Annotated in this window: 54 protein-coding genes (1 of these 54 running past the window's edge); 30 read left to right on the top strand and 24 right to left on the bottom strand. The window is 46.1% G+C overall.

Features of this window, described 5'->3' with window-relative positions; all coding sequences use genetic code 11:
• The 3 genes from PSI15_RS03830 to PSI15_RS03820 form a co-directional block, all read right to left on the bottom strand.
• Nucleotides 1–61, bottom strand: partial view of a DUF4123 domain-containing protein gene (locus PSI15_RS03830; RefSeq protein ID WP_273582374.1) — the 5' portion only. 752 nt of this gene lie to the left of the window's left edge; the window shows 61 of its 813 coding nt (coding positions 1–61); it begins with the start codon at nt 59–61; its stop codon lies beyond the left edge, outside the window.
• Nucleotides 62–66: 5 nt separating this feature from the next.
• A complete protein-coding gene (locus tag PSI15_RS03825) occupies nt 67–2,091 on the bottom strand; it encodes a type VI secretion system Vgr family protein (protein ID WP_273582373.1) in 2,025 nt (674 codons plus the stop codon).
• A 511-nt stretch (nt 2,092–2,602) separates the two neighbouring features.
• On the bottom strand, nt 2,603–3,181 hold the full coding sequence (locus PSI15_RS03820) for a recombinase family protein (RefSeq protein ID WP_273582372.1): 579 nt from the start codon (nt 3,179–3,181) through the stop codon (nt 2,603–2,605).
• 399 nt (nt 3,182–3,580) lie between these two features.
• On the opposite strand from PSI15_RS03820, the gene PSI15_RS03815 reads away from it, so the two are divergent.
• The 8 genes from PSI15_RS03815 (at nt 3,581) to PSI15_RS03780 (ending at nt 15,324) form a co-directional block, all read left to right on the top strand.
• On the top strand, nt 3,581–4,957 hold the full coding sequence (locus PSI15_RS03815) for an alanine/glycine:cation symporter family protein (protein ID WP_273582371.1): 1,377 nt from the start codon (nt 3,581–3,583) through the stop codon (nt 4,955–4,957).
• A 196-nt stretch (nt 4,958–5,153) separates the two neighbouring features.
• On the top strand, nt 5,154–6,305 hold the full coding sequence (gene flhB / locus PSI15_RS03810; protein ID WP_273582370.1) for a flagellar biosynthesis protein FlhB: 1,152 nt from the start codon (nt 5,154–5,156) through the stop codon (nt 6,303–6,305).
• Nucleotides 6,298–8,415 carry a flagellar biosynthesis protein FlhA gene (gene flhA, locus PSI15_RS03805; RefSeq protein WP_443256067.1) on the top strand — a complete coding sequence of 706 codons (2,118 nt, stop codon included), beginning with the start codon at nt 6,298–6,300 and terminating at the stop codon, nt 8,413–8,415. The genes flhB and flhA overlap by 8 nt, the downstream gene beginning before the upstream one ends.
• 1,056 nt (nt 8,416–9,471) lie before the next feature.
• The gene (locus PSI15_RS03800; RefSeq protein WP_273582369.1) at nt 9,472–10,020 is read left to right on the top strand and encodes a fimbrial protein; all 549 of its coding nucleotides are present in this window, start codon (nt 9,472–9,474) and stop codon (nt 10,018–10,020) included.
• A gap of 127 nt (nt 10,021–10,147) precedes the next feature.
• Nucleotides 10,148–10,834, top strand: a complete 687-nt coding sequence (locus PSI15_RS03795) for a fimbrial biogenesis chaperone (protein ID WP_273582393.1) — start codon at nt 10,148–10,150, stop codon at nt 10,832–10,834.
• Between the two features lie 30 nt (nt 10,835–10,864).
• Nucleotides 10,865–13,414, top strand: coding sequence for a fimbria/pilus outer membrane usher protein (locus tag PSI15_RS03790; protein WP_273582368.1), 2,550 nt, complete (start codon nt 10,865–10,867; stop codon nt 13,412–13,414).
• A 57-nt stretch (nt 13,415–13,471) separates the two neighbouring features.
• On the top strand, nt 13,472–14,494 hold the full coding sequence (locus PSI15_RS03785) for a fimbrial protein (protein ID WP_273582367.1): 1,023 nt from the start codon (nt 13,472–13,474) through the stop codon (nt 14,492–14,494).
• Nucleotides 14,495–14,574: 80 nt separating this feature from the next.
• Nucleotides 14,575–15,324: a hypothetical protein gene (locus PSI15_RS03780; protein WP_273582366.1), complete on the top strand. Its 750-nt coding sequence runs from the start codon at nt 14,575–14,577 to the stop codon at nt 15,322–15,324.
• A gap of 237 nt (nt 15,325–15,561) precedes the next feature.
• On the opposite strand, the gene PSI15_RS03775 is transcribed toward PSI15_RS03780, so the two are convergent.
• The 3 genes from PSI15_RS03775 to flgA all read right to left on the bottom strand — a co-directional run bounded on the left by PSI15_RS03775 (nt 15,562) and on the right by flgA (nt 17,127).
• Nucleotides 15,562–16,002 (bottom strand): flagella synthesis protein FlgN, encoded by a 441-nt coding sequence (locus tag PSI15_RS03775; RefSeq protein WP_273582365.1) that lies wholly within the window; start codon nt 16,000–16,002, stop codon nt 15,562–15,564.
• A 26-nt stretch (nt 16,003–16,028) separates the two neighbouring features.
• Nucleotides 16,029–16,328, bottom strand: a complete 300-nt coding sequence (gene flgM / locus PSI15_RS03770; protein WP_273582364.1) for a flagellar biosynthesis anti-sigma factor FlgM — start codon at nt 16,326–16,328, stop codon at nt 16,029–16,031.
• Between the two features lie 121 nt (nt 16,329–16,449).
• Complete coding sequence (flgA, locus tag PSI15_RS03765; RefSeq protein WP_273582363.1) at nt 16,450–17,127, bottom strand: flagellar basal body P-ring formation chaperone FlgA; 678 nt, start codon at nt 17,125–17,127, stop codon at nt 16,450–16,452.
• Between the two features lie 246 nt (nt 17,128–17,373).
• Here flgA and flgB point away from each other — a divergent pair, with 246 nt between their 5' ends.
• The 14 genes from flgB (at nt 17,374) to PSI15_RS03695 (ending at nt 30,073) form a co-directional block, all read left to right on the top strand.
• Entirely contained in the window at nt 17,374–17,790 is a 417-nt protein-coding gene (flgB, locus tag PSI15_RS03760) for a flagellar basal body rod protein FlgB (protein WP_273582362.1), read from the top strand.
• A 5-nt stretch (nt 17,791–17,795) separates the two neighbouring features.
• Nucleotides 17,796–18,200, top strand: coding sequence for a flagellar basal body rod protein FlgC (flgC, locus tag PSI15_RS03755; RefSeq protein WP_273582361.1), 405 nt, complete (start codon nt 17,796–17,798; stop codon nt 18,198–18,200).
• Between the two features lie 13 nt (nt 18,201–18,213).
• Complete coding sequence (locus PSI15_RS03750; RefSeq protein ID WP_273582360.1) at nt 18,214–18,945, top strand: flagellar hook assembly protein FlgD; 732 nt, start codon at nt 18,214–18,216, stop codon at nt 18,943–18,945.
• A gap of 15 nt (nt 18,946–18,960) precedes the next feature.
• The gene (gene flgE, locus PSI15_RS03745; protein ID WP_273582359.1) at nt 18,961–20,178 is read left to right on the top strand and encodes a flagellar hook protein FlgE; all 1,218 of its coding nucleotides are present in this window, start codon (nt 18,961–18,963) and stop codon (nt 20,176–20,178) included.
• Between the two features lie 21 nt (nt 20,179–20,199).
• Complete coding sequence (locus PSI15_RS03740; RefSeq protein ID WP_273582358.1) at nt 20,200–20,955, top strand: flagellar basal body rod protein FlgF; 756 nt, start codon at nt 20,200–20,202, stop codon at nt 20,953–20,955.
• An 18-nt stretch (nt 20,956–20,973) separates the two neighbouring features.
• The gene (gene flgG / locus PSI15_RS03735; protein WP_273582357.1) at nt 20,974–21,753 is read left to right on the top strand and encodes a flagellar basal-body rod protein FlgG; all 780 of its coding nucleotides are present in this window, start codon (nt 20,974–20,976) and stop codon (nt 21,751–21,753) included.
• Nucleotides 21,754–21,818: 65 nt separating this feature from the next.
• Nucleotides 21,819–22,598: a flagellar basal body L-ring protein FlgH gene (locus PSI15_RS03730; protein WP_273582356.1), complete on the top strand. Its 780-nt coding sequence runs from the start codon at nt 21,819–21,821 to the stop codon at nt 22,596–22,598.
• Nucleotides 22,599–22,613: 15 nt separating this feature from the next.
• Nucleotides 22,614–23,732: a flagellar basal body P-ring protein FlgI gene (locus PSI15_RS03725; RefSeq protein WP_273582355.1), complete on the top strand. Its 1,119-nt coding sequence runs from the start codon at nt 22,614–22,616 to the stop codon at nt 23,730–23,732.
• Nucleotides 23,729–24,721, top strand: a complete 993-nt coding sequence (flgJ, locus tag PSI15_RS03720) for a flagellar assembly peptidoglycan hydrolase FlgJ (protein ID WP_273582392.1) — start codon at nt 23,729–23,731, stop codon at nt 24,719–24,721. The genes PSI15_RS03725 and flgJ overlap by 4 nt, the downstream gene beginning before the upstream one ends.
• A gap of 89 nt (nt 24,722–24,810) precedes the next feature.
• Nucleotides 24,811–26,448, top strand: coding sequence for a flagellar hook-associated protein FlgK (gene flgK, locus PSI15_RS03715; RefSeq protein WP_273582354.1), 1,638 nt, complete (start codon nt 24,811–24,813; stop codon nt 26,446–26,448).
• Between the two features lie 35 nt (nt 26,449–26,483).
• Nucleotides 26,484–27,446 carry a flagellar hook-associated protein FlgL gene (gene flgL / locus PSI15_RS03710; RefSeq protein ID WP_273582353.1) on the top strand — a complete coding sequence of 321 codons (963 nt, stop codon included), beginning with the start codon at nt 26,484–26,486 and terminating at the stop codon, nt 27,444–27,446.
• Nucleotides 27,447–27,692: 246 nt separating this feature from the next.
• Nucleotides 27,693–28,154, top strand: a complete 462-nt coding sequence (locus PSI15_RS03705; protein WP_273582352.1) for a helix-turn-helix domain-containing protein — start codon at nt 27,693–27,695, stop codon at nt 28,152–28,154.
• A complete protein-coding gene (locus tag PSI15_RS03700; RefSeq protein ID WP_273582351.1) occupies nt 28,154–28,729 on the top strand; it encodes a PIN domain-containing protein in 576 nt (191 codons plus the stop codon). Before PSI15_RS03705 ends, PSI15_RS03700 begins: the two co-directional genes overlap by 1 nt.
• A gap of 585 nt (nt 28,730–29,314) precedes the next feature.
• Nucleotides 29,315–30,073: an SDR family NAD(P)-dependent oxidoreductase gene (locus PSI15_RS03695; RefSeq protein ID WP_273582350.1), complete on the top strand. Its 759-nt coding sequence runs from the start codon at nt 29,315–29,317 to the stop codon at nt 30,071–30,073.
• Here the strand turns inward: PSI15_RS03695 and fliR are convergent.
• The 13 genes from fliR to fliF form a co-directional block, all read right to left on the bottom strand.
• Nucleotides 30,070–30,852, bottom strand: coding sequence for a flagellar biosynthetic protein FliR (gene fliR / locus PSI15_RS03690; protein WP_273582391.1), 783 nt, complete (start codon nt 30,850–30,852; stop codon nt 30,070–30,072). The two genes, PSI15_RS03695 and fliR, sit on opposite strands and share 4 nt — an antisense overlap.
• A 2-nt stretch (nt 30,853–30,854) precedes the next feature.
• The gene (gene fliQ, locus PSI15_RS03685; protein ID WP_273582349.1) at nt 30,855–31,124 is read right to left on the bottom strand and encodes a flagellar biosynthesis protein FliQ; all 270 of its coding nucleotides are present in this window, start codon (nt 31,122–31,124) and stop codon (nt 30,855–30,857) included.
• 64 nt (nt 31,125–31,188) lie between these two features.
• Nucleotides 31,189–31,926, bottom strand: coding sequence for a flagellar type III secretion system pore protein FliP (gene fliP, locus PSI15_RS03680; RefSeq protein WP_273582390.1), 738 nt, complete (start codon nt 31,924–31,926; stop codon nt 31,189–31,191).
• A gap of 46 nt (nt 31,927–31,972) precedes the next feature.
• Nucleotides 31,973–32,458: a flagellar biosynthetic protein FliO gene (gene fliO / locus PSI15_RS03675; protein ID WP_273582348.1), complete on the bottom strand. Its 486-nt coding sequence runs from the start codon at nt 32,456–32,458 to the stop codon at nt 31,973–31,975.
• A gap of 2 nt (nt 32,459–32,460) precedes the next feature.
• Nucleotides 32,461–32,868: a flagellar motor switch protein FliN gene (fliN, locus tag PSI15_RS03670; RefSeq protein ID WP_273582347.1), complete on the bottom strand. Its 408-nt coding sequence runs from the start codon at nt 32,866–32,868 to the stop codon at nt 32,461–32,463.
• The gene (gene fliM / locus PSI15_RS03665) at nt 32,861–33,868 is read right to left on the bottom strand and encodes a flagellar motor switch protein FliM (protein WP_045971052.1); all 1,008 of its coding nucleotides are present in this window, start codon (nt 33,866–33,868) and stop codon (nt 32,861–32,863) included. Before fliM ends, fliN begins: the two co-directional genes overlap by 8 nt.
• A 5-nt stretch (nt 33,869–33,873) precedes the next feature.
• Nucleotides 33,874–34,350 carry a flagellar basal body-associated protein FliL gene (fliL, locus tag PSI15_RS03660; protein WP_273582346.1) on the bottom strand — a complete coding sequence of 159 codons (477 nt, stop codon included), beginning with the start codon at nt 34,348–34,350 and terminating at the stop codon, nt 33,874–33,876.
• Between the two features lie 197 nt (nt 34,351–34,547).
• Nucleotides 34,548–36,047 (bottom strand): flagellar hook-length control protein FliK, encoded by a 1,500-nt coding sequence (locus tag PSI15_RS03655; protein WP_273582345.1) that lies wholly within the window; start codon nt 36,045–36,047, stop codon nt 34,548–34,550.
• Entirely contained in the window at nt 36,044–36,490 is a 447-nt protein-coding gene (fliJ, locus tag PSI15_RS03650) for a flagellar export protein FliJ (protein WP_273582344.1), read from the bottom strand. Before fliJ ends, PSI15_RS03655 begins: the two co-directional genes overlap by 4 nt.
• A gap of 161 nt (nt 36,491–36,651) precedes the next feature.
• Entirely contained in the window at nt 36,652–38,016 is a 1,365-nt protein-coding gene (gene fliI / locus PSI15_RS03645) for a flagellar protein export ATPase FliI (protein ID WP_273582343.1), read from the bottom strand.
• Complete coding sequence (gene fliH / locus PSI15_RS03640) at nt 38,016–38,720, bottom strand: flagellar assembly protein FliH (protein WP_273582342.1); 705 nt, start codon at nt 38,718–38,720, stop codon at nt 38,016–38,018. Before fliH ends, fliI begins: the two co-directional genes overlap by 1 nt.
• Nucleotides 38,713–39,705: a flagellar motor switch protein FliG gene (fliG, locus tag PSI15_RS03635; RefSeq protein ID WP_045971039.1), complete on the bottom strand. Its 993-nt coding sequence runs from the start codon at nt 39,703–39,705 to the stop codon at nt 38,713–38,715. The genes fliH and fliG overlap by 8 nt, the downstream gene beginning before the upstream one ends.
• On the bottom strand, nt 39,702–41,405 hold the full coding sequence (fliF, locus tag PSI15_RS03630) for a flagellar basal-body MS-ring/collar protein FliF (RefSeq protein WP_273582341.1): 1,704 nt from the start codon (nt 41,403–41,405) through the stop codon (nt 39,702–39,704). Before fliF ends, fliG begins: the two co-directional genes overlap by 4 nt.
• Nucleotides 41,406–41,690: 285 nt before the next feature.
• Between fliF and fliE the strand changes: the two genes are divergently transcribed.
• The 3 genes from fliE (at nt 41,691) to PSI15_RS03615 (ending at nt 42,668) form a co-directional block, all read left to right on the top strand.
• Nucleotides 41,691–42,002 (top strand): flagellar hook-basal body complex protein FliE, encoded by a 312-nt coding sequence (gene fliE, locus PSI15_RS03625; RefSeq protein ID WP_273582340.1) that lies wholly within the window; start codon nt 41,691–41,693, stop codon nt 42,000–42,002.
• A gap of 128 nt (nt 42,003–42,130) precedes the next feature.
• Nucleotides 42,131–42,385 carry a type II toxin-antitoxin system RelB/DinJ family antitoxin gene (locus tag PSI15_RS03620; protein ID WP_045971033.1) on the top strand — a complete coding sequence of 85 codons (255 nt, stop codon included), beginning with the start codon at nt 42,131–42,133 and terminating at the stop codon, nt 42,383–42,385.
• A complete protein-coding gene (locus PSI15_RS03615; RefSeq protein ID WP_273582339.1) occupies nt 42,375–42,668 on the top strand; it encodes a type II toxin-antitoxin system RelE family toxin in 294 nt (97 codons plus the stop codon). Before PSI15_RS03620 ends, PSI15_RS03615 begins: the two co-directional genes overlap by 11 nt.
• Nucleotides 42,669–43,536: 868 nt before the next feature.
• Here the strand turns inward: PSI15_RS03615 and fliT are convergent.
• Genes fliT through fliD form a run of 3 tightly spaced genes read right to left on the bottom strand, consistent with a single transcriptional unit; the run spans nt 43,537 to nt 45,786 of the window.
• Nucleotides 43,537–43,911: a flagella biosynthesis regulatory protein FliT gene (gene fliT, locus PSI15_RS03610; RefSeq protein ID WP_273582338.1), complete on the bottom strand. Its 375-nt coding sequence runs from the start codon at nt 43,909–43,911 to the stop codon at nt 43,537–43,539.
• Nucleotides 43,911–44,321, bottom strand: a complete 411-nt coding sequence (fliS, locus tag PSI15_RS03605) for a flagellar export chaperone FliS (protein WP_273582337.1) — start codon at nt 44,319–44,321, stop codon at nt 43,911–43,913. Before fliS ends, fliT begins: the two co-directional genes overlap by 1 nt.
• Nucleotides 44,322–44,334: 13 nt before the next feature.
• The gene (gene fliD / locus PSI15_RS03600; protein WP_273582336.1) at nt 44,335–45,786 is read right to left on the bottom strand and encodes a flagellar filament capping protein FliD; all 1,452 of its coding nucleotides are present in this window, start codon (nt 45,784–45,786) and stop codon (nt 44,335–44,337) included.
• A gap of 275 nt (nt 45,787–46,061) precedes the next feature.
• Between fliD and PSI15_RS03595 the strand changes: the two genes are divergently transcribed.
• From PSI15_RS03595 to fliZ, 3 genes are all read left to right on the top strand, one after another.
• Complete coding sequence (locus tag PSI15_RS03595; RefSeq protein WP_273582335.1) at nt 46,062–47,138, top strand: FliC/FljB family flagellin; 1,077 nt, start codon at nt 46,062–46,064, stop codon at nt 47,136–47,138.
• Nucleotides 47,139–47,392: 254 nt separating this feature from the next.
• The gene (locus tag PSI15_RS03590; protein WP_273582334.1) at nt 47,393–48,115 is read left to right on the top strand and encodes an RNA polymerase sigma factor FliA; all 723 of its coding nucleotides are present in this window, start codon (nt 47,393–47,395) and stop codon (nt 48,113–48,115) included.
• 51 nt (nt 48,116–48,166) lie between these two features.
• Nucleotides 48,167–48,679 carry a flagella biosynthesis regulatory protein FliZ gene (fliZ, locus tag PSI15_RS03585; protein ID WP_273550641.1) on the top strand — a complete coding sequence of 171 codons (513 nt, stop codon included), beginning with the start codon at nt 48,167–48,169 and terminating at the stop codon, nt 48,677–48,679.
• Between the two features lie 103 nt (nt 48,680–48,782).
• Here the strand turns inward: fliZ and putA are convergent, their stop codons facing one another.
• Nucleotides 48,783–52,763: a trifunctional transcriptional regulator/proline dehydrogenase/L-glutamate gamma-semialdehyde dehydrogenase gene (putA, locus tag PSI15_RS03580; protein ID WP_273582333.1), complete on the bottom strand. Its 3,981-nt coding sequence runs from the start codon at nt 52,761–52,763 to the stop codon at nt 48,783–48,785.
• Between the two features lie 516 nt (nt 52,764–53,279).
• On the opposite strand from putA, the gene putP reads away from it, so the two are divergent.
• Nucleotides 53,280–54,764 (top strand): sodium/proline symporter PutP, encoded by a 1,485-nt coding sequence (gene putP / locus PSI15_RS03575; protein WP_273582332.1) that lies wholly within the window; start codon nt 53,280–53,282, stop codon nt 54,762–54,764.
• Nucleotides 54,765–54,854: 90 nt separating this feature from the next.
• Here the strand turns inward: putP and PSI15_RS03570 are convergent, their stop codons facing one another.
• Nucleotides 54,855–56,528 carry a cyclic peptide export ABC transporter gene (locus tag PSI15_RS03570; RefSeq protein WP_273582331.1) on the bottom strand — a complete coding sequence of 558 codons (1,674 nt, stop codon included), beginning with the start codon at nt 56,526–56,528 and terminating at the stop codon, nt 54,855–54,857.
• Between the two features lie 231 nt (nt 56,529–56,759).
• Between PSI15_RS03570 and PSI15_RS03565 the strand changes: the two genes are divergently transcribed.
• Entirely contained in the window at nt 56,760–57,572 is an 813-nt protein-coding gene (locus tag PSI15_RS03565; RefSeq protein ID WP_273582330.1) for a hypothetical protein, read from the top strand.
• Nucleotides 57,573–57,671 lie beyond the last annotated feature (99 nt).

Here is a 57,671-nt window from a genome sequence, read left to right as displayed (position 1 = left end):
TCAGCCATTGCTGCCAAGTGAGCGTAGGTGTTGTGTTTTCAACCGAAATAGTATTTTCCATCAGTATCACTCCTTAGCGGGTTTAATGACCATGCTGACGTCTTGTTGTGCCAGCTCAGGGCAATAAGGGTGAGCCGGGAATTCCACTTCCGGCAATGGCTCCACCCCGTCCGGTAGTAGCAAGGAAATCCCGCGCCCGCTACCCGCTGAACCCTGTCCGACACTTATCGGTGAAGACAAAATCCCGCCCGGCGTGACTTTCAGAAAACTGCCGCCGACTTTCAGCGTGATTTCGGATGCGGCTTCCAGCACCACCTTGCCGCCGCTTTTCAGGTGAATTTCCTGCCCGCTGTCAATTACCGTGGCGTCGCCGGTCTGGATATGCTGGCTGCCGGCAATCCGGTGGGAGACATCGCCTTCGGTGGTGATTTTGCGTGAACCGGCCACCTGATGATGGTCATCAGCGCGGATATCGTGGTAACGGTTGTTATCAATGCGTTGTTTCTGATCGTGTTTGATATGCCAGTACGCATCGTTTTCAATATGGGCGGTAAAATCTTTCTGTCCGTGGATATAGACCTCTTCACTGCCTTTCGCATCCTCAAAGCGCAGTTCGTTAAAGCCCCTGCCTTTATGGGTTTTAGTCTTGAAGGTGGTGCGGGTTTTCTGGGCAGGTAAGTCTAACGGTGGGCGGTTCAGGCCGTTGTAGACACAGCCGGTGACGATTGGCCGGTCAATATCCCCGTTGAGATAGGAAATAATCACTTCCTGCCCGATACGCGGGATCGCCATAAAACCGAAGCCGTTGCCGTTCCAGCCCTGTGCCACGCGCACCCAGCAGGAAGCCCCATCATCCGGCGGGTCATAGCGGTTCCAGTGAAAATGAACTTTAATCGCACCGTCTTTATTGACGAAAATCTCTTCCCCTTCCGGCCCGACCACCATCGCAGTCTCATCGCCATCGGCCAGCGGTTTGTAGTGGAAAGGCGGACGCCAGTCGGTAAGGCCGTCGATAAAACTGAAATGGTTGCTGAGGGTGGTGCCCTCAGCACGGTTATCGCCCAGTGCCTGCGGGCAGCGCCCGTGGTGGCTGATACCGACCACCTGCCAGCGGGCATTCAGCGGGGCGTGCGGGTGACTTTTTATCTCAAAAATTTTGCCCGGCATCAGTTTGATGCAGTTACTGTTGCCGCTGCCGGTTTTTTTCTGGTTATCCAGCGCTTCATGGCGGTATTTGAGAAACGGTTTGGCGGCGGCATCTTTCTGGAACCGCCCGTAACTTTCAAATACGGTATACGGCGTTTGGCTGCCGAAATCGCGGAAACCTTCGCTGCTCTGCATATGGGAGAGGTGATAGCGTGGGTTCTCCGGGTTGAAGTCTTTATGAAAACTGCGTTGTGGACTCATCCCGACTCCCAGCCGCACCTGATAAATCGTATCTATGCCGTGGGCGGTTTCCGGTTGCGGACTGTAGGTCAGTGGCAGCCCGGCGGTCATCCCCAGATGGCTGTCGCTGAAAAACGCTGTTTCATCCTCAAACCAGAAGCTGATGCCTTCTTCGGCCGCCAGCCGGCTGAAAAACCCATAGTCCGATTCCCGCTTCTGGGTCACATATTCTCGGTCCTGATGAGGATCGTAAAGTTTCGAATCGGCGCGGACTTTATGCTTTTTCAACAGGCTGTTCAGGATGGCAGGCACATTTTGCTGATGGAAAATCCGGCTGTCCTGGTTGAGCGTCAGACGCCAGAGCACAGGCCGAATCGTTACGGTATAAAGCGTTTTATTGCCGTCGGTACCCGCCCAGTCCGCATGGGAGACGATGCCGGTAATTTTGCGTTGCTGCGTTGTGCCGTTAAACACCTGCAACACCGCCTCCTGCATCAACAGGGCGTTTAAATCGATTTCCGGCTTTGGCTTAAAGGGGTTTTCTGGCAAAGACTGAACCAGCGTCAGATTGAGGGTAAACAGTTCAGATAACCCTTCCTGAAGGGAAAACTCGCCCACGGCGAAGGTGGTTTCAGGCAGGCCGGCTATCTGAAACGTAAAGCGTAATCCGCTTTTGGCCGCCGTTAACCCGTTCATGATATTCATTTTATTTTGCTCCTTGTTATGATCCCTGACGAATTACATTTCCATTCGTGTCCCATAGACCTCTTTGAATTGCCAAAGAATTTTTTGGTTCGGAGTTTCGCCACGCGCTGTGCCAGTTCCCGCAGGTAAGCGCGTTCTTGCAGGTACAGCGATTCCTTGTTGTTTTTCATCTATCTTTCTCTAATGTATTGATGGGTAATTAATCGGCATATTGTGAGTAAAGTTTAAATAAAATCAATTAGCTATAAATAAATATGATTTATCACTCTCATTTATTGATTGTAAATATTGATTAAATTCACATTTTTTATGATTTGGGAGAAGTCTTAATGGAGGGCTGTAATCACCAGAGTGGCGATGGGGACAAAGGCAAACGTGTTAACACTTCCTTGGGCGATAAACACAGGGTGCTCATTGTGGATGAAACCGGCTTTATTAAAAAAGCATGCATCAGAGGCCGGTTAGCCAAACATTTTAAATGGCTTTACCGTGGGAAAACAGCATAAGGCCATTAATTGCAGCATGTACTACTAACTTCTTTCCCCACGGGTAAATATTTATAAATCGTTGACAACGACACGTTATAAATAATCGACAACTGCTTCCGGCTATGTCCTTTATTCAGTAATCTGGCGGCTTGTTGCCGGGCTTCCTCAGTAAACACCACTGGCCGTCCACCGATTCGCCCCTGTTCCCGTGCGGCGGCCAGACCTGCATTGGTTCTTTCCACAATCAGTTCGCGTTCCATTTCTGCCAGTGCACTCATCACATGAAAGAAAAATCGCCCCATTGCCGTACTGGTATCAATACTGTCAGTCAGGCTTTGAAAATGAATGCCACGTTCATGCAGTTCGGAAATGAGCGTGACCAGATTCTTCACACTGCGCCCCAGCCGATCCAGTTTCCAGACCACCAGTGTATCGCCGGACTTAAGATGCTTTAAGGCGCGTTTTAACCCCGGACGATTAGCCGTCTTCCCGCTGATTTTGTCTTCAAAAATCAGCTCACAATCAATACTGACTAACGCGTTTCTTTGTAAATCGCTGTTTTGGTCACTTGTCGACACTCTGATGTAACCTACTCTTGCCACTGAGAATCCTTTAGTTACTCTTGAAACTATTTGTACTCGTTATATGTATCTTCCCGCGTTGTGGGGAGATAGTCAGTTGCTTTTGTCTTGCGAGCTGCAACTTGAGGTCTATAGGGTATATTAGGCATAATACCGATATATTCGCTATAAAAAACTTTTAATTTGCTCAATATTGAGATAATAATTTGATTTTTGGGGGGTTAGCAGAAAAAGTAATGTAATAAGAATTATTATCAATAAGGTTGATAAGAAGTAACCCAAACGAGTGACTTAACTCACAGTATCAATTTTTTCTCGCTAAAGATACTCAATTAATCCTCGCTTATTTTCCCAAAATGCTCTTTATTTAATTGAAATAATTTTGTTGCTGATTTGTTGCATTAAATACTGAGGGTGTCTATGGAACTGGTTACACAATGGTTAGCTGCACTAAATGGGGTAGTATGGGGAGTTCCTATGCTAATTGGGCTTTTGGGTATTGGTATCTTCATGCAAATCCGCTTGTCCTTTTTACCGATCCGTAAATTAGGCACGGGATTCAGACTACTTTTCCAAAAAAATGAACAACGGGGTGAAGGCCAAATCTCACCGTTTAACGCACTAATGACAGCACTGTCAGCGACAATCGGCACGGGAAACATCGCAGGTGTGGCGACCGCCATTGTTATGGGCGGGCCGGGAGCCATGTTCTGGATGTGGATGACCGCATTGGTGGGGATGGCGACGAAATATTCAGAAGCGGTGTTGGCGGTACGCTTTCGTGAAACCGATAAAAAAGGGAATTACGTTGGCGGCCCAATGTATTACATCAAAAATGGTTTGGGGAAAAAATGGGTTTGGCTGGGAACACTTTTCGCCTTTTTCGGCAGTATTGCCGGCTTTGGTATTGGTAATACCGTGCAAGCTAACTCCGTCGCGGACGTCCTGCAAAGTAACTTTGGGATCGAAAAAACCATCACCGCCGGAATTCTGGTCATTTTGGTTGGCGCCGTACTGATTGGTGGCATCAAGCGTATTTCCGATGTTGCCGGTAAATTAGTACCCATTATGACAGTCGGCTACTTTGGGGCAGGTGTTATCGTTCTGGCGCTCAATTCTACCGCCATCCCCGACGCATTGGCTTTAATCATCAAATCTGCTTTTACCCCCCTTGCCGCACAGGGGGGATTTGCCGGTGCCGCCGTTTGGGCGGCGATCCGTTTTGGTATCGCTCGTGGTGTATTCTCTAACGAAGCGGGAATGGGAAGCGCGCCTATCGCCCACGCGGCCGCAAAAACCCAAAACCCCATTCGTCAAGGGTTAATTGCCATGCTGGGAACCTTTATTGACACGATTATTGTTTGCTCGGTGACAGGCTTGACCATTATCATGACAGGCGGCTGGCTAACCGGCCAGACAGGCGCAACATTGACGGCGGCTTCTTTCTCATCTGTGATCCCAGGGGGCAACTATATCGTTGCTGTTGCCTTGGCTGTTTTCGCCTTCACCACCATTTTGGGATGGAGTTTCTACGGTGAGAAATGTATCCAGTATTTATTGGGACCAAAAGCCATCGTGCCTTTCCGTATCGCCTGGATTATCGCATTGCCGATTGGTGCCACTCAGTCATTGACTTTTGTCTGGTTGCTGGCGGATACCCTCAATGCCATGATGGCGATCCCTAACCTGATAGCGATTGCCTTTCTCAGTCCGGTTGTCTATCGTTTGACCAAAGATCATATCCGTGATGTTAATGCCGAGAGTATTGATATTAAGGCACCCGTTAAAACGGATTAAGCAAACACACAGAGATGGCTGATAATCGCCATCTCAATTCAAGATAGTGATTATAATGCCTCAAATACCCCTGCAAATTTCGCCGTGTTCCCGCCATTAAATTTCTGAGCTTTTGTCATGCTTAACACAATTTTATTTGCCTTTTCCTAAAGGCAAATTTTCTGCATGTCATCACGAATGCTCACCAAGGAAAGCTGTGGCTGAAGATAGCGATCTCGAAAAAACCGAAGAACCCACGCCCCATAAACGGGAAAAAGCCCGTAAAGAGGGGCAAATTGCGCGTTCCAGGGAGCTCACCTCAATCCTGATGCTGGCGGGAGGGGTCAGTCTGCTCTGGATGAGCGGACAGTCGATCACGCATGAACTTTCCCTGATGGTGTTTGAAGGATTCAACTTCGACCATAACATGGTCAGCAACGACAAACAGATAGTGCAACAAGTTGGCCGCTTGCTGAAACAGGCCGTTTGGGCAGTATTGCCGGTTTTTATCGGATTGGTATTGATTGCCCTCAGTGCGCCCGCGTTGATGGGTGGGCTGATATTCAGCTCAAAATCCATCAAATTTGACCTGGCTAAATTGAATCCTGTCTCTGGCTTAAAGAAAATTTTCTCCATGAATGCGCTGGCGGAACTGTTCAAAGCTATTTTGAAGGCGTCACTGGTGGGAGGCGGTTCGACCCTGTTTATCTGGCATAATTGGCCTGCCATGCTCAACCTGACTGCCCAGCATCCGCTGATAGCGTTGAGCGATTCCATGATGATGCTGATTTTTGCCGGTTATATTGTCTTATTTATGTTGATACCCATGGTGGCGTTTGACGTGCTTTATCAAATCCGCAGCCACCTGAAAAAATTGAGAATGACCCGTCAGGAGATCAAGGATGAATTTAAGGAGCAAGAAGGGGATCCACATGTAAAGGCAAGAATTCGTCAACAACAGCGGGCGGCTGCGCGTAAACGCATGATGGCGGATGTGCCGAAGGCGGATGTCATCGTCACTAACCCAACGCATTACGCCGTTGCCTTGCAGTATGACAGCAAAAAAATGAGTGCCCCCAAAGTGTTGGCAAAAGGGGCGGGACTCATTGCCTTACGCATCAAAGAAATGGGTGCGGAAAACCGCATCCCATTACTGGAAGCCCCACCTTTGGCAAGGGCGTTGTTTCGCCATGCTGAGGTCGGTGGCTTTATTCCTGCGGCGCTTTATGCTGCTGTCGCAGAAGTGCTTGCCTGGGTTTACCAATTGAAACGTTGGAAACAGGAAGGTGGCCTGAAACCGAAAAAACCTGAAAATCTGCCAGTGCCGCCAGCACTGGATTTTGCTGGAGAAAATAATCGCCATGGCTAATCTGGCCTCATTGTTCCATTTATTGGGAAATCGTTTATCGGGGAATCGGTTATCGGGAAGTATGAAAGGCGCCCAGTGGCAAATGCTTGCAGGGCCGGTTCTGATCCTGATGATCTTGTCGATGATGGTATTGCCGCTACCCCCATTTTTTCTCGATCTCCTGTTCACGTTCAACATTGCGCTATCCATCATGGTTTTGCTGGTGGCCATGTTCACCCGCCGGACGTTGGATTTTGCCGCATTCCCGACCATTTTGTTGTTTTCAACTTTACTGCGTTTATCACTTAACGTCGCCTCCACCCGGATTATCCTGATGGAAGGACATACGGGGTCGGCAGCGGCAGGGCAAGTGGTGGAAGCCTTTGGTCACTTTCTGGTCGGCGGTAATTTCGCGATCGGTATCGTGGTGTTCGTGATTTTGATCCTGATTAACTTTATGGTCATTACCAAAGGTGCAGGACGCATTGCCGAAGTCGGCGCGCGTTTTGTATTGGATGGCATGCCCGGTAAACAGATGGCAATTGATGCTGATTTGAATGCAGGATTGATCGGCGAAGATGAAGCCAAAAAACGCCGTGCCGAGGTGACACAGGAAGCGGATTTCTATGGCTCAATGGATGGTGCGAGTAAATTCGTGCGCGGTGATGCGATTGCCGGATTGATGATATTAGTGATCAATGTTGTCGGAGGGCTCATCGTTGGTGTTGCCCAACACGGTTTGTCTCTGGGGGATGCCGCAGAAGCCTACACCTTGCTGACTATCGGTGATGGGTTGGTTGCCCAGTTACCGGCATTAATCATCTCCACGGCGGCAGGGGTGATCGTCACCCGCGTCGCGACGGATGAAGATGTGGGTCAACAAATGGTTACCCAGCTTTTCAACAATCCCAGGGTCATGATGTTGAGTGCGGGTGTCCTTGGCCTGCTCGGTTTAGTGCCGGGCATGCCCAATTTCGTCTTTCTGTTATTTACGGCTGTGTTAGCGGGGGGGGGCTATTTCCTCTTGCGTAAGGGGAAGAATCCGCTGCTGGTACAGCATGAGGAGATGAAAGCGGTAGAAGAACAGCAACAAACCGCAGAAGCCTCATGGTCTGATGTCCAACTGGAAGATCCTCTGGGAATGGAAGTGGGGTATCGTTTGATTCCCATGGTGGATTTCCGTCAGGATGGCGAATTACTCGGCCGTATCAGCGGAATCCGTAAAAAATTTGCGCAAGAAGTGGGATATTTACCACCTGTCGTGCATATTCGTGACAATCTGGAATTAGCCCCTGCCAGTTACCGTATCCTGATGAAAGGTGTAGAAATTGGTCGTGGTGAAGCTCATCCGGGGCGTTGGTTAGCGATTAATCCGGGCGGTGCCATCGGCGAATTACAAGGTGACTTGACGACCGATCCTGCCTTTGGTCTGGCTGCGGTCTGGATTGATGACAGCTTAAGAGAACAGGCACAAGTGCAAGGTTATACCGTTGTGGCGGCCAGTACCGTTGTTGCCACTCACTTAAATCACTTGCTGTCCCAGCATTCCAGTGAACTGTTCGGCAGACAAGAAGCACAGCAATTGTTTGAGCGCGTCAGTCAGGAAATGCCGAAGCTGACGGAAGATTTTATTCCCGATGTTGTCAGCCTGACAACGCTGCATAAGGTTCTGCAAAACTTGCTGGCGGAACAAGTGCCGATCCGCGATATGCGGACGATTATTGAAACACTGGCAGAACATGCGCCGGTGCAGAAAGATCCTTATGAATTGACGGCCATGATTCGAATCGCGCTTGGCAGGGCGATTGCTCAACAATGGTTCCCCGGTGCGGATGAAATCAAAGTCATTGGCTTGGATACAGGGTTAGAAAGATTGCTGCTGCAAGCACTGCAAAATGGTGGCGGATTAGAACCGGGTCTGGCAGAAAGTTTGGAGCGTCAGGCGGCAGAGGCACTGGAGCGTCAGGAAATGCTAGACGCCCCGCCGGTATTATTGGTCAACCATGCGCTTCGTCCACTGTTGTCTCGTTTTCTGCGTCGTGTATTACCCCGGTTGGTTGTCCTGTCCAACCTTGAAATTACCGATAATCGTCAAATCAGAATGACGGCAACGATTGGTGGTGCGAGGTAATATTGGTAATGAAATAAGGTGATCGTTTAGATGATCACCTTATTGTCGATTAATCACGTTTAGTTAATCTTCTTCAGTTATTTTTTCCAGTTTTTATCCTCCTGAAAATAATTTCTTGACGTTTATAAACCAAGTCATATCAATTTTAATGATTAAGCTCATAAATAAAATCAATAGCATAAGCCTTAACTATTTTTTATATGAATATATAGTAGTCGATTTTTTATTTTGGTTATAAATTCATCCTATCAATAAATAATAACCATTATAGGGTGTTTATCAGGGATAAGGCTTAAATAAATGTATAACCATTTATGCCAATAATTAATAATTTAATTATCAACATATTAAAACAATTAATATCCTATAAACTTCAAGTTTCAGCCCGCAAGATAAAAGCAGCCTATTATCTCCCCACGCGGCGGAGAGGTAATCAATTCATTGTGCTTGCTATTTGAGCTAAAAATCAAAAATCTTGAGTGGTTGGCAGTATGTGACGATAGAAATATGCACTTTAATAGGTTTTAACTATTGATAATCACTAATAAATAGTTAATAACAATTTTAATGACAAAATGAGTTAGTGTATCTTTGCGCCCTTGATAATATGGATTTTATTATTCTGGATCATATAATCTATTGATATAAGTGAAATTTACTATAATAATATGAGGCGTGGAGGCCAATTTTATGTTTTTTTAGACAGGAATATTCTCTCTTCGCAGTATCCAAATAACATATTTATAACGAAATGATCGGTTTTCAACCAAAAGCTGATTTGTTAATTTTTATACCTATACGACTATAGGTATTGAAGGAAAAAATAACAAATAATTGAACTGATATTCGGGTAAAGTGTGTATAGAAATAAATATATCTCCAATACTATTTCAATTATTGGAGATATATTTATTAAAAATACCTGACACAAGGAATTATGGTTATTAAATTTAAAAATAGAATATGTTGGATTTGTTGTTAACATTTCTAGGTTTTTTATCGAAAGGTATTTTTATTTCGATGGATTTTACATGCATAATATAAATGGAATAAAAAATGAAGTTATTAATAAAATCAATGACCATTGTGGCAATCTGGGGTGCTATGGCTGTTTCCGCATTTGCTATGAATAATACAGGCAAGATTATTTTTACTGGTAAGGTGACAAAAGGAACATGTTCTGCTGCGGTAGCGGGTGAAGGTGGTAATGTCACTATGGTTGATGTTGGCGTGGGTGATTTTACAGGTAAGAATGACGCTAAAGGTGATACACCTTTTAAAATTAAACTAAGTAATTGTAAGTCGTCGGGCGATTCTTCAGTGAAGGTCAAATTTACGGGTGCTCAGGATCGGGGTAATAACACTGTGTTAGCGAATACTGCTTCGGATTCCCCCGCAACGGGTGTTGGAATTGGTATTTATAAAAGATCAGATAATACGCAAATCAAAATAGGAAGTGCGCCTGTAGCAATGGGTAATTTAACTTCTAAAGATGCGACTAAGGAATTGCAATTTATTGCTAAGTATGTAGCAACAACAGAAATAGCGAATATTAGATCTGGTTTAGTGCGGGCTAACGCCGACTTTACTGTAGAATACGAATAATTCCAACGCCTTACATTTTTATTTTCTTTTTCATCGCGCTTGCCATATTCCCACCCTATTGGGTGGGAATATCCCTTATTTTGCATTTATGTAGGGATTCAATATCGTTATGTCAAAACATTTTTTGATGGGCTTGTTATTTTTTCTGCCTGTTTTTCTCGCTCCCCCTGTTCACGCCGGAATAGCACTCAGTAGCACCCGTGTGATCTATGAGGCCTCGCAACGAGAAGTCGCCGTTTCCGTTATTAATGACAGTAACGAAGAGGTCTATCTTATTCAGTCTTGGGTTGATAAGTTCACGCCAACGGCTGAATTTGCGGGTGACAAAACGCCATTTTTAGTCACACCGCCTTTGTTTCGTCTGGATGGGGAGCAAGAAAACCGTCTGCGAATTATTCTGACCGATGACACATTGCCACGGGATCGGGAGTCGGTCTTTTGGCTTAACGTTAAGGCCATTCCTGCCCTGAAAGAAGAAGCAACCAATCGTTTGTTGGTCTCGCTGAAAAACCGGATAAAACTCTTTTATCGTCCGGAAGGATTGACAGCACAACTCGCCGCAACGGCTTATCAACAACTGATTTTTTCCCGGCAAGCCGGGCAATTGGTTGTGCAAAATCCAACGCCTTTTTATGTCTCTTTTTATGACATCAAGCTTGGGAACAGTTTAATACCGGAAGCGGGTATGGTGGCGCCATTCAGCAGCCGGCAATGGCCGTTACCTGTAAACTCTGGTCATACCATTACTTGGCGAGCCATCAATGATTATGGTGGCATCACTGAGCCTCAATACCAAACGTTATCACCTAGGTAATAACCTATCAGCCAAAAGGTATTGGGTGTCGTGATTGTTATTATTTTTGCTGTTTGTAAGCGGCTAGTATTGCCAGCGATGATATTGATGGTATCTGCCATTGGCTATGCCGGTGAACTCTTTGACTTAAATGCACTGGAAATCCATGATCCGTCCGCTCCACCGCCCGATTTAAGTTATTTTTCAGAAAAAGGGGGCAGTGCGCCGGGAACATACCGGGTGACTATCCGCGTCAATGGTCAGAACAAAGATACACAAGATATCCAGTTTGTGATCGGGGCTGAAAAAAAACTTAAACCCATTTTATCCGTTCAGCAATTAATTGACTGGGGAGTCAATGTCTCTGCTTTTCCTGCTTTGAATCCACAACAACAGATTTCTGATTTATCTGATGTGATCCCTTATGCCAGTGCATCATTGCAACTCAGTCAGCAAACACTGTTGATCACCATCCCTCAGGCTTTGATGACAACGACAGCCCGTGATGCGATTGATTCGTCACTTTGGCAGCAAGGGGAACCCGCGTTATGGGCGAGTTATGACCTTAATGGTGCTGATACCCGGAGCCAAAATGATTCTGGTACGAATAATGTCTATATGAATCTGCGTAGTGGATTGAATTGGGGAAGTTGGCGCTTACGGAATTATTCCACCTACTATCGATACTTTGGCCGAAATTCTGGCCGACATAGCGGCGATAAATCACGTTGGGACAATCTGACTACCTCTTTGCAGCGTGATATTCATGCTCTGAAGAGCCAGCTTGTGGTTGGTGAGACAAATACACAAGGCGATTTGTTTAGTGGATTTGCTTTTCGCGGTATCACCCTGATGTCGGATGATAACATGCTGCCGGATAGTCAACGGGGATTTGCTCCGGTGGTACGGGGGATCGCAGAAAGTAATGCACAGGTGACTATTCGTCAAAACGGTGACGTCATTTACCAGGCTCATGTTCCTCCTGGGGCTTTTGTTATTGATGACCTTTATCCAACCTCTGCCGGGGGAAATCTGGATGTTGTTATTCGGGAGGCCGATGGTCGTGAACGCCATTTTGTGCAACCCTTTTCATCCATTCCGATGATGTTGAGGGAAGGGAATTTCAAATACCGCTTTACCGCGGGAGAATACCGCAACTCGCATGCAGATGCCCGTCAACCCATCTTTATGCAGAATGAGGTTTATTACGGCTTGTCCTATGCCGCAACGCTGTATGGCGGTATGTTGCTGTCTGCAAATTATCAGGCGTATGCGGTTGGTGTAGGATACAGTCTTGGTCACTGGGGTTCGCTGGCGTTTGATATCACGCAGTCACAGGCTGATATTGTCAATCAAGGCCAGCAACGGGGTTGGGTCTATCGGGCACAGTATGCCAAGGATTTTGAACAGACGGGGACGAATTTGTCTCTGATCGGTTCTTATTATCCTTCACCGCATTTTTACGATTTTCAGAACGTCAATAACAGAGCGGCAAATGATGAGCTGTCATATCAGAATAAACATAAATTTCAGTTCACATTGAGCCAAGGCTTATCGGATTATGGCAGCCTCTATTTTTCCGGCTATTTGCAGCATGATTGGGGAAACAGCGGCACTACCCGCAGTTTGAATGTCGGGTACAGCGTGAATTATGCCGATATCCATTACACACTGAACTATACCCAAAACTATACCCAAAACTACAGCCAAAACATGCGTTCAGGCAACTCAATGGCCGATAACCAACTGGCATTCAATGTACAGGTTCCGCTTGACCGTTGGCTATCAGGTAGCTGGGCAACTTATAGCATCAATCATAATCGTCGGGGTGAGATTAACCAATCCGTCGGGCTGAGCGGTACGGCTTTAGGCAGGCTGAATTACTCCCTGCAACAGAGCCGCAGTCATCATGATCAGGGCACCAGCAGTAACCTTCATCTTAACTATAAAGGTCGTTACGGTGTGTTGTCTGGCGGATATCACTACAGTGATGACTCAAAACAGATTAGCTATGGTTTCAAAGGGGGCGTAGTTGCCCATCGTCATGGCTTAACCTGGTCGCAACCGCTGGGTGAGACCATTGTACTCGTCAGAACGTCTGGCGCTACCGGCGTTAAAGTGACTGGCTACAGCGGCGTGGAAACGGATGGGCAAGGTCATGCTGTCCTGCCTTATGTCAGCCCTTATCACCGTAATCGTATTGCCCTGTCACCGGATTCGTTTGCGGAGGGGGTGGAGATTGGCGCCAATATCCAGACGGTGATTCCAACACAGGGAGCGATGGTCGTGGCTGATTTCCATACACGGATCGGTCGCAGGGTACTGTTTACTTTGACGTATCGTGGCAAACCCATTCCTTTTGGCGCAATAGCGACGTTGAATGAAGAAAATATGAATGAAGAAAATCCCCCTCGTTCCTTTACGACGACAAATCAGGGCATTGTGGGTAATGGTGGTGAAGTTTATTTCGGCGGTGTTCCAGAACAGGGGCAGTTATCTGTTCAATGGGGGGGAAGCCAGTTTGAGCAGTGTAAAACGCGTTTTCTTTTACCCAAAAGTAAAGCAATGGTGATTTCAATAAAGGCCGATTGTCACCCATAAAGGCAAATTATCATCATTTTTTAACAAGTACGGCATAATTTATCTAACGGATTACTCATGAACATCTCTATTCCATCAGGGTTACGGTTTGTGCCCCTATTTTTGTCCCCCTGTGTGGGATATACGTATACTGATGTCTCTTGTACCGCTCCCTTGCAAACATTGAGTGCTTATAAGATATCACTTCCGGTTGATATGCCTGCTGGTCAGGAGCTGGAAAAATCGGAGAATAGATTGAGGCTGGAAGCAAGCCCAGTCATTACTTGTCAAGGGAAATCTCTGGACAAAACGCAAGCGGTTCTCGGTATCAAGGCATATGGTGTGCCGTCATCAATAACGCTCAATGGCAGAAAAATTTTCCTTTTGGGCAATAGTGGCATTGGGTATGCGATTAGAGGGTTGACCGGAGATCCTCACGATAGAAAATATGTGCGAGGAGAGAATAATAGTACGGTACTTAAAACGATTATGTTGCGGGATCATGGTGGGAGAATAAGTGTTGGAATTGCACTGGTATTTTACCGTGTCGGCCAGGTTAAACCGGGGCAGTATCCGCCCCAGCTCGTGGCAACCGCGACGGTAAATTTAAGCAATCCGGGGGGAACGGGTTTGGGGAAAACTATCGAAGTCGGGCAGTTCAGTACCGGCAATATCGTGGTTGAATCACGATCTTGTACCTTTGATAACAATCCAATTCCGGTAGCACTGGAAACGATAACGAGTATGCAATTACCTAAAGTGGGGGCTACCGCGGCAGAAAAGGCATTTGATATCCCTTTAAATTGCAACGAACGTATCAAAGTTAACCTGCGCTTGCAGGCGGGTTCACAAGGCGCTTATGATCCCCAAAGGGGGATTATCAAGCTGAATCCGAATCCTAATGCGGCCAGGGGGGTTGGTATTCAAATTTTGGATGGTAAGAAAGCAACCCCCATTCCTCTTGGTCAAAAAATTGAATATATCAAAACGCTATCAGAAGGACCGGTCAATATTCCTTTAAAAGCGCGTTATTATCGGTATGGTGATGTTAAGGAAGGGATAGTCAATGCGACAGCGACATTCACCATGAGTTATGAGTAGGGAGATAATAAGCGGCTTTCGTCTTGCGGGCTGTCACTTAATTTTATAGGGTATATAAAAATGCTACTTTAGGGGGGGATATGACTCAGAAATTTTTCAGGTTTGACCAATATTTTTGCAGACATAGCCAACACGGATTGACTCAATGTAATCCACAGGTTGCCTGCGGATGTGGTCGGTGTATAGGCATTTCTTTATATCTATTAGCAAATTTATATGAATGTGAGTCCGAGTCTCTGTCACCGGAAAAAGCGTTTGAGTTAACGGAAATGTATGCAAAGATGCTAAGAATGACGAGAAACCCTCTAACCCTGGAACCGACAGTGATGGGTAATTTTAGTCATTTAGAACAAATTATTTCAATTCTTCAAATTAAATATCAGTCATACGAAAAATATCCTTTTGGTGATTTTGTTTACTCTTTTGATCGTCATCATTCAGGGTTTGCATTAACTTGTGTTTACTTATTTGATTCAATTAGAGATTTATCGTCTCAAAGTTTATTTTTGAAGAGTTTTAAAGATAAGCAGGATGCAATAAGTACAAATAGATATATTGGCCCTAATCATGTAGGTTTTATTGTCTGGTCAGACGCTAAATTTTTTATTTTTGATCCCAATGTTGGTGGCGGGCTATTTCAATTTAGCGCGGCTAAACTTACCCCTAATCTTATTGAGGGTAATATCAATTTTTTGCATATCAAGCTAAATAGCTTTCAAAGAGTTAGACTTGTATCCATATTTATACCTTGCTTTGATCTTGAAAATAAAAATCGCAGTATATTAAATGTGGCACTGAAAGATATTTATTCTTTTAAAAATAATAGGTAAGTGTTTTTGGGCGCACCAAACGATAACGTAGCTTCTTCCTCAATGTGCTCATTTAATGAAATGATTTTTACATAATGCTCTCATGGTGTTTTAGTATTCAAAAACTTTCAATAGTATAATGAGAATCATTCTCTTCTTATAAAAAAGGAAATAACAAATACACAGAAACAGACCCCTTATCATTGCCAATAAACCAAGAGGTCTGTAAAGCTTACTGCTTGAGCAGTAAACGAATTATCAAACGCTGATTTTGTGACCTGATAGCGTTGAATTATGACGGGCCTGGCCGTCCGCACCATAAAAAGAAGGGCTGTGGTGACTTTTTAGAAAAGCGATGGCTTTACTATTCAATTCAATATATTGATCCAACAAGAATCCATTATGCGAATTTAAATCACGGATATGTTCAACAGATTGATTAATTTGACTCCATAATACCGCTAATATTTCATAGCCAGCATAAGGTGCGTTTATTTTCAGCGTCTCATTTAATTGTTGGCGTTTTCGTTCAGCGTGGTTGAGCGCTGAAAGTAAAAATGTCTTTTGTTCCGTCACGCGATGTAAATGATTGGCTTCAATAGAGCCTTCGCTCAATATGCGCTGTTCTTCTGCCATCGTTTGCGAAAGCGAATTTAAGTGCGCGTTTTGCTGTTCAAGCAAGAGTTGAAGTTCTTTCATTTATGGCTCTTTATGATTTTGATGGTTTATTTATCATATTCCCTGTTTTCAAGGGCCTCCCTGAATAGGGCATCAGCAATTTTACCGCTGTCCATCGTTAGGGTTCCCTTTGCAATGGCTTCTTTCAATTGTTGCACTTTCTGGATATTAATATCTTGGCTGCTTGGCTGGACGAGTTTTTTCTGCGCCTCGCTCAACTTCACTTGTGTATCGGCGCTTTTTTCTGCGACAGCCACTGTTCTGCGAGTGCCCTGAGCACCTTCATTGGCATTGCGTTGCTGCAAAGCCGCCATGGCCAGTAGAGGTTGAGTGCGTTCAATACTCATAATCGTAATCCTTAATCAGGCATTATTTATTTGTCTTAGGTAGCAGGCGATATACCGCTGGCATGCCTGTAAATCATAGTCTGTTGGTTATATCGGCGTGAAGAAATAAAACTTTAGCCATTTATAACATCATTTTTACACTGCCATTTTCTTGAGCTTCACCCGTAATAATCTGTCCAGAGTTCAGTCGGACACGAATATTATCAAAACTTGCGGCGTTGTTAATCGCTTTTCCTTCATAACGCACCTGAAAATGGTGTCCATTTACAGTAACAACCACATTTTGTCCGGCTTTAATGGCCCACGGACGCCGGATCATATTGCGTGTAATGAATTGTCCGGCAGGTATGTTGCGGATTGCAATACCATTTTGTATGGCTTTTCTGTTACGGATTATGTCGTTTGGTAGCTTATCTAAGGATCCCGTTTTTATTTGGAAATCTTTTTCTGTCAGGGATACAAGACGGTTAATGGTTCGCCTGGAAACTAAATATGGACCAATAACATTGACATAGACCTGAATAAAACGGCGTTGTTGACCACAAACGACAGGGATGGAAAGGCTACCCCAATTTTTGTTGCTGATTAACGGTTGTATTTCAGGAAGTTCACAAGTCGGCCATTGTTGTTCAGGCGTTTTTATTTCCACTGAAACTTTGTGATTTGGTGTGTGATGAATCTGCCTGAAATAGTCATTGATTAATTGTGGTAAGTCACTTCCCCAGGCTACAGAACTACCAAAAACAAAAAATAGATTAAGGAAAAAGGCAAAGAACCCGATAAATTTTAATGCAGGCATTCCACCACCCAATCCTGTTAGCGAACCATGATTGCAAAAAATATTCAGCACCTGTTGGAGATTATGGCTGTTGCAGATTACTGCTTTTGAAGACTAACAGTGTAACTCGATTGATGATTCGTTAATGGGATAAATAGCAATCCAATTTGTTTCTATTCTTCGAATTACCTTTTTTTTCTGCGTTTATTCTGTTAGCTGTTCGGAGCTTAACGCCATCAGATTTCACCAACAAACCGAGGGAGGAATATGCTCGATAAATTAGATGCCGCCTTTCAATTTCGACAAGAAGCGCTGGCACTCCGTAACCAGCGGCAGGAAATTCTGTCTGCCAACATTGCCAATGCGGATACCCCAGGCTTCCAGGCGCGTGATATCGATTTTGCTGCTCAACTGAAAAAAGTCATGGCACAGGGTCGTGTAACTGGGAATGGAATTGGGCTGACTCTGACTTCCGATCGGCATATTCCCGTTCAACCTCAAAAACATCTGGAGATGGATCTGCTATATCGGGTGCCATACCAGACGTCCATGGATGGAAACACCGTTGACATGGATATGGAGCGCAGCAATTTTGCCGATAACAGCCTGAAATATCAGGCCGAACTTACGATGACGAATGCGCAGATCAAAAGCATGATGTCAGTTCTACAGTCACAAGGATAATAGGCATGTCTCTACTCAGTATTTTTGATATTGCCGGCTCCGCGCTCTCCGCTCAGTCCCAGCGACTAAACGTCAGTGCCAGCAATATGGCGAATGCCGATAGCGTTGCCGGGCCGGATGGCGAGCCTTATCGTGCCAAACAAGTGGTCTTTCGCGTTGCGGCTCCCGCTGGGCAGGAGATTGGCGGAGTCCGCGTGAGTGAAGTCGTGGATGATCCTGCCCCTTTCCGTCTTGAATATCAGCCCGGTCACCCGCTGGCCGATGAAAAAGGTTATGTCCGTATGCCAAATGTGGATGTCGTCGGGGAAATGGTCAATACCATCTCCGCTTCCCGCAGTTATCAGGCGAACGTTGAAGTGCTTAACACCACTAAGTCCATCATGTTGAAAACCCTGACGCTGGGTCAGTAACAGGAATTTTGTTATGGGAATGACCACCTCAATTGATAAGCCATTGGATAATTCAACCGTTAGTGAACTCACTCAGTTTTCCAACGGAAAACCGCAAAATAGTGGTGATATTAAAGATAGCTTCTTGAATATATTGGTTGCACAGCTTAAAAACCAAGATCCCACCAACCCAATGTCAAACAGTGAATTGACTTCACAGGTTGCGCAGATCAGTACGGTGGAAGGTATTGAGAAACTCAATAAAACGTTGGGTTCCATTGTCGGGCAAATGGACAACCATCAGACGCTGCAAAAGGTCGCACTGATTGGCCGGGGGATCATGGTTTCCGGCAATGATTACGGTAATGAGACGTTGGTGAGTGCCAACGAAGCAGGGAACATCAGTACAACAGCATTAGGTTATGAACTGGACCGACCTGCCGATAACGTCAAAATCACCATCAAAAATAAAAGTGGCGTGGTGGTTCGGGAGATGGAATTCAATAAATCGGATTTCAGGTCGGCCGAATTTTTGAGTGCGGGTGTCCACAGCTTCGAATGGGATGGACAAGACACCGACGGTAATGCGGTGGAAGGGGGAGCTTATCACTTCACCATTTCCGCAAACCAAGAAGATCAAATGTTGACGATACACCCGCTGAGATATGCCAAAGTTAGCGGCGTTGTGCGACAGGAAAAAGGCACTAAATTGGATTTAGGGCTGGTAGGTACAGCAAACATGGACGAAGTGCGTCAGATTCTTTAATTAAACGGAGGACATATGTCTTTTTCACAAGCGGTCAGTGGCTTAAATGCCGCAGCGGGTAATCTGGATGTTATCGGTAATAACATTTCAAACTCAGCAACATTTGGCTTTAAATCCAGCTCTGCTACCTTTGCGGACGTTTTCAGTGGTTCAGAAGTGGGTTTGGGGGTGAAGGTTTCGGGTCAGGTACAGAACTTTAAAGATGGTTCAACCACCACGACCAACCGCCAGTTGGACATGGCTATCACGGAAGGCGGTTTTTTCCGTATGCAGGACATCAACGGTAATACTTTCTATTCCCGTAACGGCCAGTTCCAGATGGATGCAAATCGTAACCTGGTCAATATGCAGGGGATGAAGCTGACCGGCTACCCAGCGGTAAACGGTGAGGTTCAAGTCGGTGGAACGGTAAGACCCATTTCGATTCCAACCGATATGCTGGACGCGAGTGCGACGACAGAAGTCAAGCTGAAGGCTAACCTGAACTCAATGAACCCAGCGATCGATCAGGCAAAAAATGCATTCGATCCAAATAATAAAGACAGCTTTAACTACAGTACATCCCTGCACGTGTTTGACAGTCTGGGGAATCAGCACGATCTCAATGTATTCTTCGTGAAACGAGAAGACAATCAATGGGAAATTCAGGCTAAGGATCTTTCTGTAACCGCGTCTAAAGCCCAAAAATTGGGGGATGTGGCATTTGACGGAAATGGACAAATGTTGCCTAATCAGGGCACTAATAACGTGTTCACGTTCAATATGGAAGCGTTGAACGGTTCTATCGATACTCCCATCACTCTTGATTTTAATGGCAGCAAACAGCAAAACATTGCACAGGATTCTATTGCCAGTCTAGTACCAAATGGTTATGCCGCAGGTCGTTTCACCAACTACCGTATCGAAAATGACGGTAAAATTTACGGCACCTATTCCAACGACCAGAAGCAAGTTCTGGGTCAGATCGTGATGGCAAACTTTGCCAACCCTGAAGGGTTATCTGCAAAAGGCGATAATGTTTGGGCAGAAACCGGCGCATCCGGCAGTCCGGTTGTGGGTATTGCTGGCTCAGGTAACTTCGGTAAGCTTATCAGTGGTGCGCTGGAAGCGTCTAACGTGGATATGAGCCAGGAGCTGGTCAATATGATCGTCGCCCAGCGTAACTATCAATCCAACGCCCAGACCATCAAGACGCAGGATCAAATTCTGCAAACGCTGGTCAACATGCGTTAATAGGTTCAGGCGGATAGCTTTATGGATCACGTTATTTATACCGCGATGGGTGCCGCGCGCCAAACGCTTGAGCATCAGGCGATCACGACCAATAATCTGGCTAATGCGTCAACCCCGGGCTTTAAAGCCCAACTTGCGGCACTGCGTGCCGTGCCGATTGAAGGTGAAACCCTGCCGACACGTACCCTGACCGTTGCTTCTACTCCCGGCATAGATAGTCGTCAGGGACCGATGAATTACACCTCCCGCCCGTTGGATGTAGCGGTCGGACAAGGCGGTTACTTGGCGGTTCTGCTCGAAGATGGTGCGCAAGCCTATACTCGCAACGGCAGCATCCAGATTTCACCCGAAGGGCAACTGATGGTGCAGGGGCGCATGTTGATGGGCGAAAATGGGCCGATTGATGTTCCGCCGCAGGCTGAATTAACTATCGCGGCCGATGGTGCCATTTCTGCCCTGATTGCCAGCGATCCGCCAACTTTGCTGGGTCAGATTGGCAAGTTGAAAATCGTCAAACCGGAAGCCAATCAAGTGGTACGGGGTGATGATGGTTTGTTCCACTTAACGCCACAGGCACGGGAACAGCAGGGTGATGAATTGGCGGCCAGCACCGAAGTGAAAATCATGCCGGGTGTACTGGAAGGCAGTAATGTGAATCCTGTGGAAAGCATGGTGAACATGATCGCCAATGCGCGTCGTTTTGAGATGCAGATGAAAGTCATACACAGTTCCGATGAAAATGCCCAGCGGGCTAACCAAATTCTCGCTATGAGCTAATCGGGAGGAGATAAATTCATGATCCGATCTTTATGGATTGCCAAGACTGGGCTGGATGCTCAGCAAACCAATATGGATGTCATTGCCAATAACCTGGCAAACGTCAACACCAACGGTTTTAAACGCCAACGCGCGGTGTTTGAAGATTTGCTCTATCAAACGGAACGTCAGCCGGGCGCGATGTCGTCAGAACAGACCAGCCTGCCATCGGGTTTACAGCTCGGTACAGGGGTACGTCCGGTCGCGACTGAACGTCTGCACAGTCAGGGTAACCTGGTGCAGACCTCCAAGAAGATGGACGTGGCAATCAAGGGACTGGGGTTTTTCCAAATCCAGATGCCTGACGGTACGACGGGTTATACCCGCGATGGTTCATTCCAGAAGGATCAAAATGGTCAGCTGGTGACCGCCGGCGGTTTTCAGGTCGTGCCTGCGATTATCATTCCAGATAATGCCCTTAGCATTAGCATTGCCCGTGATGGGATCGTCAGCGCGAATGTGCAGGGGCAAGCGCCTCAGCAGATTGGGCAATTGACACTGACCACCTTCATCAACGAAAGCGGTTTGGAAAGCGTTGGTGAAAACCTCTATCTGGAAACCAACAGTTCTGGGGTTCCGGTAGAAAACGCACCGGGCATCAATGGCGCGGGGTTGCTCTATTCAGGCTATGTTGAAACCTCTAACGTCAATGTGGCGGAAGAGTTGGTCAATATGATCCAGGTTCAGCGAGCCTATGAAATCAACAGTAAAGCTGTATCGACCTCTGATCAGATGCTGCAAAAACTGTCTCAGTTATAACCTAATCATCCATAGTGGGGGAGCACTTCCCCACTATTTTCACGATAAACTTAAGAGCATAGAAGATGGATACCATGCCCGTTGCCGAAAGCCATGCTAACAACCATAAGGCTGATGGCTCCACTGGTTTACGGAAAAGCCAGAGAAATAAGTGGCGTATCAACCTATCTGTGGCGGTACTGGCACTGTCAGCACTGACACTGGGGGGATGTGCGTATATGCCGCACAAACCGCTGGTGCAAGGGCAAACAACCGCAAAACCCGCCGCAGCGCCTGCTCCAACGCCAAATGGTTCTATTTTCCAGACTGTCCAACCGGTTTATTACGGTTATCAACCCCTGTTTGAAGACCGCCGTCCGCGCAATATCGGTGATACGCTGACGATTATCTTGCAAGAGAACGTCAGCGCGAGCAAAAACTCTTCAGCTAATGCCGGCCGCAATGGAAAAACCGGTTTAAAGGCGGCCTTGACCCCGCGTTTTTTACAGGGATTGATGGGCGGAGGAAAAACTGATTTAGACATAGAAGGAAATACCGAATTTGGCGGCAAAGGGGGAGCAAATGCCAACAATACTTTCAGGGGCACGATTACCGTGACCGTCGATCACCTGCTGGCAAATGGCAACCTGCATGTCGTGGGGGAAAAACAGATCGCCATTAATCAGGGAACGGAGTTTATCCGTTTCTCTGGCGTTGTTAACCCGCGCATGATCACGGGCAACAATACAGTCAGTTCCAATCAGGTTGCTGACGCCCGTATTGAATATGTCGGTGATGGTTACATCAATGAAGCGCAGCACATGGGTTGGTTGCAACGTTTCTTTATGAATATTTCACCGTTTTAAAAGAGGATGGTCAGGATGAAAAAATTAGTCGCCAGCCTTTTTACGCTGTTGTTGGTGCTGTCCGGTACGTTCACATCGACTGCGGTTTTTGCCGAACGTATTCGTGATTTGACGACGATTGAAGGTGTGAGGGATAACGCGCTGATTGGCTACGGTTTGGTGGTGGGTCTGGATGGAACGGGTGACCAAACCATGCAAACCCCTTTCACTACCCAGAGCCTGAGTAATATGTTGTCGCAGCTGGGGATTACCGTCCCCTCTGGTACGAATATGCAGCTCAAAAATGTCGCTGCCGTAATGGTGACAGCCAAACTGCCCCCTTTTGCGCGTGCAGGGCAAAATATTGACATTGTCGTTTCCTCGCTGGGTAATGCCAAGAGCTTGCGAGGAGGGACATTGCTGATGACCCCATTGAAAGGGGTGGATAATCAAATTTATGCTCTGGCTCAGGGCAATATCCTTGTGGGAGGGGCTGGGGCGAGCGCCGGTGGTAACAGTATCAAAATCAATCAGCTTGCGGGCGGCCGTATCTCCAATGGGGCGGTGATTGAGCGTGAATTGCCGACTCAGTTCGGCCAGAAAGGCTCGTTAAACCTGCAACTAAATGATGATGATTTCGGGTTGGCTCAGCAAATCAGTGATGCCATCAATCGGTTGAAAGGTACTGGGACAGCAACCCCGTTGGACTCCCGCACGGTTCAGTTACGTTTGCCGGTGGAAAACAGCGAGCAGGTGAAATTTCTGGCTCAGGTGCAGAATTTACCTATCCGTGTCGATGCCGGTGATGCCAAAGTGATCTTCAATTCCCGTACCGGATCGGTGGTGATGAACCGCAATGTGACGCTGGACAGTTGTGCGATTGCCCACGGCAGTTTGTCGGTGACCGTCGAACGTCAGATAGTAGTCAATCAGCCCAATACGCCATTGGCGGGAGGCAGTACCGTCGTAACCCGTAATACTGGGGTCGACATTCAGGAGCAGGGCGGCACATTGCAGCAGCTCAGTGCCAGTGCGAATCTGACGCAAGTTGTGCGTGCATTAAATGCGTTGGGGGCAACACCCACGGATTTAATGTCGATCTTGCAGGCAATGGAGAGCGCCGGTTGTCTGCGGGCGAAACTGGAGATTATCTGATGCGTGATTTTCTGACGATGTCCAATGCCGCTTATGATGTTAATTCATTGCATTCACTGAAAGCCAAATTATCACAGGAACCCCAACAAGGGCTACGGCAAGTAGCCCAACAACTGGAAGGCGTCTTTGTTCAGATGATGCTAAAAAGTATGCGTTCCTCGTTACCACAGGATGGCATGCTCAGCAGTGAACAGACCCGTTTTTATACTTCGATGTACGATCAACAAATTGCCCAAGACCTTTCGCAAAAAGGGCTGGGATTTGCGGATATGATTGTTAAGCAGTTCTCCAGCGCAAATCAGGTGTCCGGTGAATTAGCCGATACCGTGCCGATGCCGTTGGATAATGACATTCTGCAAACATTACCGAAACAGGCACTGGAGCCGTTTATGCGCCGGGCTATGCCTGACGTGATGTCTGGCTCTGGATCTAAAAACCCGTTTTCGTCCTCCTCCCGGGGGGCTTTTCAACCGAAACCATTACCGATGAACAGTGCCAGCTTTGTTTCGCTGCTTTCTCTGCCGGCACAGTTGGCAAGCCAGCAAAGCGGTATTCCTCATTTATTGATCATTGCCCAGGCTGCGCTGGAATCCGGTTGGGGACAACGGGAAATTTTGACGGCGGAAGGTAAACCGAGCCATAACCTGTTTGGTATCAAAGCGGGGAAACAGTGGAAAGGGCCTGTCACCCAGATCATGACCACGGAATACATTGAGGGTGAACCGAAGAAAATGCAGGACAGCTTTCGAGTCTATGGCTCTTATGTGGAAGCAATAACCGATTACGTCAAGCTCCTGACGGAAAATCCCCGTTATGCCAAGGTTGCTGGTTCAGCGACAGCAGAGCAGGGTGCCTATTCCTTGCAAGAAGCTGGCTACGCCACTGACCCCGGCTATGCTAAAAAATTAGTCTCACTGATCCAGCAGTTAAAAAATACCGGTCATCAAATGGCAAAAACCTATTCTGATGATTTTGATAACCTATTTTGAGCTCAAGAATCAGGGAATTTTGCCGATAACGGTAGCAGTGAATGACCTCCTATGACGGAGGCATAACGAAAACGTAAAAGGATCTACATATGTCCAATAGTCTTATGAATACTGCTATGAGCGGTATTAATGCTGCGCAGGTGGCAATGAGTATCGTGGGTAATAATATTTCCAACTCGAAAACTGAAGGGTATAACCGCCAGACAACGGTCATGTCGCAGAATAACGGTAGCATGTCAGCGGTTGGCTTTATTGGTAATGGCGTGCATGTCAGTTCCATTAACCGTCAATATAATGAATTCGTCGACCAGCAATATAATACGGCACAGACCAAATATGAGGCATTAACCACATATAATCAGCAGGCTTCTCAGGTTGAGAATCTGTTGGCGGATAATGCAACCAGCCTTTCCAGTTCTATGGGGGATTTCTTTACGAGTCTGAGCGTTCTTACAAGCAATGCCGAAGATAGTGTGGCAAGAACCACCGTGCTGGGCAAAGCCGAAGGCTTGGTTAACCGATTTAAAGAAGCCGACCAAACTCTGCGTAATCTAGACAACGGTATCAATAGCCAAATTGAGCAAAATGTCCGAGAAATCAATAAATATGCAGAAGATATTGCCTTTCTGAACAATGAAATTTCGCATATGCGGGGCATGGGAGTCGGTGAACCGCTTGCCTTATTGGATAAACGTGACGAGGTGCTGGGTAAGCTAAATAAATTGGTCGAAATAGAAATGACCCAGCAGACCGGTGGTGTTTACAATGTTTCATTTGGTGGCGGGATATCACTGGTATCGGGCAACAAATCTCATCGGTTAGCAGCGATCTCATCGAGTGCAGACAGCAGCCGTATCACGCTGGGTTATAACAATGGCACGGGGACGAGAGAAATTGATGAGCGTTTTATCTCGCAGGGCAGTTTGAGTGGCGCATTGCGTGTGCGTAATGAAGTCATCGATCCAACCCGCAATCAATTAAACCAGTTGGGATTAGTGATGGCGGATCAGTTCAATCAGATCCAGCGCGCGGGTTTCACTCTGGACAATAAATCCGGCGAAGATTTCTTCAATTTTGCCAAACCAGACGCTATTGCCAACAGCAACAATAAAGGTACGGCCGAAATTACCGTGGAATACACCGATACCACTAAAGTGAAAGCCAGTGACTACATCATCAAGTATGAAAGTGGTGATTGGAAAGTCCAGCGTGTTGCTGACAGAGCCATGATCGCTGTGACTCAAAAGGGTAATGCACTGGAATTTGATGGTTTGAAAGTCGACATCAAGGCAACCAATCCACAGGATAATGATCGCTACACACTGAAAACGGTCAGTAGCGTCATCGCAACGCTGCAAGTTAAAATTGAAGATTCTGCCCAATTGGCACTGTCTGGTGCCAAAGATTCAGGCTCAAGTGATAATAACAATGCGAAGGAGTTCACTCTTTTGCAAAGCAAGAAGCTGATTGAGGGTAAAAATACTTTTACGAGTGCTTATGCTTCGCTGGTCAGTACCGTGGGCAGTAAAGCCAATAGCGCTCAACGTAGTGTGGATGCTCAGAAGATCAACGTAGATGCACTTCATCAAGCTCGCGAGTCTATTTCTGGCGTCAATATGGACGAAGAATACGGTGAGTTGCAACGTTTGCAGCAATATTATTTGGCAAATGCCCGTGTTATCCAGACCGCATCGACACTGTTCAATGCCATTTTAGATCTCCGTTAATGCGTCGTGGCTGAAGAAAAAAAGGAAGTGATATTGTGCGCGTAAGTACTAATCTTTTGTATAGCCAAAAAATGAATGGAATTTTTGGCGCCCAAACTAAGTGGATGCAACACGGTGAACAATTATCCACTGGGAAACGTGTCATCAACCCATCGGATGATCCATTGGCGGCTTCGCAGAACATTATGGTTGCTCAATCTGAGTCGCAGAATCAGCAATATGTGGCGGCGCGTATTTTTGCCAAGAACACGATGTCAATCCAAATGGACACTATCGCCAGTGTTGGAAAGGTGACACAGAATGTTTTGGAAACCTTAGTGGCAGCGGCGGATGAACAGAGCGATCATGACCGGGCCTCTTATGCCCAGCAGTTGGACGGACTTAAACAGCAATTGCTGAACCTCGGCAATAAAACTGATGGCAATGGCCGCTATATTTTTGCGGGTTATAAAACCGATTCTCCCCCTTTAGATGCGGATAAAAATGGGAAAGTTCACTACAAAGGTGGACATGAAGCCATAACCCAAAGAGTGGATGACCATCGTTCTATGGTTATCGCCCATACAGGGCAGAAAGTTTTTCTATCGGCAACGTCCAATCCGATGAAAGAGCCTGATGGCAGTGCCAGTGAATCAGATATTTTTGCCTCCATTGATTTCGCGATCGAAGCACTTAAAAAACCATTTATGAATGCCAGCGAAGCAGAAAGAGAAGAATCACTGGCGTTAATGAACAAGGCTAATCGGGGTGTACGTAATAGCTTAAATAACTTCTCTTCGACGGAAGCGGTACTGGGGCTACAGCTTCAAGAAATGGATCAACTGGACGCGCTGGCTAGTGAGCGCAGCATTGCCAATAAAGTTCGTATGGGTGAATTGATGGATGCGGATTTGATGTCTGTCATTTCCAGTTATTATCAGGAACAAGCTGCGCTACAGGCTTCCTATAAGGCGTTCTCTGATTTAAAAGGGATGTCACTGTTTGAGATGTATCGCTGATTAAGTGTATTAGCTCAGACTCGGCCTGACAGTGACCCATTTTTTAAAGTGTCACTGTCAGCCTGGATTTGAGCTAAATACTTTTCAGCACCACTCTGTTTCCCATCAAACAATGTTGCCATCGGTGTTCTCCCACAGTACATTTTTCCCTTGCGATATTTCGATTATTTCGAATATTGCTCGTTTCTTTTATTTCGATTAAAATGGATTTTGCAATATATAGAAATAGAGAGGAGAAATGCAATTATGACTACGACCACTTTACCCAATATCCAGTTACCAGATACACAAGAAAAAGAGATTGCGCAAAAAAGTTATCGCGATTTGTCGGCATTGTTGGCTACAAAGTTTGAGGCGCGTCATTTCACAATTAAAAATGACGAAAAGGAGGGGCAATCAATAGAGGTTCCTTCTTCTGCGGTAAGATTACTCGTCGAAATCTTGGGCGAACTTGCCTGCGGGAATGCAGTACAGATAGTTCCTGTTCATGCTGAACTGACTACTCAAGAAGCTGCCAATATACTTAATGTATCACGGCCACATGTTGTTAAATTACTTGAGGATGGCCAAATCAAATTTCATAAAACAGGACGTCATCGGCGGATACGTTTTGCAGATCTTATGGCTTTCAAACAAAAGCGTGATGCTGATGCAATGTTAGCAATGGACGAATTGACAAGCCTTTCACAAGATTATGGTATTTACTAATGACACATTCACCCTATCCTGTGTTACTGGATGCGTGTGTACTTTATCCAGCAAGGCTGCGAGACTTGTTAATGCACCTCGGTCTATGCGGCCTTTATCAACCCAAATGGACAGTTGACATTCATGAAGAATGGAAACGAAATCTTTTAATTAATAGATCAGATTTAACCATTGAGCAGCTTAATCGCGTACAAATGCTCATGGATAGAGCATTACCAGATGCTAATGTTATTGGATATGACTTGTTGATCCCGAGTATCAATTTGATCGATAAGAATGACCGCCATGTTCTTGCTGCTGCAATACAGGCGAATGCCGAAATCATCGTTACGTACAATCTAAAAGATTTTCCGGCAGATTATCTTTCTACTTTTGGCATTGAAGCGCTTCACCCAGATGATTTTGTATCAGATATAATAGATCTTAATCATGCCATATCCCTACAATCCATTAATAATTTACGAAATTCATTGAAAAAACCGCCATTAACAATTGAGGAATTTCTCGCGTCTTTATCCCAAATAGGGATGGCTAAGACAGTTAAAGCATTGGAAAGCTATAAATTTATGTTATGAAAAATTATCATCGGCTAATTCGGTACTGTTGAAAATAATCAGGAAAGATATTTTTGTATTAACCCAGACTTGGCCTGACAGTGACCCATTTTCTTAAAGTATTACTGTCAGCCTGGATTTGAGCTAAATACTTTTCAGCCCAAATCTGTTTTTCATCAAATAGGCAATTGGATAGCCGGGAACTGGTATTAACAGAATCAGGAAAGCGAGTGCTTAAACAGAAGTTTGGTGTGGAATAGATGGCGGAATATAGACAGCTATATTTAGGAGCAATGCCAGTGTAATGTGAAGTTTATTGGCGATAAACTCTGGTCGAACTGTTATCAGCTACTTAATGACTAACCAGATATAAAAAAAGTTATAGTAGAGTAATTAACAAATAATATTCTGGCGGATATGATTATTGAGTATTTTGCTTTCCATACATAAAAAACATTGTCTGGCAATGGGATAACATCTATTTGGGATAAATTAGTGTCCGGTCTTCAGCCAATACCTAAAATCAGTTAGAAAAACTTATGCTGCTTGCCTATGGGAATGCAAATTTATAGCGAATTTTGAAACTACATCAATGAGGATAATAAAATGAATCGATTCGAGGATAAAGTTGTCATTATTACTGGCGCAGGCAGCGGCATTGGCGAGGCTACCGCAACACGTTTTTCACAAGAAGGTGCCATTGTTGTCCTGGTCGGGCGGGATACAGATAAGCTTAACCATGTATGCAGTGAATTGTCATCGGACAAAACGCTCGTGATCCAGACCGATGTGGCGAATCGGGAATCGGTTAAAAATATGGTTGATGAAACGGTCAGGCATTTTGGCCGGATAGATATTCTGGTGAATAATGCAGGCTTGTACGTTGTCGGTGATTTATTAAGTGTCTCTCCGGAAGAGGGCGATGAAGTGCTGGCGACAAATCTGAATGGGGTACTTAATTGTAGTTATTCCGCCTTGCCGCATTTACTGAAAAGTCAGGGATGTATTGTCAATAATGCGTCTGTATCGGGGTTGGGCGGTGATTGGGGAGGGGCACATTATTGCGCAGCAAAAGGCGCGGTGGTCAATGTGACCCGTGCGATGGCACTGGATTACGGCGCTCAGGGCGTTCGTGTTAATGCCGTGTGCCCAAGTTTAGTGATGACGCCGATGGTTGCCCGTTTCGACGATGAAACGTTGCACTATTTTGATAGCCGAATCTCGTTAAAGAGAGCAGGTCAACCTTCTGAAGTGGCAGCCGCCATTGCTTTTTTAGCCAGTGAAGATGCCAGCTTTATTAATGGGGTGAATTTACCGATAGATGGTGGTGTTACCGCATCCAATGGTCAACCCAATTTTAATTAGCCCGATATTTCACCGACGATTACCGCCAGTCGGTCGAACATTTCGCCAAATAATTGCTCAGTAAATGGCACCAGCAGTGGGAATAACAGAGAAAGCGTGAAAATTCCCACTGTCAGGGTCAGCGGAAAACCGATCACAAATACAGAGAGTTGTGGTGTCATGCGGTTTAAGATCCCCAGCGAAAAGTTCAAGACCAGAAGAAGGGTAATCATTGGCATTGCCAGCATCATGCCATTGACAAATATCAGGCTGGCACTTTGGGATAACAACAAGAAACCTTTCGGGTTCAATTGCGTTGCTTGAACCGGAATGGAATAAAACGTATCGGCCAGAATCGACAATAGCCATAAATGCCCCTCAAAAGCCAGGAACAGTAACATCATCATCATATTGAGAATACGGGCTAAGATAGGCATATTCGGGCCACCCGTAGGATCAAAAAATATGGCGAATGAAAGTCCCATTTGTAAGCCGAGAACCTCACCCGCATGGCGTACTATGGCAAAGGCTATCTGCATGGTCAGCCCCAAAGCCATACCAATCAAAACTTGCTGTATCAAGACCCAAATTCCGGCCACAGAAAAAATCGGAATTTGAGGGGAGGGTAGAGTCGGAACAAGTAAGGCAGTGATAAAGAATGCCAGGCCAATTTTAACTTTTATCGGTATCTGTTTTTCACTGAAAATAGGGGCTGTACTGAATAAGGCCAACAGGCGCACTAACGGCCAGAAGAAATCGCTAACCAGGCGTGAAAGCGTTTCGCTGTCAAACGGGATCATCATTAACCGATAATAGCCGGAATGCTGCTAAACAGTGTACGCATGTAGTCCAGCAGCAAATTTAGCATCCATGGTCCAGCGACGATGATGGTCACGACAACAGCCAGGATTTTTGGAATAAATGATAAGGTCATTTCGTTTACCTGAGTTGCCGCCTGTAATAGGCTGATGATCAGGCCACAAACCAAGGCAGATAAAAGGAGTGGCGCAGCCAATGCCAATGCGACTTTCATTGCCTCAACACCGAGGGCCATTACCGATTCTGGAGTCATAATTTCCTCAGACCACTTTTTGATCTTTATTCTTAAGATGTCACACTCAATATCAGGCCGCTGACTAGATATAAAAACTTTGTGCCAGTGAACCAAGCAATAATTGCCAACCATCCACCAGGACAAACAGCATCAGTTTGAACGGTAATGATATGGTGGCTGGCGGCACCATCATCATCCCCAACGCCATTAAGACACTGGCAACCACCAGATCGATAATCAGAAATGGAATGAAGAGGGTAAAGCCAATCTGGAACGCGGTTTTCAATTCACTGGTAATAAATGCAGGAACCAGCACACGCATGGGAACAGCATCCGCCGTTTCAAATGCCTCTTGATTAGCAAGGCGGGCAAACAGTGCCAGATCATTTTCCCGTGTCTGACGTAACATAAATTGGCGTAAGGGCTGGGCACCCTGATCCAGGGCGACTTCCAGCGTGATTTTATCCTCACTGTAGGGCAGGTAAGCGTTTTGATAGACTTTATCAAATACCGGCGCCATGATGAAAAAAGTCATAAACAGCGTTAATCCCAGCATCACTTGATTGGGTGGTGCTGAAGGCGTTCCCAGCGCATTGCGCAGCAAACCCAGTACAATGATGATACGGGTAAAACTGGTCATCATAAGCAGGGCAGCGGGGATAAAACCTAATGCCGTAATGAAAATCAGGGTTTGAACCGGCAGTGACCAACTTTGCCCGCCATTGGCTAAAGGCTGGCTGATGATACCCGGAAACTCAGCAGCCGCGTTCATGGGGAACAACGGCAGCAGGAGTGCCATAAACAGCGTCATCAAACGCATTACACATTTCTTACCGGTCATTTGATTGCCTGTCATAAAAAAAACGCTATTTTTCATCATCGTCCTTGTCATTCTTGCGCTTTCGCTGGAGCGTATTTTTTAGCATCTGACCAAATGGCAGCGATTTGAGCGGGGTCTCCTTATCCAGGTTGTCTGGCGGGACAGGCATTTGGTGCAGCATCGTGATCTGTTGGGGCGTGACCCCCAAAACCAACCAGTTATCTTCGACTTCGACCACCACAACCCGCTCTTTTGACCCAAGGGAACAGCTTGCCTTAACGTTTAGCAAACGATGATTTTTGCTTTTCGCGGGAGTAAAACCCAAACGGCGAACTAGCCATGTCATGAAAAAAATCAGCAATAAAATACCGCCCAGCGCACTGCTGACCTGCATCAGCGTTTGGCCGGCCGGCAGGGGGGCAGGGGTTATCGTACTCACATGAGCATGACTGACCGTTGTGTTAACCGGTGCAGCAGCAGATGCCGCATCGGGTTGAAAAGAAACATGAACGGAAGGCGGATTTGCCATCATAGTTAACGACTCAAGCGACGCATACGCTCAGAAGGCGTGATGATATCGGTGATACGAATACCGTATTTATCGGAGACCACCACCACTTCCCCCTGTGCGATCAAATAACCATTAATCAGGATATCCAACGGTTCGCCCGCCAGACCATCAAGGGGAACCACTGAGCCTTGTGACAGCCTCAAGAGTTGCTTGATGGTCATTTTGGTCCGGCCCAGCTCAACTGAGAGCTTGACGGGAATATCCATGATCAGGTCAATATCGGAAAGTTGGGCCAACGCATCCTGCACATCCAGATTCTCAAATATTGACGCGCCGCTGTCAGAGGTTTGCTGTGCGGCCTGTTGTTCCAGCGCTTCTGCCCACATAGCTTCAGTCGAGCTGGTATCTGTAGGTTGTTTAGCATCACTCATTGGGCTTTTCCTCATCCAGAGCCGTTAAAACAGGGTTAATCAGGTGTTCAACACGCAGGGCATATTGCCCGTTCAGTGTTCCATATTGACTGGTGAGCACCGGCACACCATCAACGTGAACGATTAAGCGTTCAGGTTTTTCAATCGGCAAAATATCGCCTTTTCTCAATTTAAGGATCTTTGATAGCCGCAGGGGAATATCAACAAAGTTCGCCACCAGTTCTAATTCTGAATGCTGAACTTGTTTCACCAGACTGTCACGCCACTGGCTCTCTTCCTGACGCACATTTTCCACCGGCGGATTGGTCAGGCGTTCGCGCAAAGGCTCGATCATGGCGAAGGGAATACAGATATTGAATTCTCCGGTCAATGCACCGATCTCGACCTGAAACGGGGTCGTCACCACGATATCGTTCGGTGAAGTGGTGATATTGGTGAATTTCACCTGCGTCTCGGAACGCACATATTCCACTTCAAGTTTAAAGATAGAATCCCAGGCGTCACGATAGGCATCCAGTGCCAGTTTCAGCATCCGGTTAATGATCCGCTGTTCGGTATAGGTAAATTCACGGCCTTCGACTTTGGTTGGAAAACGACCATCACCGCCAAACAGGTTATCCACGGCGATATAAACTAAGCTAGGCTCGAAAGCGAAGAGTGCGGTTCCCCTCAATGGCTTTAAATGAACCAGATTGAGGTTGGTCGGCACGGCCAGATTGCGGGCAAATTCGTGATAAGGCTGAACCTTGATGGCACCGACCGTAATATCCGGACTGCGGCGCAACATGTTAAACAGCCCCATCCTGAATTGGCGGGCAAAACGTTCATTGATGATTTCCAGTGACTGCAAACGTTCGCGTACAACACGGCGTTGCGTATTGGGATCGTAAGGACGAACCTCATTTTCTCCAGACGCGGTTTGTTCTACGTCATCAGCAGAGGCACTGTCACCATTGAGCAGAGCATCAATCTCTGCTTGTGAAAGAATATTGTCACTCATTGTGATTATCGCAGAATAAACGTAGTAAATAATACATCGGTGATTTCCTGATCGGGTTCACCGGGTATGAGTGTCGGGTGTAGTGTCTGTTTGATCTCTGCCACCAAACGCATTTTGCCGTCATCTTTTGCCAGATCGGTCGCTTTTTGGCGAGACAATAACAGCAACATACGGCTACGAACTTCTGGCAGATAATTATGGAAGCGCTGACGGGTTTTGGCGTCAGTTAAACGTAATGTGATGCCAACATACAAAACGCGATCAAAGTGTTCTTCGTTGTCAATCAAATTGACCGTAAAAGGTTCCAGAGTCATAAATACGGGGGTATCAGTAACTTTGGTTTTTTCTGAACTATTATTGGTTGACTGGCTCATTACCCACCAGCTATACCCTCCAATGGCAGCACCAAGAACAGCAATCAGTATTAACAGTATCATCCAAATTGGATTTTTGCGTTTATGCTCGTAGCTATAATCAGACATGGACAAACAAGTTCCTGTTTTCTGTTGCGAATAAGTTTCCGCGCATTCCGTGGCGGAGCTCTTATCCATCAAAATCGATCTCAATTATCCCGCGTCTTTGTTCCGGCAATGGCCGGAACAAACGGAAAAAAAACCATTAACTCACACGTTTGTTATCGACCTTTTTTCGTTAGGCGAAATGGGTTAGGCAAGATTCGTCAGGCAAAAGTATCAACCCCTCCACGCGCCAAAGTGAGTTGTTGCGGTGTTACCCTGATGGTTGCCGTATGAGAAACTGTGTTTCCTGTTGCAGTTGCTAAATCAGGTTGTTGAGTTTCGGCATGGGAACGGGAATGACTGTTCGGGTTATTGGCAAAATGCTCTTGTTGAGCATTGCCTTGGCTATCACTGTTGACACTGCTTTGCGCCAGTTGAATGCCATTTTCCGCCAGTGCATGGCGCAATCCCGGCAATGCCGCTTCCAGCGCCGTGCGAACATTCTGATGGGCGGAAACGAAATGCAGTTGTGCCTGATTGTCTTCAATGCTCATGCGGATATGCAGCGCTCCCAGTTCCTGGGGATGTAAGCGAAGTTCTGCCTGTTGCAAACCATGACGGTTAAAAAACAGTACTTGTTGATTGAGTTGTTGCTGCCACTCTTCACTGCCAAGATGGGCATTCAATAACGGTGCCGTTGTGCTGTGCAGCTGAAATTGTCCCGTTGAGTGTTGTCCGGCTGAAAACAGGGACGGGGTGGCTAATAACGTCGGTGAGTCGGCAGACGCTGTCTCTGCCGTGGAGGTTGCCAATGCAGGCGCGGCCTGAATGGCTATCTTGAGCAGATTTGACGTTTCGGTATTGTCTGAAACGATATTGTTTGAAACGGTATTGTTTGAAACGGCATTGTTTGAAACAGCATTGTTTGATACGAGATTGCCTGAAACGGTATTTTTGAAAACCGTATTGTCCGATCCCGCTTCATGATGAGTAGCAAGATAGCTGGCAGCCAGTTTGATTGGTTCGGCGAGCGGTGCTGATTCAGGTTGAAGGCGGGGGAGAGTCTCGCTCTTATTATTCAGGGACGTCTCTTGTTTGGCATGGTTAGCGACACGCTGAACACCTTCATGTTGCTCACCAGCTTTAGCGTGTTGCGCAAGATAGGGATCAATGGATCGGCTATCTTTGATATTGCTATCCAGGGTATTGTTATCCAGGGTATTGCTATCCAACAGTGTCCCGACAGGGCTGTTTTCACTCTCCAGTCCGGCATTTTCTTGCCGGTGTGTATTTTCTGACAAGATATTTTCCAACGACTCATCGCCCATCAACCCACCGGCATTTTCAGGAACGACCGCGGAATTTGGTTGAGGGGGTAACAATCCGGCAAGCTGGATAGGGATTGCCGCACTTAATGCTTCGGCTGATAACAGGGAATCCTCTTTCGATATCGCAAATTCAGCGCGGTTTTCTTGCCGTGCCGCTTCCTGCGTCTCTGATTTATCCTTGATCACCCGATTATCTGACGCCGATTTATCCCCTTTCAGGCTATTTTTATCCGCTTTGGGGGTAGGCTTCGTGGTGGGATTGTGCATAGAGGCTGTTTCTGCATTGAGCAGTTGCTCAAATTGAGAAGAAGGGCTACCGGGCACGGAATTCTTTAAAGCCGGCTGACCTTTATCCGTGATGTTTAAATCTGTAGGCAAAAGAGTGAGATTCATTGTTTCATTCTCCGTTGTGCACCGCGTTGTGCATACTCGTCCATTTGTTTTTGCTCCATGCGATTTTGGTGTAACTTCAAATTATGTTCCGCCCGCTGGTGCAGTGTATCGAACGCGTTCAGGCGCTGCTGTTTTTCCTGCCATTGTGACATGGCCTGCTCAAGGCGATTTTTCCATTGATTGAGTTGTAATTTGTGCTGTTCAATGGCCATTTCCAGCGTTTTCATAAATTGCTGATAATTTTGCCAGGTCGAGCAGGACATACCGCTACTGAGGGTGTCATTCAAACGGGAACGATATTCATCCTGATAATTCATTAACGCGGTGAGCTGTTGTTCCATTTGCTGGTGACTTTGCCGAATGTGTGCCAATTGTGATGCCGCTTTTTCTGCGGCATCTTGAGCCAGCTCGCGCAAAGTCATGAGAGGGGAGTGTTGTTGCATGTATTTCCTCGTGTTAATCACCAACCAGACATCAGCGTGACGGAATGACATTCATAGTTAAATAATATCGGCACGGTATCGATAAACGTTATACCCCTTGGCAAAGTTATTCATTCATCGGCAGTAATGATGTCGGTACAGTCATTACGCCGGTACAGTCATTACGCCGGAAATAGTTGCTGAAGCTGAGTACAGGCCGCATCGTACTCGCTGCGCTCATCAATACCTTGTTGCAGGAATTGAGCCAGATGCGGATAAAGCTCAATCGCCCGATCAAGCAGGGGATCACTGCCCGTAGCATAGGCGCCAACATTGATCAAATCCCGGTTGCGTTGGTAACTGGAAAGCAACTGCTTGAAATGTTGGACTCGCCGATAATGGCTATTGTCGATCAGGGCGGTCATGGCACGACTAATGGAAGCTTCGATATCAATGGCAGGATAATGACCAGACTCCGCCAGTGAACGCGATAGCACGATATGACCATCCAGTATGGCGCGTGCCGCATCGGCAATCGGGTCTTGCTGATCATCGCCTTCTGTCAGCACCGTATAAAATGCCGTGATGGAACCGCCATCACTGACACCATTACCGGCTCTTTCGACAAGTGCCGGTAATTTGGCAAAGACAGAAGGGGGGTAGCCTTTGGTGGCAGGTGGCTCACCGATAGCCAGAGCAATTTCACGCTGTGCCATGCTGTAACGGGTCAGGGAATCCATGATCAGCAGGACATGTTTACCCCGGTCACGAAAATCTTCGGCGATGCGGGTCGCATAAGCGGCGCCCTGCATTCTCAACAATGGCGAGACATCGGCGGGCGCGGCGACAACCACTGAGCGTGACAATCCTTCCACCCCCAAGATATTTTCGATGAAGTCCTTAACTTCACGACCACGCTCACCAATCAATCCAACGACAATCACATCGGCCTGGGTATAACGCGCCATCATGCCAAGTAGCACACTTTTACCGACCCCAGAGCCGGCAAATAATCCCATGCGCTGTCCACGACCGACGGTCAGCAGGGCATTGATGGCACGGACGCCGACATCCAGAACATTGCTGATGGGGGTTCTTTGCAGGGGATTGAACGGCGTTGTAGTCAGGGGAGCGCGATAGCCGGTGTCAGGGGCAGGTAAACCATCAAGAGGACGCCCTGCACCATCCAGAACTCTGCCCAGTAATTCAGGCCCCAGAGGCAAGCGCCGCCCGCCTCCTGCATCTTCGCCATAAGAGCGGGCATAGACGCGGGCACCCGGCACAATGCCTTCCAATTCTTCCAGTGGCATCAATAACAGTTTTTCGCCATTAAAACCGACGACTTCACTTTCCACTTCTTCAATCGCGTTGCCATTTTGCCGCTCGATCAGACACGTCGCGCCGAGCGGCAAATGTAAGCCTGTGGCTTCCAGCACCAAGCCGGTGGCGCGAGTCAGACGCCCATAACGGCGTACTTTGGGGGTTTTCCCCAGCCGCTTTTCCAACGCATCCAAGGTTGCCAGCCAGCGGCCAAGTCTTGCGGTCATCACAATTCTCCCGCCGCGGCCAGACGGCACATTTCATGCCAGCGGGTGGCTAAGCTGGCGTCCATATCGCCTTCATCCGCCGTGATTTTACAGCCGCCCGGATGGAGTTTGTTGTCAGCAACCAAACGCCAGCCGTGCAGGGACAAAACGTCCCCCAGTTGTTGCTCAACCAGAGGAATGTTTTGTGGATGCACCCGCAATTGGGGTTTTCCGCTGAACATCGGTTCTTGCTGGATAAATTCGCGGATTTGGCTCAGCAGGGCAGTGCCATCACAAACCGCGGGTTGCCCCAGAATATGATGGGCAGCGGCCAGTGAAAGTTGCATCAGGCGGGAAGCGATAACGGTATCCAGCCCATCCAGTGAATGGCTAAAGTCCGCCAGTAAGGCTTTCCACTGTTCAATAATCACTTGCTGTTGCTGTTTAGCTTCCTGCAAACCTTGTTCCAGCCCGGCTTGCCGGCCTTCCTGAACCCCTTGCTCATAACCCTGCATCTGACCTTCTGCAAAGCCCTGCGCATGACCGGCCTGGCGAGCCTGCTCTTTCAGTTCGTCCAGCACTCTGGCTTGTTCCAGCAACCGATCTTGTTCGCTCGGTTCCTGTTCCTGAGTGATGGGTTCCAGTTTTGCCCGCAGCGTTTCCCACTGAGTCAATTCACCCGGCAGCCACGGCCGCCAGTTCCCGTTATTTGACTGATCAGACATAGGTATCGTCACCACCGTTTAGGATCATTTCGCCACTTTCTGCCAGACGACGAACAACCAGCAGGATGGTTTTCTGTTCAGCTTCCACTTGCGACATCCGGACAGGACCACGATTGGCCAAATCATCGCGCATGATTTCAGCCGCACGTTGCGACATATTGTTGAGGAAGTGATCGCGCAATGCCTGATCGCAACCTTTCAATGCCACCAGCAAGGAATCGGTTGAAACTTCCTGCAACAGACGTTGAATACTGCGATCGTCCACGCTGATAAGGTTTTCGAACAGGAACATTTCATCAATAATTTTCTGTGCCAGTTCGTTATCGTAGGAACGAACCGCTTCAATAACCCCTTCTTCCTGCTGGCTTTTCATCAAGTTGATGATTTCAGCCGCTGTACGGATACCGCCCATCTTGCTGCGTTTCAGGTTCTGACCATCCAGCAAGGTATTCAGGACTTCCGTCAATTCCGCCAGCGCAGAGGGCTGCACGCCACCGAAAGTAGCGATACGCAGCATCACATCGTTGCGCAGGCGATCATCAAACAAGGCGAGGATATCGGCGGCCTGACCACGGTTCAGGTGAACCAAAATGGTGGCAATGATCTGCGGATGTTCATCGCGGATCATATCGGCCGCCATTTGTGGCTCCATAAAGTTAAGGGTTTCGATGCCTGTCGTGGTGTCACGGGACTCAAGAATATCCTCCAGCAAGCTGGATGCGCGTTCTTCGCCCAAGGCTTTGATCAGGACGCTGCGCAGATAATCGTTGGCATTGATGCTGAGGGCAGTGAACTGCCCCGCATCTTCTTCAAACTCTGCCAGCACATCAACCAGTTGCTGGTTGGAGACTTGTTTCATCCCCGCCATTGCAATACTGAGTTGTTGTACTTCGCGGGAATTCAGGTGCTTGAACACCTCGGCCGCCTGATCTTCTCCCAGGGTCATTAACATGACGGCACTTCTTTCTGTTCCGGTCAGGCTCATTGTTCGTTACTCATCCATTGGCGGATCACCAGCGCGACGACGCGAGGATCTTTTTCTGCAAGTTCACGGATACGCTGGCTTTGCAGTTCAGCATTGACACGTTGGCGAGCCATCTGACGACGCATTTTTTCGTCCAGTTCCGCATTGGTTTCTGTTTTCTGTTTCAACTGATTCTTTTGCGCATCCAGAGCAGCTTTCTCCGCAGCCCGTTTTTTGGCGATTTGTGGCACGATCATCTTATGCCACAATAGCCATGCAACCAGAATCAGCAGTAACCAACGACCCGCTTCCAACAATTTCTCCAGCAGGGCAGGGTGCTGCCAGAATGGCAACGGCTCTAACACTTCGGCGGTGTCATTGAACGGGGTATTCACTACATTCAGGCTATCGCCGCGGTCAGCAGAGAAGCCCATGGCTTCACGGGTCAGTGCTTCGATCTGTGCCAACTGTTCTGGTGTCAATGCCTGGGTTTCAGCGCCTTTTTCGCCCTGAACGGTGGCATAGTTAACCACCACCGCAACCGAAAGACGCTCTACTGTGCCGGCCTGTAATTGGGTATGGCGAATGGTGCGATCTACTTCATAATTGGTGGTTTCGTCATAACGGTTATTGCGGTTGTTACTGACCATACGCTCATAGCTATTGTTTTTGTTAGCATTATTATTGCGCGGTTGGTCAGGTTTTTCGTCACCGTTGCCTTTGGCAGTCGGTTTTTCAATCGGGGCACTCGGCGCGGCATTGGGTTGGTTTGACAATGCACCCGGCACGCCACCGACCAAGGGGCCGCCGCTTTGCTCACTGGTACTGCTCTGCTTGGAACGAACTGCCGCCTGATTTGGTGGCTGGTTAGGCTTATATTCTTCCGCCGTTTCTTCGCGACGGGAGAAATCAACTTGCGCCGTGACCTGTGCATGCACATTACTCCGGCCAACCACCGGTGCCAGAATAGTTTCAATGCGATGCTGGAAACGATTTTCCACTTCCTGTGTATATTTTAACTGAGTGGTATTCAAATCGCGGCCGGTGGCATCGCTCTGTGTTAGCAGATGCCCGGATTGATCCACAATCGTGACATTACCGGCGGGTAAGCCGGCCACACTGCTTGAAATCATATGCACGATGGCATTGATTTGTCCTTCATCCAGCACCCGGCCTTGCAGCAATCCTACCGTCACTGAGGCGGATGGCGATTTTTGTTCACGCACGAACAGAGAAGGCTTAGGTAAAGCCAGATGGACGCGGGCGCTCTGAACCGAGCCGAGTGATTCCACGGTACGCGCCAATTCCCCTTCCAGCGCGCGTTGGTAATTGACCTGCTCACTGAACTGGCTGATCCCGAATTTTTCTTTATCCAATAGCTCAAAACCCGCCGCTCCCCCTTTAGGCAGCCCTTGCTGTGCCAGTTTCAGGCGCGTTTCATACACCTTTTCGGCAGGTATCATGAGTGCGGAACCGTTTTCGGTAAAACGATAAGGCACGTTCATTTGAGTTAATTGCGTAACGATCTCGCCGCCATCCTTATCACTCAGGTTACTGTAAAGCACCCGATAGTCGGGACTGCGCAACCAGAGAAACAGGGCGACGACGATAGCGATGGCAGCGGAGCCAGCAACTAATAGCGGAACTTTTGGATCAGCTTTTATCCTGCTGATAATAGCGTTGAACCCTTTGTTTTCAACGTCAGTTGTTGCTGCACTCATAGACGATCCTTGCCTTGCTGGTCAACATGAATACTAAAAGCGTGGCGTAACAAAACAGACTCCCCATACGCAAGCGAAAAGATTCTTCCTATTATTAATCTCACCATTATTCGCTTTTCACACCTCTTTTAATGGCACAATAAGCTTCGAATTTTGACTTCAATTACCCGCTTTAGTTTAGAAAGGCTATGTTACGGTGACAATCATGGAAAACTGCCAACACAGCCTGTGGTTAATATGGCACTTAATCCCATAATCAATAGGGTGATTTAACGCGAGGTTTTTATGTCAATTCCGGCAATTGAAGGTGTACTGCAACAGATGCAGACTCAGGCATTGCAAGCAGCCAACACGGCTAAACCGCTGCCAGTACAGGGCGGTTTTGCCAGCCAACTGACGGCCGCCGTAGAAAAAATAAACCAAACACGCTTGGACTCAGTTAAGCAGGCACAAAATTTCACGCTGGGCGCGCCGGGTGTGGAACTCAATGATGTGATGGTGAATATGCAGAAATCAAATATTTCTCTGCAAATGGGGATTCAGGTGAGAAATAAGCTGGTGGGTGCGTATCATGAGATTATGAATATGCAGGTGTGATTGTTGCTATAAATGACGGATTAGTGCCTAACCCCAAGCCACGGATGGCTAAACATTTGTAAAAATCATTGCACGATAGATGCAATAATATACAATGCAATACAAATGTAATGACACAGGGCAATACTATGAGCACTATCCAAATAAGAGTAGATGAAGAGCTTAAGAAAAGTGCATATCAAGCATTTGAAAAAATGAACCTGTCCCCCTCTGATGCCTTGCGGCTCTTTCTGCGCTATGTGGCTGAAAATGAGAAACTGCCATTTACAGAAGTCTCCGTGATGGTCTCAGAGCAAGATGAGGATGAGGACATTTTGGAAGTGGTACGTGATCGCCTAAAAAATCCTGCCAAACGAATTCGGGTAAATCTCGATGAAATTTAATGTTGAGTTTGACGAACGTGCATTAAAAGAATGGCAAAATTTGGATAACAGCATTCGTGAACAGTTTAAAAAGAAGCTGAAAAAGTTACAGGAAAATCCGTATATCGAGTCTGCCAGATTGCACGGTGACTTAGCTGGCTGTTTCAAAATAAAACTTCACTCTTCGGGATTTCGCCTTGTTTACCAAGTGATAGATGAAGAAATAGTGATATGGGTGATTGCTGTAGGTAAAAGAGAAGGTTCCAAAGCCTATAAAATAGCCAGTGAGCGTATTGTGCGCTGATAGCAATAATCTAAATCCAATGAGGCCGCATTTGCGGCCTTTTTACATCCAACAACCTCACTTCGGTGGGGTTTTCTTTTTATAGGTACTTATTATGGCGATTGAAGAATTCAAATGGCGAACGCCAATGGAAACGTTACTTGATGGAAAACGCATCTGGGCAGAAAAAAATCTGAACCTGATTTAACCTGACAGACACCTGTTGTAACTAAAAGTATTTTTTCGTTCATCATTATCCTATTTAGTCGTATTATTTGACAAAGCTAACTTGAAATAACCAAATGAAATTGCTATTAGCATATCACTATACACATGTCAGCCACCTACAGAAACGTACTTTGTTACCCATAAACTATGTCACTCTATACTGAATTAAATTACTTGAAGGGTAATAAGGTGGAAACACCTGTAAATGAAACTGTGTGATTGGGAGTGACTTTCTAAATATCGCCTGGCGATAAATGTTGATTATTGTGCAACTCACGACTCAGGTGTAGCACAATAATCCAAATTCTTATCTACAGAAGAAAATTCTATTTTATGAATGGATAATATCGCAATGATAAATATGTTATTTATATAGTTTGTTAACATTACTCACCCTTTAATTAAAAATAATATGTGATGATAATATCTCCTGTTAATTGCCTCAAAGGTTCGCCACTATCATTTGTTGGTTAATTTTTTGTTAAAAATTATAGATAAGTTATCTTGATTGTTTGCAAATTATAAATACAATAAAGTGCCGAATTAGATTAACCCAAAAAACGATAGTGGCGAATTGACACCGCCCAAAAGAAAAAATAAATGACACCATTAATCAGAGTTAGGGTTAAATGGAATCACTGTTGCCTTTGTTTATTGATAGCTATTTTGATTCCGTTGTCGTCAACTCCATTTCATAATTACTGACAGGGAACTGTCCATAGGTATCATGTAAGCGTTGTTTACAGCTTTCCTGTTTAATCAGGTCGCTGAGTTCATTTAACCTTCTTTGCAACAATCTCTTAGTTTCTTTTTCATTATCCAAGACAGTTTGCAAAATTTTGGTCAATTGCTGCTGTAATGAAATAGGGGTGTCTGCATTTTCTGATAGTGAAGTCACCACTTCGACTGCCTTCAGATAAGTGATCTCCATATCAATAAGATCATCCCATTTTTCATTTCTGGCTAAATTAATCATTTGCTCACTTAAACTAAGGATCCACTGATAAGCTGACAAAAGATCCATATCATTTTTCATTAAACAATATCCTGACTGGCGTTATAATGAGGACCTATTTGCCGCCAAGCATCTGAAATCTCGGTAAGTAAATCAATCACTTCGGTAATGGCCTTCTCATCATTGCGTAAATTGGCATGGAGTAAACGGCGGCTCATATAATCATATAAAGCAAAAAGGTTTTGGGCAATTTTACCGCCTTTTTCGAAATCTAATCCCTCTTTAAGACCATTATCAATGATATTGATTGCCTTTGAAATAGCTAAACCTTTTTCCGGGATATTACCCTGCTGTATCAGAATAATTGCACGACGCAGGGCGCTGAGCGCCCCGTTAAACAATATCTGAATCAACTGATAGGGAGAAGCATTCATAATTTCGCTCTCAAGGTCTACCTGAGCGTATAATTGGCTTGCCGAACGTTGATACATTAGTGTCCTTTTATTATTTTAAAAGCTGGAATAGGGATGAAGTTGCCTGATTCAGTGAAGTCACAAGTTTATCCAGTTCGGTAAATTGTTTTTTGTAGCGCTCCATGGAGGCATTAATATTTTTGTTGGTCTGTTCCACTTGCATTTCTAATTTTTTCAGACTCTTATTGATACCTTCGGTGGCGGTGGCAATTGTCCCATCGTGGCTATCCAATGTTTTCTTCAATAAATTATAAGACTGGGTGGCAAAACCGGTTTTTTCTCCATCCCCCATAAAGAAAGCCTTAACGTTGGCCGGTTTCTCTTTCAGGTTTTTTTCCAGTTTTTCATTGCTGATTTCCAGCGTACCATCCAATTTTTGTTTGATGCCTAATTTATTCAACGTGGCAATATCATCAACCTCTTGTGAGGTCAGAAGTTGGTGTCTTAGCTGATTTTGAATATTTTTTAATGTACTGTCACCGAGCAGAGCACCATTGTTTTTTGACGCGGCTTCACCTTTTCCGACCGCGGTGAATTTGGTCAATGAGCTGAAGGTGGTTTGTAATTCATTATAGGCATCAACCCATTTTTCAATCGCCTCTTTCATTGGCTCGATATCGCGGGAAACCTCCAGTGTTTCTGATTTAATCACTTCTTGCTCTTGGATTTTACCATCTTTTCCTTGAACTTGTTCTTTAACTTTTTCCGACACTTTTTTCAGATTTAGCGTAATGCCTTCCGGTGCATCTTTTATCTCATTGGTCTGGCGCTCAATCGTAATGCCATTGATGGTTAATTTTGCATTGGCCGGCGCGACCATTTGTTCCATGACACCGGAGCCGCCACCTTTATTATCAGACTGATAGTGCAACAAATCATTCAGCTTATCATCACCCTGAACCTCAATTGTCATCACGGATTTTGTGCCGGCCTTTTTTGAGGTGAGGATCAGATAGTTTTCGTTATCTTTCCCTTTCATGATGTTGGCATTAACGTTGCCTTCTTTTTTCTTAATGGCTTCACGGATTTCAATCAGGGATGTCTCATTATCTTTCAGGGAAATGCGTATGGGCTCTTTTTCACCGGGTTGTGTGATAATAAGGGTACGGGTGTCTTTACCGGGTTCTCCTAGCTGTGCTTTTGCATCAGGAAATGCCTGAGATCGCAGGGACTGTGCCTTTGCAAGTTGTTCAACCTGAATATCATAACTACCCGGACTGGCTTTGGAATCCGTGCTCGGGGTAAATGTTTTATGATCTTCACTGGTTTTGGTGGTATTGAGTTTATCGAATTTTTTGAGCTCTTCGGAGGCGCTCTTGAGTTTTTCCAGACTGCCCTTTAATGAACCAAAACCGGTCAGCTTGGCTTTATAACTGGTTTGCTGCTGCGTTAATGGTTCTAAACGTTTTCTTTCTGTTGCCTGAAGTTGATCCAGTATCTGACTCGTCCCAGACAAGGCTCCCACCGAGGAAATGCTAGCCATATTGACTCCTTTTAATAAAAAGCATCACTGGAGATGTTATCGGACTCATTTGCGAAAAGTTTACTGACAAAATGATTTTTTTGATGGACAGAATAATTGGTGAGAATAGGCGCTGTTTGGGTTATCGGGAAAAATAGCGAAAAAATAAAAAACTTTTTTCAAGAAATATTAAAGGTTCTTTTTAAGCAGCCGATAAAACTGTTGGCGGTAATGAACACCGTGGGCAAATAGGCCTAAACTCATTATATCGATTTGATTTTAAAAGGAACTCTACCATGGCATTAGGTATCAATACTAACTATCCATCTTTGCAGGCCCAAAACAACCTGAGCCGCTCTCAAAACGTTTTAAGTAATTCTATTGCGCGTCTGTCCTCTGGTTTACGTATTAACAGCGCGAAGGATGACGCGGCGGGTCAAGCGATTGCTAACCGTTTTACCGCTAACGTTAAAGGTCTGTCTCAGGCTGCCCGTAACGCCAATGACGGTATCTCCATTGCCCAGACCACCGAAGGTTCTTTGAATGAAATCAATAATAACCTGCAACGTATTCGTGAATTGAGTGTTCAGGCACAAAACGGCAGCAACTCTGCGAGCGATATTAAATCTATTCAAGATGAAGTTAAACAACGTCTGGATGAAATTGATCGCATCTCTGAACAAACTCAGTTCAATGGCGTGAAGGTACTGAGCAAAGATAGCAAAATGACTATTCAGGTTGGTGCTCATGATAGTGAAACTATCGATATCGATCTGAAAGAAATTAACAGCAAAAAACTGGGTTTGGATAAATTTGATGTAGCAAAAGCTTCATTTAAGGGAAGCGAGATTAAAGAAGTTGATGATGGTAAAACGCCGAGTAATAAGGTTGCGGTGACTTATGCAGAAAAATCCGTCACTGACCTGAAACTGTCAGGGCATAAGGCATATCAGCGTATTGATGAGACGACAGGTAACGTTGCACCTAACCAATATGTGTTGGAAGGTAAGGACGATACAGGCAAAACCAGACAATATGCAGCAACAATTGGAACTGATGGTAAGTTAAAAGTTGCTAGTCCTCCTGTAGAACTGACTGGTAAAGCGCCACTGGAAACTCTGGATGCAGCACTCTCTCAAGTTGACAGCCTGCGCAGCTCGTTAGGTGCAGTACAAAACCGTCTGGAATCCACCGTTAACAACCTGAACAACACGGTTAACAACCTGAGTGCGGCACGTAGCCGTATCGAAGATGCTGACTACGCCACCGAAGTTTCCAATATGAGCCGTGGCCAGATCCTGCAACAAGCGGGGACTTCTGTTCTGGCTCAGGCTAACCAGATCCCACAGACCGTTATGTCTCTGCTGCGTTAATTGTGATTTTCCGGTTGGAAATTTATACAGGTTACCCTGTATAAACCACACTCATCAAATAAGGATCGGTTCGCCGATCCTTATTTTTTTGGTTATTGTCAGGGACAGCCTGAAACTTGCCAGCGGTTCAGGCGGACAGCAAAAAATTTCGCATAGGTGAAAAAGAAGGGCTTTTACTTCACTGTTCAGACGATTGTACCGGTTAGGGGATTGGATAATGGTATCCAGTCTCTTATCCAAAGGTGTCTGTTGTTGTGAGCGATTTGTATACCGCCGAAGGCGTGATGGACAAAAATAGCCTCTGGAAGCGCTATGTACCCCTGGTTCGCCATGAAGCGCTGAGGCTACAGGTAAGATTGCCTGCCAGCGTAGAACTTGATGACTTGCTTCAGGCCGGTGGCATAGGCCTGCTGAATGCGGTGGAGCGGTTTGATTCCATGCAGGGAACCGCGTTTACCACCTATGCGGTACAGCGCATTAGGGGGGCAATGTTGGATGAGTTGAGGAGCCGTGATTGGGCTCCGCGCAGTGTGCGGCGTAACGCACGTGAAGTCATGCAGACCATCCGTAAACTTGAGCAAGAGTTAGGCCGTCCAGCCAGTGAGCAGGAAGTTGCTAAAGAATTAAAGATTAATCTGATAGAATATCGGCAAATACTGTTAGACACGAATAACAGTCAACTGTTTTCTTATGACGAATGGCACGAAATTCACGGTGAAATCTGTGAACCGGTTATTGAGGAAGAGCATGAAGCAAATCCTCTGCAACAACTGCTGGAAGGTGATCTTCGTCAGAGGGTAATCGATGTGATTAAGTCATTGCCTGAACGGGAAAAGATGGTTCTTACGCTGTACTATCAGGAAGAACTGAATCTTAAAGAGATCGGCGCAGTACTTGATGTGGGGGAATCCCGCGTCAGTCAGCTTCATAGCCAGGCGATAAAAAGGCTGAGGGCGCGTTTGAATCCAGAGAAGTAACTTTTTGCTTGTTTGTTTTTTATTAAGACTATACACAGGGCTTTATCTCTTATGTCTGTTACAACACAAAAGAAACGGCCGCTTAGCCGTTATATCAAAGACTATAAACATAGCCAGACTCATTGTCTGCACTGCCATAAATCACTTGATCGTATTTCGCTTGTTTTTAACGGTCAGGTCATCAATAAAGAAGCGATTTCTGAGATGACCGAATTGGTGGATGACAAAACCTGGAATGAGTTGCAGGGTAAATTTGTGGCGCTGTGCCGCTTTTGTAGTGAAATTTATTGCAACAGCCAGACTGATTATTTTGACATTATGTCATTTAAACAGTATCTGTTTGAACAAACAGAGATGAGTCATAGTACGGTGCGTGAGTATGTCGTTCGTTTAAGACGTTTGGATGAAATACTGACTTCAAGCAATTATCCGGCCAGTGACTTCACGCCAGAAAAGGTTCAGGAAAAACTCAGCGAAGAATTATCTCAATCTGCTTTCAGCAATTACAATATTGCCTTGCGTAAATATGAGCAATATCTGAGCTGGCAGCAGAACGATCATTGATTAATCATACCGATATATACCCTATAAACTTCCAGTTACAGCTCGCAAGACAAAAAACTGATTATCTCCCCGCGGCGCGGGGAGATAATAAAGGCATCATAGATTAACCAATCGTCATCAGGCTGGCATTGCCGCCGGCTGCGGCCGTATTCACACTGATTGAACGTTCATGCAGTAAGCGTTCCAGCAGCAAGTTGGTTTCACCACGGGCAAATCCCTGTACGGAGATAATCGGCCCTTTACGTTGTGCGATCACTTCACAGACCTGACGCAACTGGTCGCCATCACCGTGATAAATCACCGCAGCCATGGCCGTCTCTTCATTTTGCCAGTCGCCAGTCCAAGCAATATGCTGACGCACTTCATCCGGCAACTGGTGCTGCAATGTTTGATGCAGTTCATCTTTCTGCCAGATGACCTGACCACCGACAGAAAGCACCGCAGCCAATTGCACCAAGGCATCTTGCTGGTTATCGGCCAGACAAAGCACACGGCCGCGCGGTAACAGCGTATAGGTATTGCGCTCTCCGGTCGGCCCCGGCAGTAAGCGGGTGGTTCCGCCTTGTGCCAGTAAACTGTATTCCTGAATCACCTGACCCAATGCTTCATGATTTTGCGCCACTGCCCAATCTGCCAGCGTGTAGAGCGGGGAATGCAGGGCAACACGGGTTCTGGCATCCAGCTCATATTCCGTATCCTGCCGTGCCAATGTCTGGTTAGCGGCACTCAGGGGGCGTTGTGACAGCAAACGATACAGATAGAGTGGCCCGCCGGCTTTCGGCCCGGTGCCTGACAGACCTTCACCACCAAATGGCTGCACTCCGACGACCGCGCCGACCATATTGCGGTTGACATAGATATTGCCGACTTGCGCCTTGCTGGTGACTTGCGCGATGGTTTCATCGATACGGGTGTGAACGCCCAACGTCAGGCCATAACCGGCCGCATTGATTTGATCCAGCAGCTTATCTAACTCATGGCGTTTGAAACGGACGACATGCAGAACCGGCCCGAAAATTTCTTTTTGCAATTCAGCAAAACTGTCTAATTCGATCAGCGTGGGTTTGACGAACGTGCCTTGTGACCACTCCTGATGGTCGGTGTCATTTTCATATACCGCCTGATAAACGGTCTTGCCTTGGGTATACATCGTTTGGATATGATGCTCGATACCCGCTTTCGCTTCGGCGTCAATGACGGGGCCAATATCCGTGGATAAGCGCTCTGTATTCCCCATCCGGCATTCCGCCATCGCGCCTTTCAGCATGGTGAGCGTTTTATCAGCCACGTCTTCCTGAATACACAGGATGCGCAAGGCAGAACAGCGCTGACCGGCACTGTCAAAAGCGGAAGCGATGATATCGGTGACAACCTGCTCGGTCAGCGCGGAGGAATCGACAATCATGGCATTCAGCCCGCCGGTTTCTGCGATCAGCGGCGTTGGGCGCCCTTGTGCATCAAGGCGGCCGGCAATATTGCGCTGCAACAGGCTGGCTATTTCGGTTGAACCCGTAAACATCACGCCGCGTACCCGTTCATCACCGACCAATAATGCGCCGACGGTTTCCCCTTGTCCCGGCAGTAATTGCAGCACATCGCGAGGAATACCCGCTTGGTGCAATATTTTTATCGCAGCAGCGGCAATCAGTGGCGTTTGCTCTGCGGGTTTTGCCAGAACACTATTGCCTGCGGCCAGTGCGGCGGCGATTTGGCCGGTGAAAATCGCCAGCGGGAAGTTCCACGGGCTGATACAGACGACAGGCCCCAAGGGGCGATGAGTATCATTGGCAAAATCCTGGCGAACCTGACTGGCGTAATAGTGGAGAAAATCCACGGCCTCGCGCACTTCGGCAATCGCATTGTTGAATGTCTTGCCCGCTTCACGCACCAGAATGCCGAGCAGGGATTGCAGGTGAGTTTCCATCAATTCCGCTGCCCGCACTACAATCGCTGCGCGTTCTGAGGGGGGAGTGGCAAACCAAATGGTACCTGCATCGGCAGCGACATCCAGCGCGTAGCTGACTTCCTGTTCCGTGGCTTCTCGCACATAACCCACGATATCGGCATATCTGGCGGGATTGTTCACCGGTTTAGCCGCCGGCAGTTCCCCGCTATGTTGGTAATAGCCGCCCAACACGGGTTCGCAACTCCATGTTTCCGTGGAAGCACTGAGCAGGGCACTGGAAAGGGAAGCCAAACGATGTTCATTGGAGAGATCTAATCCTGATGAATTAACCCGGTTTTTGCCGTATAAATCACGTGGCAGAGGAATTTTGGGATGTGACAGGCCGATTTGTCCTTCGGTTTGCGCCAGTTCCTGTACGATTTTGACCGGATCAGCGATCAGTTCATCAATCGGCAGGGAAGTATCGGCAATACGATTGACAAACGACGTATTCGCCCCATTTTCCAGCAAACGGCGTACCAGATAGGCCAGTAGTGTTTCATGGGTTCCCACCGGGGCGTAAATACGGCATGGACGATTGAGTTTACCCTCAGCAACTTGACCAACAACCTGTTCATAAAGCGGCTCCCCCATGCCGTGCAGACATTGGAACTCATATTGTCCTGGATAATAGTTCTGCCCGGCCAAATGATAAATCGCCGACAACGTATGGGCGTTGTGAGTCGCAAATTGCGGGTAGATCAAATTAGGGACAGCAAGCAGTTTACGGGCACAGGCGAGGTAAGAAACATCGGTATAGACCTTGCGGGTATAGACCGGATAGTCTTCCAGCCCCTCGATCTGGGCACGTTTAATTTCACTGTCCCAGTAAGCCCCTTTCACCAGACGGATCATTAACCGATGGCGGCTGCGCTGTGCCAAATCAATAATGCTGTCAATAACGAAAGGGCAGCGTTTCTGGTAAGCCTGAATGACAAAACCAATCCCATTCCAGCCTGCCAGTTGCGGCTCGAAACACAATTTTTCCAGTAAATCGAGGGAAATTTCCAGACGATCGGCTTCTTCTGCATCAATATTGATACCGATATCATATTGACGCGCCTGTAAAGTCAGGGAGAGCAGACGGGGATAGAGTTCATCAATAACACGCTCATACTGGGCGCGGCTATAACGGGGGTGCAGGGCGGAAAGTTTGATAGAAATGCCCGGCCCTTCATAAATGCCACGACCATTTGATGCCTTACCGATGGCGTGGATCGCCTGCTGATAAGAAACCATATAGGCTCGCGCATCTTCTTCGGTTAATGCGGCTTCACCGAGCATGTCATAAGAGTAACGAAAGCCTTTCTCCTCCAGCTTGCGGGCGTTGGCAAGGGCTTGGGCAATGGTTTCTCCCGTCACGAATTGCTCACCCATCAGGCGCATTGCCATATCCACACCCTTGCGCACCAATGGCTCACCGCTTTTGCTGATGATGCGGTTGAGTGATTTGGATAACCTGGCTTCATTATGGGTAGACACCAGCTTGCCCGTGAACAGCAATCCCCATGTTGCCGCATTGACAAACATAGAAGGGCTTTGACCCAAGTGGGAATGCCAGTTTCCATTACTGATTTTATCGCGGATCAGGGCATCGCGGGTTGCCTTGTCGGGGATACGCAGCAGAGCTTCGGCAAGGCACATCAAGGCCACGCCTTCCTGCGAAGAAAGTGAAAATTCTTGCAATAATCCCTGAACCAAACCTGAACGCCCAATCCCCTGTTTTTGTTGGCGTAGTTTTTCTGCAATGGAATGAGCAAGTTTATGCGTTGCCTTGGCTTGTTCTGCGGAGAGTTGTGCTCGTTGCAGCAGCATAGGAACTGCCTGGGTTTCGGGGAGGCGATAGGCGGCCGTAATTGCAGAACGTTTCACCGATTGGGGTAAAATATGCTCGGCAAAATCCAGAAATGGTTGATAAGGCGCCTCAATCTGTGATTCTGCTTCGGAAATCATTTCTTCTTTGTTATCCTGATCTGCTGATATTTCTGGGAGTTTTCCCTCATTTTCCAGACGTTCAAGATAATTAAAGATAGCTTGTTTAACTAGCCAGTGTGGTGTGCGATCAATTCGTTGTGCTGCGGCCTTAATTCGATTACGTGTTGCATCATCAAGTTTCACACCCATAGTGGTACTACCCATTTTTACTCCTTAACAGGTAAGACTAAAAGAATTTACATAACAATATCTTCCATGTTGCAACTTTGTGCAACTTCGTTAAAAACAGTTATTCCAAATTTGTGAAACTAATCTTGTTTTTATTATTTTTTCGGCGAAACGGATGATTGAAAACTCATTATCTTATTGATTTTTTAAGTTATTTGTTTTGTTATATAAATTTGAAGTACAACCTGTTGGTTAATTTAAGGTGCAACTTCTGGAGTAATAAATGTGATTTAGCAAGCGTTTTTTATAAAAACACAGTTAATCAGTTGTTAAAAATGTTTTATCTAAATTAGGATAGAATGTAATTCTAAAATAATTACAAGTATAAATAGTACATATGGAAACTAATGGCATCTTCAAGTACAACTTGTTACAGCCTGCTATAAAAGATGAGATTTCACTGAAAAGTACGTCAGGCATGATGTCATTATTTACGCAAATAGCACATTTGCAGACACATAATTGATAAAAACACTATGGAGAAGAACCTGCATGACAGTAAATTCACCAATGCTCATTACCTTCATTATCTACATTGCCGTAATGTTGCTGATAGGATTCGCGGCTTATCGTTCCACCAGGAATTTTGATGATTACATATTGGGTGGCCGGAGATTAGGTAGTGTAGTAACAGCATTATCTGCCGGTGCTTCTGATATGAGTGGCTGGTTATTGATGGGATTGCCGGGCGCCATTTTTTTCTCAGGCATTTCAGAAAGCTGGATCGCGCTCGGCCTGCTGTTGGGTGCTTATCTGAATTGGCGATGGGTGGCCGGTAGATTGCGAGTGCATACCGAAGCAAATAATAATGCGCTGACATTACCCGATTATTTTACGAACCGCTTTGAGGACAAAAATAAAGTCCTGCGTATTATCTCCGCACTGGTTATCCTGATTTTCTTTACTATTTATTGTGCATCCGGTGTGGTTGCCGGTGGTTTGTTGTTTGAGAACACCTTTGGTATCAGCTATGAAAAAGCGATTTGGTTGGGGGCATTGGCAACGATTGCCTATACCTTCCTGGGGGGGTTTCTTGCGGTAAGTTGGACTGATACCGTTCAGGCAACGTTGATGATTTTTGCCTTAATTCTGGTTCCCGTTCTGGTTCTGTTTAAAGTAGGCGGCGTTGGTGAAGCTATCAACATGATTGAGGCAAAAAACACCGCTTATTTAGATATGTTTAAGAATTTGAATATTATTGCCATTATTTCTTTGCTGGGATGGGGCTTCGGTTATTTTGGTCAACCACATATTCTGGCTCGTTTTATGGCAGCGGATTCCCACCAGACTATTCATAAAGCCCGTCGCATCAGTATGACATGGATGTTCTTGTGCCTTGCGGGCACTGTGGCCGTTGGGTTCTTTGGTATTGCCTATTTTGAAATGTATCCGGAGCAGGCAGGGTCAGTATTGCAAAACCGTGAACGTATCTTTATGGAATTGGGTGTGCTTTTGTTTAATCCGTGGATCACCGGAATATTATTGTCTGCGGTGTTAGCGGCGGTGATGAGTACATTAAGTTGCCAATTATTGGTTTGTTCCAGCGCACTGACCGAAGATTTCTATAAAGCATTCATACGGACTAAAGCCTCCCAAAAAGAATTAGTCTGGGTGGGTCGTTTCATGGTTTTGATGGTGGCAATCATTGCTATCGTGATCGCAATTAACCCGAATAATAAAGTATTATCACTGGTCAGCAATGCTTGGGCCGGGTTTGGCGCAGCGTTTGGCCCCGTGGTACTGATTTCTGTGCTTTGGAAACGTATGACCCGTAACGGTGCGTTGGCGGGTATGCTGGTGGGCGCCATCACCGTGCTGGTTTGGATGGAGTTCCGTTGGTTCTCCTTGTATGAAATTATTCCGGGCTTTATTTTCGCGACGATTGCCATCATTGTGGTGAGTTTGCTGGGAAAAGCACCAAGTCAGGCGACACAACAGCGTTTTATTGAAGCCGAAGCGCATTATAAGACCAAATAATCTGATCTGCTCAAGAAGGAAATTATCCTTGATTATCTCCTGTAAGGGATAATCAAGGATATAAAGTTGAGTAGCGTGCATCCGGTAATATCATTGAGCGACGGCCATTTGCGCCTGATTGACAAGGAGCTGCCCACTTTCCAGTTTGATACAGTGATCGGCCAAGTGGAAAAAGCGATCGTCGTGGGTGATCGCCAGTACGACTTTACCGCGTGCCGCCAATTCGGGCAATAGCTCCTGATAAAACACCGTCTTAAACAGCGGGTCCTGATCCGCCGCCCATTCATCGAACAGATAGAACGGCCGATCTTCCAAATAGGCCACCACTAAAGCGAGACGTTTTCGTTGTCCCAATGACAAATCGCGCGTTGAGAAACAGCCATTTTCAATCTTTACCTTATGATCCAAATGCAGTTTAGCGAGCAAGGTGTTAGCACGTGAATCCAATGTTGAATCGGCATCGCTCAAACCGACCAGTGTTTCAAAAAGATGGAAATCGGAGAAAACCGCTGAGAATAGTTGACGATAATTGGCTCTGTTGTTGTCAGTGATCACATGCCCATCAACGGTAATGGTGCCGCTTTCTGGTGTGTATAAACCGACCAGTAGCTTGGCAAGTGTGGTTTTGCCACTGCCGTTCCCGCCGATCAAAAAAGTAATTTCACCTCGTTTGAGTGTCATATCGATTGGACCGAGTTGAAATACTTTATCTTCCTGCTCCCGATAATAACTGTGGGTCAGGCCAGACAGGCGCAGTAAAGTCGCCTCACCGAATTCATCAGCCGAAATTTGCCGGGTAAATGGGTCTTGCTCATTCAGCTCAGAGAGGACATCACCAATGCGATTCAGTGATACATGTGCTGCATTCAGGGCTGGAATACTGTTTAACAAACTGTCTAACGGCATCAACATAAACAGAAACACAATGACATATCCGGCGAGTGTCGTGACTTCAAGGCCTGGTATTACTGTCGGGGCGAATATCACCACTCCCAAAAACACATAGAATAAAAAGAGTATCCAGCCAGCCCCGAAGGCATAAACACCGAAAGCACGGGTGCGATGCTGGCGTACCGCGTCAATTTCGTGACCGAGGAAATGAGTGAAGAAAGCCTTGGCACGTGAGAAGTGTAACTTTAATTCTTTGGCGCCAGAGAATAATGCGTTGAAATGGTTGAACAGGCGATCTTGTGCTTTACCTGCTGCGTTGAATGCGGTGATCGCTTTGGCTCCACCAAGGCTATAACCGAGTGAACCAATAACGACGATGGCTACGGCCAGAAAGAAGATAGGCCACGATAACCAAGCCAGATACCCCAGACAACCCAGTACGATTGAACCCTGCATCACAATATTGGGCAAAATGAAGAATAACAGTGAGACATTGGTTGTATCGTCGGTGATGATAGATTGCGCGCGCGAGGCACCAAGCTCCTCAATTTGACGGAAGGGCGCACGGGCAATGCGTTCTGAGATGAGTTCGCGCATCTTTGCCATCGTATTTTGGCTCAGTTTAGCGAAAATCACGCCACTCAGTATGCGGCAGGCAATCGCCAGCACAGCCAGAATAGCGAAATACCCGGCGAACAAGGCATAGTTATCGTTGGCGGTTGTCACGGCTTTATTGATTAATGAAATCAAAGAAACGCTGGAAATCCCATTAGCAATGCTGGCAAAAATGGCAATACCAAGTGCCCAGCGTGAACGATATAACAGTGAGAGTAAAATCCGATAGGCCGATTGTTTCATTGTCGAAGTGTTCATTTGTAATCCATAAATTCTGTACGTAACTTGGCGTTAAACGTAGTGGTGAAAGAAAGGATAATAAAATGCCAACCCGTAAGACTAGATTAAAATAACAAAATCAGTCACTCTACTTCATAAACGAACCTTCGAAAATCCGAATTGGGTGGTTTGATTAATCTCTTAGAACCTAATTCTCCGTCACTATCGGTAAGGACATTTATCTATCTTATGATTTAGGGGAATTTAACCATGATATACAGAACAAAATCTTTTAGTATTAACAACCATAATGATTTTTTATCAAAATCTTTACGACAGACTAAGTCCACTTTGGATATGAGACTCATTGATGCTGAACTCAGAGATCTCAGAGATCCAAGAAGGTTTATACATATCAAGAAAGGAAATGCTCAAGAAGCATCTTACGCTGTAGGCGCAATATTGCGTAGAATGGATGAAGAACAATTAGCGTATGATTTTTTTAAGGATAATTGGGAAAATGAAAAGAAAAAAAGAAATACTGGGGAAGCTTCCGGTTTTGGTAAACCTAATTTGAGTAATATATTAAAAAGTCATGGGTTGATGTCAGAACAACGTAAAAATGTATTAACAGAAATAGAAATAGAAACTAAAGAAGAAATAAAGAGAAATTTTTGTAGATATCAAAACTCAAAAACGATATTCAAATTCATAAAGCAATCAATTAATTACTTTGATGACAAGGATAAGTTCTTTATTGCTTACTATTTCACTCATCCCATAGGGATATTACATTTTTCTACAAAGAAAGATATTCCCACGGTTGTTAATTTTGCAATGCATTACTTGATTCGAAATTGTGGGTATTTATTAATGGAATTTGCTGTAAATGAATCAGTTGATTTAGGAAAAGAGGGAAGGTTACAACTTGAAGCATTATCTGGGGCTGAAACAGCTTATTTTGATATGGGATTTTTAAAAACAAACAATGATCTAATGATATTAGAACCTGCTATGAATGATAAATGGTGTAAAATAAATGGACATTATAAGTTACAATGCATTAATAATAAAGGGAAATAGGGGATTTCTTACTCCCCTCTATCAAGAAAAATTGATATCGCTGAATCAGTAAAAAGCCATCCGGCAATTTTAGTGACGGAAACCGTGTTGGCTTGCAAC

The organism is Xenorhabdus sp. PR6a (genome assembly GCF_028599065.1).
In the GTDB taxonomy this organism is placed as follows: domain Bacteria; phylum Pseudomonadota; class Gammaproteobacteria; order Enterobacterales; family Enterobacteriaceae; genus Xenorhabdus; species Xenorhabdus doucetiae.
Note: the sequence above shows the minus strand (reverse complement) of the source record. Positions and strands in the feature narration are given on the sequence as shown.

Coding starts and splice junctions, on each gene's coding strand:
- putP (WP_273582332.1), top strand. CDS start 53,280: ATGACAGTAAATTCACCAATGCTCATTACCTTCATTATCTACATTGCC.
- PSI15_RS03800 (WP_273582369.1), top strand. CDS start 9,472: ATGAAGTTATTAATAAAATCAATGACCATTGTGGCAATCTGGGGTGCT.
- fliI (WP_273582343.1), bottom strand. CDS start 38,016: ATGACCGCAAGACTTGGCCGCTGGCTGGCAACCTTGGATGCGTTGGAA.
- fliQ (WP_273582349.1), bottom strand. CDS start 31,124: ATGACTCCAGAATCGGTAATGGCCCTCGGTGTTGAGGCAATGAAAGTC.
- fliE (WP_273582340.1), top strand. CDS start 41,691: ATGTCAATTCCGGCAATTGAAGGTGTACTGCAACAGATGCAGACTCAG.
- flgM (WP_273582364.1), bottom strand. CDS start 16,328: ATGAGTATTGAACGCACTCAACCTCTACTGGCCATGGCGGCTTTGCAG.
- PSI15_RS03825 (WP_273582373.1), bottom strand. CDS start 2,091: ATGAATATCATGAACGGGTTAACGGCGGCCAAAAGCGGATTACGCTTT.
- PSI15_RS03615 (WP_273582339.1), top strand. CDS start 42,375: ATGAAATTTAATGTTGAGTTTGACGAACGTGCATTAAAAGAATGGCAA.
- flgK (WP_273582354.1), top strand. CDS start 24,811: ATGTCCAATAGTCTTATGAATACTGCTATGAGCGGTATTAATGCTGCG.
- fliP (WP_273582390.1), bottom strand. CDS start 31,926: ATGCGTTTGATGACGCTGTTTATGGCACTCCTGCTGCCGTTGTTCCCC.
- flhA (WP_443256067.1), top strand. CDS start 6,298: ATGGCTAATCTGGCCTCATTGTTCCATTTATTGGGAAATCGTTTATCG.
- PSI15_RS03730 (WP_273582356.1), top strand. CDS start 21,819: ATGGATACCATGCCCGTTGCCGAAAGCCATGCTAACAACCATAAGGCT.
- flgA (WP_273582363.1), bottom strand. CDS start 17,127: ATGCCTGCATTAAAATTTATCGGGTTCTTTGCCTTTTTCCTTAATCTA.
- fliT (WP_273582338.1), bottom strand. CDS start 43,911: ATGAAAAATGATATGGATCTTTTGTCAGCTTATCAGTGGATCCTTAGT.
- PSI15_RS03795 (WP_273582393.1), top strand. CDS start 10,148: ATGGGCTTGTTATTTTTTCTGCCTGTTTTTCTCGCTCCCCCTGTTCAC.
- flgB (WP_273582362.1), top strand. CDS start 17,374: ATGCTCGATAAATTAGATGCCGCCTTTCAATTTCGACAAGAAGCGCTG.
- fliO (WP_273582348.1), bottom strand. CDS start 32,458: ATGATGGCAAATCCGCCTTCCGTTCATGTTTCTTTTCAACCCGATGCG.
- PSI15_RS03775 (WP_273582365.1), bottom strand. CDS start 16,002: ATGAAAGAACTTCAACTCTTGCTTGAACAGCAAAACGCGCACTTAAAT.
- fliL (WP_273582346.1), bottom strand. CDS start 34,350: ATGTCTGATTATAGCTACGAGCATAAACGCAAAAATCCAATTTGGATG.
- fliJ (WP_273582344.1), bottom strand. CDS start 36,490: ATGCAACAACACTCCCCTCTCATGACTTTGCGCGAGCTGGCTCAAGAT.
- fliS (WP_273582337.1), bottom strand. CDS start 44,321: ATGTATCAACGTTCGGCAAGCCAATTATACGCTCAGGTAGACCTTGAG.
- flgE (WP_273582359.1), top strand. CDS start 18,961: ATGTCTTTTTCACAAGCGGTCAGTGGCTTAAATGCCGCAGCGGGTAAT.
- PSI15_RS03655 (WP_273582345.1), bottom strand. CDS start 36,047: ATGAATCTCACTCTTTTGCCTACAGATTTAAACATCACGGATAAAGGT.
- PSI15_RS03595 (WP_273582335.1), top strand. CDS start 46,062: ATGGCATTAGGTATCAATACTAACTATCCATCTTTGCAGGCCCAAAAC.
- flgC (WP_273582361.1), top strand. CDS start 17,796: ATGTCTCTACTCAGTATTTTTGATATTGCCGGCTCCGCGCTCTCCGCT.
- PSI15_RS03815 (WP_273582371.1), top strand. CDS start 3,581: ATGGAACTGGTTACACAATGGTTAGCTGCACTAAATGGGGTAGTATGG.
- PSI15_RS03785 (WP_273582367.1), top strand. CDS start 13,472: ATGAACATCTCTATTCCATCAGGGTTACGGTTTGTGCCCCTATTTTTG.
- fliZ (WP_273550641.1), top strand. CDS start 48,167: ATGTCTGTTACAACACAAAAGAAACGGCCGCTTAGCCGTTATATCAAA.
- PSI15_RS03695 (WP_273582350.1), top strand. CDS start 29,315: ATGAATCGATTCGAGGATAAAGTTGTCATTATTACTGGCGCAGGCAGC.
- fliM (WP_045971052.1), bottom strand. CDS start 33,868: ATGAGTGACAATATTCTTTCACAAGCAGAGATTGATGCTCTGCTCAAT.
- PSI15_RS03705 (WP_273582352.1), top strand. CDS start 27,693: ATGACTACGACCACTTTACCCAATATCCAGTTACCAGATACACAAGAA.
- fliN (WP_273582347.1), bottom strand. CDS start 32,868: ATGAGTGATGCTAAACAACCTACAGATACCAGCTCGACTGAAGCTATG.
- PSI15_RS03570 (WP_273582331.1), bottom strand. CDS start 56,528: ATGAACACTTCGACAATGAAACAATCGGCCTATCGGATTTTACTCTCA.
- fliH (WP_273582342.1), bottom strand. CDS start 38,720: ATGTCTGATCAGTCAAATAACGGGAACTGGCGGCCGTGGCTGCCGGGT.
- PSI15_RS03700 (WP_273582351.1), top strand. CDS start 28,154: ATGACACATTCACCCTATCCTGTGTTACTGGATGCGTGTGTACTTTAT.
- putA (WP_273582333.1), bottom strand. CDS start 52,763: ATGGGTAGTACCACTATGGGTGTGAAACTTGATGATGCAACACGTAAT.
- PSI15_RS03565 (WP_273582330.1), top strand. CDS start 56,760: ATGATATACAGAACAAAATCTTTTAGTATTAACAACCATAATGATTTT.
- flgG (WP_273582357.1), top strand. CDS start 20,974: ATGATCCGATCTTTATGGATTGCCAAGACTGGGCTGGATGCTCAGCAA.
- PSI15_RS03725 (WP_273582355.1), top strand. CDS start 22,614: ATGAAAAAATTAGTCGCCAGCCTTTTTACGCTGTTGTTGGTGCTGTCC.
- PSI15_RS03740 (WP_273582358.1), top strand. CDS start 20,200: ATGGATCACGTTATTTATACCGCGATGGGTGCCGCGCGCCAAACGCTT.
- PSI15_RS03780 (WP_273582366.1), top strand. CDS start 14,575: ATGACTCAGAAATTTTTCAGGTTTGACCAATATTTTTGCAGACATAGC.
- PSI15_RS03750 (WP_273582360.1), top strand. CDS start 18,214: ATGGGAATGACCACCTCAATTGATAAGCCATTGGATAATTCAACCGTT.
- fliD (WP_273582336.1), bottom strand. CDS start 45,786: ATGGCTAGCATTTCCTCGGTGGGAGCCTTGTCTGGGACGAGTCAGATA.
- fliG (WP_045971039.1), bottom strand. CDS start 39,705: ATGAGCCTGACCGGAACAGAAAGAAGTGCCGTCATGTTAATGACCCTG.
- fliR (WP_273582391.1), bottom strand. CDS start 30,852: ATGATCCCGTTTGACAGCGAAACGCTTTCACGCCTGGTTAGCGATTTC.
- fliF (WP_273582341.1), bottom strand. CDS start 41,405: ATGAGTGCAGCAACAACTGACGTTGAAAACAAAGGGTTCAACGCTATT.
- PSI15_RS03620 (WP_045971033.1), top strand. CDS start 42,131: ATGAGCACTATCCAAATAAGAGTAGATGAAGAGCTTAAGAAAAGTGCA.